Below are 54,818 nucleotides of genomic sequence, written 5' to 3' on the forward strand. Positions count from 1 at the left end.
GTCCAGCCACAGGAACGCGGTGCCGAGCAGCTGCGCGCTGCTGCGGGTCCAGTTCTGGAACGGGTTGGAGATGAACCACTGCAGCGGCACGACGAGCCGGCGTTCGTCCCAGATGCGCACGACGACGTAGGTCGAGGTGATCTCCTCGATCCGCCCCCATTCGCCGTCGACGATGACCACGTCGTCGAGGCGGATCGGCTGCGCCAGGGCGATCTGCAGGCCGGCGATCAGATTGCCGAACACCGGCTGCGCAGCCACGCCGGCGACCAGACCGATGATGCCGGCCGAGGCCAGCAGCGCGGTGCCGACCTGGCGCACCTGGGGAAAGGTCATCAGCGCGAGGGCGACGCCGATCAGCACCACCGCACCCTGCAGCACGCGGCTGATCACCCGGGTCTGGGTCTGCACGCGGCGGGCGGCCAGGTTGTCTTCGACGTCGACCGGATGCTCGCGCAGGATGCGATCCTCGACCGCGCCGACCATGCGCGCCAGCAGCCAGGTCAGGCACAGCATGCCGCCGATCGCGATCCAGTGGCGCAGGGTGCCCACCAGTTCGCGCTCGAGCGGCGTCGCCTCGAGCGCCATCGCCAGGAACAGCAGCGGCAGGGCCACGGCCGCCGGCACGGCGACCACGTGGGCGATGCGCGCGCGCAGGTGCTCGCGTGCGTGGCGCCCCGCGGTCCGGGCCAGACGGCGCAGGCTCAGGTGCACCAGCACACCGAGGAGCAGGGCGACCGCGAGAGGCCAGGCGGTGGCGGCCAGCGTGTTCCAGTCCCAGGCCATGCACGTCTCCAGTAACGGAATGGAGAGCCGATGCTGCATTGCGGCAGGTCGAGGCCGCGTGGTCCGCGCCGGGGTCAGTCGCGCATCGGCTGCGCGGAGGCCGGGTCGGGGTGCCGCAGCAGGGTGACCGCCAGCACCAGCCCGACCGCCAAGTAGGGCAGGCCCGACGGCACCCACATCAACAGGCCGGCGAGTTGCTGGTCGCGGGCCGGATCGATGCCGAGCAGCAGGGTGCGGTCGCTGTAGGCCGGGTACAGCAGGCGCGGCGCGAACGTCAGCAGCGCGCCCAGGAAGCCCATCATCATCATCGCCGTGACCAGGGCGACCAGGCCTCCGACGGCGCCCCCGTCACGCGCGCGCAGCCGGCGCCACACGGCCGACCAGAACCACAGTCCGGCCAGCAGCACGCTCGCGTTCATCGCCCGGTGCACCGGCTCGCTGGCGAGCGCGGCCGACGTCGCCGCCGGCAGGTGCCAGGCCAGCAGGATGCCCACGTGGGCCACCGTGGCCGGTGCCAGCGCGCCGGCCGCGCCGTCGAGCCAGCGCGGCAGCCGATGCGCGCGGCCGGCGCCGGTGATCGCAGCGGCCATGGTCGCGCCGGGCCGCCCGGCCAGCAGCAGCGGCGGCGCGAGTGCGAGCAGGGTCATGTGCTGGGCGACGTGCGCCGACAGGGCGTACGCCGCGTAGGCGTCGAGCGGCCACACGAGCGCCAGCGCCACGGTCAGCATGCCGCAGGCGAACCCGCCGGCGCCCACGATGTCGGCGCGCACAGGGCCCGTGTGCTGCGCGCGGCGCGCGTATCCCGCCGCGTACAAGGCGGCCGCGACCAGCAGGGGCACGAGCGTCCACGGCGTCAATGTCCACGCCGTCGCTGGCGTCGGCGGTGGCCCGTCGGGCAGCGCCGCCCATCCGGGCGAGGCGGCCCCGGCGGCGAGTAGCCCACAGACATGGAGGAGTCGGCGCGAACGCATGCCCGGATTGTCGTGCCGGCGCGTGCCGGTCCATCTGCGCACAGCGCGGGGCACCGACTCTAGAGCATCCGCCGCGACGACCATGCCGACGCACCGCCCGCCGCGCGACGCCACACGGGCTTGATCTGCGTCCGCGTAGGCTGGCGCATCGATCCAGCGGGGCAACGCGGTGTATTTCTGGCTCAAAGTGGTCCACATCCTGGCGATGACGGTCTGGTTCTCGGGCCTGTTCTTCCTGCCGCGCCTGTTCGTCGCCCGACATCGCGGCGAGATGGACGCCGATCCCACGTACTGGAATCCGGTCACCAATACGCTGTTCTTCCGCCTGATGACGCCGGCGGCGCTGATCACGATCACCGCCGGTGGCCTGCTGATCGCCTGGAATCCCGCCGGCGCATGGCTGGTGCTGAAGCTGGTGGTCGTGGCCGCCGCGGTGCTGCTGCATCTGTACTTCGGCCTGCTGCTGTACGAGCTGGGCCACGACCGCGACCATCACGGTCCGACGTTCTATCGCGTGATCGGCTGGGTGCCGCTGCTGATGCTGCTGCTGATCGCCGCCGTCACCGGCGCCAAGCCGCTGACGCTCGGCAGCCTGCCGGCGCCGCCTGTGGGCGTGCCGGAGGTCGAAGACCGCGTGCCCGGACTGGAACAGGGCGGCGAGTTGCCTCCGCTGGAATTGCCGGCGTCGTAGGCGGCGTCCGCACTGCCGCGCGCCTTCGGCCGCGGCGCGCCGGTCGCGGCACAGTCCCCGCACGCGTCGCATTCGCCCCGTTTCCCTCGTGACCCCGAGCTTTCGGCCCGCATCGAGATCCGATGGCGTGAGCGGGGAGGGGCGCCGCCGGCCTTGTACCGCGCGGACGTGTCAGTACTCCGGCAAGGGCCGGCTCAGTTGGGCTGCAACCCCGTCACCCGAGCAGCAGCCGGTTGGACAGCCCGATCGCATCCGCCCCACGTCACCGGAGGCCAGGCCCCGGCGTGTCATTCCGCCGGCGGCTTCTTCACTGCATCGCGTCCGCTCGCGGAATCGGTTTCCTCGTCGCCGTAGACGCCGATGCCGTGGCGGAAACTCAGGGTGCCGCCGAGCCAGCCGGCCACGCCGACCAGCACGGCCATCACCGCCGACGACAGCAGGCCCCAGGGCCAGACCGCGGCGACGGGGTCGGGCACGCGCAGCCACACGCCGAGCGCGGCCATCGCCAGCACCATCACCGCGACGATGAAGTGGTTCCAGGCCGACACGTGCCGGCGCACGACGCGGATCGACATCATGTCCAGGGTGCCGACCAGGCCGGCGAGCACGCCGAAGCCCAGCCCGCCGACGTTGAACCAGAACGAGAGTTCGGCCCAGAACGGGGCGCCCAGCCACAGGTAGAGCACGTCGGTCACGACGACCATCGACAGGAACGCGATCGGAAACGTGACCAGCATCGGATGGATCGGATGCTTGGCGATCGCGAGCACGCTCTCGACCGTGTGGCTCCGGGTGCGGGGGACGGGTTGTTTGAGATCCTTGCGCATCGGGTCCTTCGCGCCTCAGGCGCAGGTCGGAAGCAGCGCCAGTGGCGCCGCGGTGAACATCACGCCGAGCGCGGCGAGGGCGGCGCCGAGCAGGCTCAGCACGGTCATGAACTGCCGGCGCGTGTGGTCGGCGCGGCCGGCCGCGTCGCCGGCCTGCAGCAGTGCCCGGCGGATGCGCCAGACGCGCAGCGCCTCCCAGGCGATCGCCGCGATCACGCCGGCGGTGAGTGCCCACAGCACCCAGGTCATGGTTTCGAGCCCGGCGACCCGCGTGCGCCACAACGCCTGTGCGCAGGCCAGGCCCTGCAGGCTGTAGAGCGCGAGGAAATGCAGGGCCCACAGCGCGAACGGCGCCGACATGCGGGTCAGGGTGATGCGCGGCGTGTTCACAGCCACCTCGGGAACAGGTGAAGGACGGCCCAGGTGACGGCGCCCAGACCCACGACATAGCGCCAGAAGCCGGCGGCGATGCGTGATTCCAGACAGCGCACCGCATCCACGTATCCGCGATGGATGCGCAGCGCGACGAAGCCGCCGATCAGCATCGCCACGATCACATGCACCGCATGGAACCCGGCCATCGTCCACACCACCGACGCATAGGCGTGCACCTGCGGCGCGCCGACCGCCGCCCACAGCGCAGGCAGATGCACGGCCAGCAGCACCGCGCCGGCGGCGATCGCCATGACGTGCCAAGCGATCGCCGCGCGCGTGCGCCCCGCCCGCAACGCCGCCGGCGCGCGCCAGGCCGCGAGCAGCGGCGCCGCCAGCATCACCAGCGACACCACGGCCGGCGTCCACGCCATCGCGGTCGCGCCGCCCGCGGGCCAGGCCGGTGCGTTGAGCCAGAGGTAGAAGTAGGCGAACACGAGCGATGCGAACAGCGAGCCGTCGATCAGCAGCGAACCGACCAGCGCCCACCAGCCGGGCGCATTCTTCGCCGCTGCCTGGGTGGGCAGGCGCCGACCCGGCGCGACCTCGATCTCGACCGGTGCGTGGCGGTCGCCGGTGGTCCATACCCACCGCAGGAACACACCGATCAGGGGCACCAGCATCAGGATCGACAGCCAGTACTGCGAACTGATGAAGCCCGCCAGCAGCACCGCGATCAGCGCCGCGGCCACGATGGGCCACCAGGTCGAACTGGAGATGCGGATCACCTGTTCCGGCTGCCCGGACTGGATGCCGGTGCCGATCAGTTCGCGCCGGTCGTCGTGCGCCTCGCCGAGCAGGCCGTCGGTGCGGCGCGTGGCCTCGACCACCTCGGGCGTGTCCCACAGCGGATAGCGACTCTCGATCTGCGGCACCGAGGCGAAGTTGTAGCTGGGCACCGGCGTGGGCACCGCCCATTCCAGCGTGCCGGCCTGCCAGGGGTTGTCCACGCCGCGGCGGCCGAGCAGGAAGCACAGCGCGACGTCGATCAGGATCGCGATCACGCCGACCGCCATCACGAAGCCCGCCGCCGTCGACAGCAGGTTGAGCCAGTGCACGCCCAGCTCCATCGCATAGGTGTCCACGCGGCGCGGCATGCCGGCCATGCCGGTCACGTGCATCGGCAGGAAGGCGAGGTTGAAGCCGATGAACACCAGCCAGAAGCCGCTGCGGCTCAGCGACTCGCTGGGCATGCGGCCGCTGGCCAGCGGCAGCCAGTAGTACAGGCCCGCGAACAGCGGGAACATCAGGCCGCCGATCAGCACGTAGTGCAGATGCGCGACGACGAAGTGGGTGTCGTGCACCTGCCAGTTGAACGGCACGAAGGCCAGCATCACCCCGGTCAGCCCACCGCAGACGAACACCACGAAGAAGCCGATGATGTAGAGCATCGGCACGCGCAGCCACGGCTTGCCCGCCCACAGCGTGGCCAGCCACGCGAAGATCTGGATGCCGGTCGGAATCGCCACCATCATGCTGGCCGCGCTGAAGAACGCCAGCGCCAGCAGCGGGATGCCGACGGTGAACATGTGGTGCACCCACAGGCCGAAGCTGAGGAAGCCGGTGGCGATCAGGGCCAGCACGATCCAGGTGTAGCCGACCATCGGGCGACGCGCGAAGGTTTGCACCACCATCGACACCACGCCTGCCGCGGGCAGGAAGATGATGTAGACCTCGGGATGGCCGAACAGCCAGAACAGGTGCTGCCACAGCAGCGGATCGCCGCCGCGTGCGACCTCGAAGAATGCGAAATCGAAGGCGCGCTGGATCTCGAGCAGGATGCTGGCGAGGATCAGCGGCGGGAAGCCGAACGCGATCATGAAGGCGGTCACCAGCATCGCCCAGACGAACAACGGCATCCGCCGCAGGTCCATGCCCGGTGCACGCGTGATCAGGATCGCGACGATCAGCTCCACCGCCGAGGTCACCGCGGCGATCTCGGCGAACGTCACGCCGATCAGCCAGAAGTCCGGGCCCTTGCCCGGCGAATAGGTCGCATCGCTCAGCGGCGTGTACATGAACCAGCCGGCGTCGGGCACGCTGCCGAAGATGAAGCTCGAATACAGGAACAGGCCGCCGAACAGGTAGCACCAGTAGCCGAAGGCGGACATGCGCGGGAACGGCAGGTCGCGTGCACCGATCATCTTCGGCACCAGGTACATGCCGAAGCCGCCCATGATCGGCACCGCGAACAGGAACATCATCGTCGTGCCGTGCATGGTCACGAACTGCGCATAGCGCTCCGGGTCCAGCACCTCGAGCCCGGGCCAGGCCAGCTGCAGGCGCATGAACATCGACAGCAGCCCGCCGACCAGCAGGAACGCGAAGCCGGTGACGATGAAGCGCATCGCGACCGTCGAATGGTTGACCGCGGTCAACTGGCCGACGAGACCGGGGGCGTTCGACCACACGCGGTCGAGCCGCGCCAGGCGATCGGCGTGGCGCAGGTGGTCGCCCGGCGTGGGAAGGGTGTGGTCGGGGGTGGCCGGGCTCACAGCACGTTCTCCGAGGCGCGATGGCGCGGCGGTGCGCGACCGGCGGGCGCATCGGCCGACGGCGGCTCGTCGTCGGGACGCGCCGGGCGTGTGGCCAGCCAGTCGGCGAGCGCGTCCGGCGCGACGATGCGGACCGGGAACACCATGCGCGCATGCTCCAGGCCGCAGAATTCAGCGCACTGGCCGCGCATCGGCGTGTCGCGGTCGGCGCGCAAACGGAGCGTGTGCACGCGGCCGGGAATCGCATCGATCTTGCCGCCCAGCCGCGGGATCCAGAAGCTGTGGATCACGTCCTCGCTGGTGATCCGGAATTCGACCATCCGTCCCAGCGGCATCGCCAGTTCGTCGATGCTCTCGCCGATGATCCGGTCGTCCGCATCGCGGTAGCGGAAATGCCATTGCCACTGGCGTGCGGTGACGTCGATCACCGCGTCGGGCTCTTCGCCGACACCGGTGACCCGTGCGCTGGTCAGCGTGCCGTAGACCAGCAAGGCCGCGACGACGACGACCGGCAGCACCACGCCGCCCCAGAGGATCAGACGCTCCGGTCGACGGGGCGCCGCGCCCGGTTCCCGGCGACGCAGCGTATGCCACAGCAGGGCCAGCACCCCGAACCAGACCACGGTGAACAGGCCGGTCATCAGCCAGCCGCCGCGGGCGATCTCCGCGGCCGCCGGCCCCGCCGGCGCGAGCATGGACTGGGGGCCGGAGCAGGCGCCCAGCAGGACGGCCATCAGGCCCGCCGAAGCGGCGCCGGCATGGCCGGAGAAACGTATCCGGATGTCGATGATCGTGCCGCCCCAGTGTCCGCGTGCCACAGGCTGCCGGTCGGCCAGCCCGACAGGCACGCTAACGAACCGCGCGGCGAGGCAATGTGAATGCGTCGTGTGCACGGCGCCTCACGGCGGCCATGCGCGGGCCTCGGCAGTCTCACGGTCTGAGACGTCGATACGCCACCGTGCCCGCGTGAACCTCACCGACAAACTCGCGATCCTGGCCGACGCCGCCAAGTACGACGCCTCCTGCGCGTCGAGCGGCGCGAACCGGCGCGATTCGGCGAAGACCGGCGGCATCGGCAGCACCGAGGGCATGGGCATCTGCCACTCCTACACGCCCGACGGGCGCTGCGTGTCGCTGCTGAAGATCCTGCTCACCAACTTCTGCGTGTTCGACTGCGCCTACTGCGTCAATCGCGTGTCCAGCAACGTGCGCCGTGCGCGGTTCACGCCGGAGGAAGTCGTCACGCTGACGCTGGATTTCTACAAGCGCAATTACATCGAGGGCCTGTTCCTCTCCAGCGGCATCATCCGCAACGGCGACTACACGATGGAGCAGCTGGTGGAAGTCGCGCGCAGCCTGCGCGAGGACCATCGCTTCGCGGGGTACATCCATCTCAAGACGATTCCCGACGCCGCGCCCGAGCTGCTGGCCGCAGCCGGACGCTACGCCGACCGCCTGAGCATCAACATCGAACTGCCGACCGAGGCCGGCATGAGCGCGCTGGCGCCCGAGAAGACCCATGCCGGCATCCACGGCGCGATGGGCGAACTCAAGTGGCGCATCGACGAGGACAAGGACGCACGCCGCGTGAAGCGCCAGGCCGTGACGGTGCGCCGCGCGAAGGCGCCCCGGTTCGCACCGGCCGGGCAGAGCACGCAGATGATCGTCGGCGCCGACGGGGCCGACGACCGCAGCATCCTCGACACCAGCAACCGCATGTACGGCACCTACCGGATGCGGCGCGTGTACTTCTCGGCCTTCAGTCCGATTCCCGACGCGTCGAAGACGCTGCCGCTGCAGTCGCCGCCGCTGCTGCGCGAGCACCGCCTCTACCAGGCCGACTGGCTGCTGCGGTTCTACGGCTTCGACGTCGACGAGATCGCACCCGGCGCGGGCGAAGGCGGCGCCGCGGACGGCCGGGCCGGAATGCTCGATCTCGACGTCGATCCCAAGCTGGCCTGGGCGCTGCGCAATCCGGCGCGGTTTCCGGTCGACATCAATCGTGCCCCGCGCGAACTGCTGCTGCGCGTGCCGGGGCTGGGCGCGCGCAACGTCGAGCGGATCATCGCCGCGCGCCCGCACGGTGCCCTGCGTCTGGACGATCTCGCCCGTCTGCGCGTGCCGCTGAAGAAGATCCTGCCGTTCGTGATCGCGCCCGGCCATCACCCGCGCCAGCGTCTCGACGATCCGGCGCGACTGCGTGCCGAACTCGCCCCGCAGCCGCGGCAGGCGAGCCTGTTCTGATGGCGGTGCGGCGTCGGGCGGACGCGCGCCCGCGCGCGTGGCGGTTCGATCGGAAACGTCCTCTCAGGGGCACGCGCCGCTGCGCGCGAACGACGCGCATGAGTCGCCCGGCATGAGTCGCGGCGCCGCGGCCCCGCTGGTTGCCGCCCGCGTCGACCCGCCCTGGGATCCCGCGGCCTGGCGCGCCGCCGCGCGTGCCGCGTTGCGGGCCGGCGTCGCGCCCGAGCGCATCGACTGGAATGGCGGCGATCAGGGCTCGCTGCTCGGCGGCGCCGATCTGCAGACACTGGCGGCCGTGCGCGACGCTCCCCGGGTGCCGGCCGAGTTTCTCGCCTTGGCCGATGCCGCCGTGTGTCATCGCGACGGTGACCGCCACGGCCTGCTGTACCGGATTCTCTGGCGCCTGGCCGAGGGCGAGCGGTCGTTGCTGCAGCGCGCGTCCGATCCCGACGTGCACCGCGCCCGCACGCTCGCCCAGGCGGTGCGTCGCGATGCGCACAAGATGAAGGCCTTCGTGCGGTTCCGCGCGGTGCCGGGCGCCGACGAGGAGTACGTGGCCTGGTTCGAGCCCGGTCACTGGATCGTCGACCGCGTGGCGCCGTTCTTCGCCCGCCGCTTCGCCGGCATGCGCTGGGCCATCGTCACCCCCTACCGCACGGCGCTCTGGGACGGCGAGGCGCTGGCATTCGCGCCCGGCGGCTCGCGCGGCGACGCGCCGGCCGAAGACGCGCGCGAAGACCTGTGGCGCACCTACTACGCCCACATCTTCAATCCGGCGCGGCTCAACCCGACGATGATGCGTTCGGAGATGCCGCAGAAGTACTGGAAGCTCCTGCCCGAGGCGGCCCTGTTGCCGGACCTGATGCGCGAGGCGGGCGTGCGCGTGCGCGAGATGGCCGAGCGCGAGCACGCCGCCCCGCGCCGGAAGATTCCCGTCGCGCCTGCGCCGGCGCCGGTGGTGGACGGCAGCCTTGAGGCCTTGCGCGAATCCGCGCGTGACTGTCGCCGCTGTCCGCTGTGGCAGCCGGCCACGCAGACCGTGTTCGGCGAGGGCCCGGCCGATGCGCGCACGATGATCGTCGGCGAACAGCCCGGCGACGAGGAAGACCTGTCGGGCCGACCGTTCGTCGGCCCCGCCGGGCGGCTGTTCTCGCGCGCGCTGGACGAACTCGGCATCGACCGGCGCACGCTGTATCTGACCAATGCGGTCAAGCATTTCCGCTTCGAGCCGCGCGGCAAGCGGCGCTTGCACAGGCGCCCGGACGTGGCTCACATCACCGCCTGCAACGGTTGGCTGCAGGCCGAGATCGCACACGTGAGGCCCGAGCGCATCGTCTGCCTCGGCGCCAGCGCCGCGCGCGCGGTCTTCGGGCCGGGCGTGCGATTGACCGAAGAGCGCGGCATCTGGCGCACGCGCGAAGACGGCGTGCGCGCATTCGCCACCGTGCATCCGTCCTGGGTGCTGCGTCAGGGCGACCCGTCCGCCCAGGCGGCCGCCTATGCGGGCTTCGTCGACGACCTGCGCCAGCTGGTCACGGCCTGAACAGCGGCCTGCGCTGCGGCTGAACGAGCGGGGCCGGGTTCACTCCTGCTTCGCGCCGGGCCGCCAAGACTCGCCCCACCCAGAAACGAGGAGAGTTCCGATGAAGCAGACGACTGCTGTCCGTGGCCTAGTCCTGGCCCTGTCGCTGGCCGCCGGCGCCGCCGTGGCCCAGGACGCGATGACCAGCGCCCAGGTGCGCACCGCGCTGACCGACGGCGGCTATACCGACATCAGCGATGTCGAGTTCAAGAACGGCATCTGGAAGGCCGACGTGCGCGATGCCAACGGCAACAAGATCGACGTGCGCCTCGACCCGGCCACCGGCCGCATCTACCCGGAGAACGCCGGCGCGACCAGCCTCGGCGAAGCCGACATCCGCGCCAAGCTCACCGCGGCCGGCTACACCCGGATCGACGACGTGAAGTTCGACGACGGCATGTGGGAAGCCGAGGCCGACAACGCCCAAGGTGTGCGCATGGATCTGAAGCTCGATCCGCAGGACGGCCGCGTGGTCAGCGAAAGCCGCGACTGACGGCTCGTCTCACACGCCGGACCCGGCGCATCCGCGAAGGCCCGGCCCCGTGTCGGGCCTTCGTGCGTCCGGCGTCACGCGGCGGGGCCGCGGCGCCGTCAACGGCGGGCGTGCTCGGGCACGGGCACGTCGAGCGGCATGCGGTCGCGCACGCAGACGGCGGCTTCGCGCACGGCGTCGTCGTGCTCTACCACGCAGCGTGCAGCGATCACCGCCCAGCGCGAAACCGCGTCGCCGCGTTCGGCGAGCGCACCGGTGTCGAGCACCCAGCGGCTGATCGCGATGATGCGGGCGCGGTCCTCCTGCGAGGCGGTGGCATCGAGCGCAGCCGCGCTGATCACGAAGCTGTGTGCGAACTGCGCCGTCGCGCGTTCGGCGGTCACCGCCGCCGGCGCGCGACCGTCCGGCGCCTCGATCAGCTCCTGCAGGCGGATCGCCTCACGCGCCTTGAGATCGCCGGCCGATCCGATGCTCGTGCGCAGCAGCACCGTCGTGGTCAATGCGCCGATGAACATGCCGCCCAGCAGCACGAAGATGCCGCCGATCAGCATCGGCGTGCGCGAAGGCGCGCGCTCGTGCGCGTCCGGGGAGCTGTGATTCACGAAGCGACTCCGTCGCCGGTGTGGCCCGGCGCGCCGCATAGGCTAGCGCATGCGCGGCCGGCGACCGCGGCAGGCGCCCGGTGCGGCGTCCGGCTCAGCGCAGCCAGCCGGCGAGTTCCTCGCGGCTCAGCCGACCGTCCCGGTTGACGTCGATCGCGTTGAACTCGGCCGCCAGCGTGGGATGCGCGCGGGCCTCGGCGCGGCTGATGTGCCCGTCGCCGTCGCTGTCGAGCGCCGCGAAATCGATCCGGTACTGATCCGACGCCACCTGCCGCGGCTCGTAGGACTGGACGATGATCTGCTGGCCATCCTCGCGGTCGAGCGTGACCACCCCGGTCTGGCGACCGGCCTGGGATGCGGGGCGGGGCAGGTCGCGGTGGCTTTCGATCGGTGTGGTGCTGACCTGGGCGGCCACCAGCGGCGAGGCCAGGGCCAGACCGAGGCTCAGGGCGACGGTACGTGGGCGAACGCGCAGAACCATGACGGGCTCCTCGATGGACGGGCCGCCACGATGCCGCGGCGGTCCCGCATCCCGCGTGAACGGCTCAGCCGACCACGCGGCGCCGGCGGAGCCGGAGCGCGACGGTCTGCAGCAGCAGGGCTGCACCGATCGCCAGCGCGACCCAGGCCGATGTGGTCGAGCCGGCGAGCGGCCAGTCGGTCTGCTTGATCCACACCGCGAACAGGCCCCACAGGGCGACGGCGGTGTAGACGGGATTGCCGCGCATGCGCGCGTTGAGGGCCAGCAGCAGTGCGGCCGCCACCGCCCACAGCACGAGGCTCCAGCCGAGCATGCGACTGGTGGACACGACGCCCTCGGCCACCAGGGTCTGGGCCAGATTGAGGAAGGCGGCCAGCGACAGCCAGCCCGCGTGCAGCGACAGCGCCACCCAGGCCAGCCGACGCCCGCGGCCGTGGCTGCCCGACAGCTGCAGCGCACACCAGGCCAGCGCCGCCAGCGCGGCGAAGATCACGACCACGCAGGTCCAGAAGAAGCCCGCGGAGAACAGCGGCATCCACACCGCCGTGAGCGCGAAGCCCGCGGCCGCCGCCGGCGCGATGCGACCGAGTGCGGGATCGTTGCGCCGTGCCCCCGTGGCCTGCCAGACGGCGTAGGCGACATCGAGCAGGAAGATCAGGCCCCACACCGAAAACGCATAGCCGGCGGCGACCAGCAGCGTCGGGTAGCGGTTGGAGATCTCGGCCTGGTCGGGTCCGAAGGCGCCGGTCTGCGACAACCAGGCGACGAGTGGCATCGCAAGGGCACAGAGCACAACGATCAGGCGCATGGGGGCTTCTCCGGCGGAACCGGCGCGGATGCTCGCACCGGATGCGTGAGGACCCCGTCGCATGGCGGACCCGGCCGGCCGCCGGGCCCCGCTCAGGCGGCCATGCCGCCGTGCCGCAGCAGGGCGGCGATGTCGGGATCACGGCCGCGGAAGGCGCGGAAGTTCTCGATCGCGTCACGGCTGCCGCCGCGCGCCAGCACTTCGTCGCGGAAGCGCGCGCCGGTCCCGGCCACGCCCGCCTCGCCGGCCTCCTCGAACGCGGCGTAGGCATCCGCGCTCAGCACCTCGGCCCACTTGTAGCTGTAGTACCCGGCCGCGTAGCCACCGGCGAAGATATGACCGAACTGGTTCGGAAAGCGATGCCAAGCCGGCGTACGGGTGACCGCCACCTCGTCGCGCACCCGCTCGAGCAGCTGCATCACGTCGTCCTCGGCCGGATCGAAGCCGGCGTGCAACTGCATGTCGAACAGCGCGAACTCGATCTGGCGCAGCGTGTGCAGGCCGCTGTGGAAATTGCGCGCGGCCAGCATGCGGTCGAACAGGGCGCGCGGCAGCGGCTCGCCGGTATCGACGTGTGCGGTCATCGCCTGCACGCGCGACCATTCCCAGCAGAAGTTCTCCATGAACTGGCTCGGCAGTTCGACGGCGTCCCATTCCACGCCGTTGATGCCGGCCAGCGGCAGCTCGCCGACCGCGGTCAGCAACTGGTGCAGGCCGTGGCCCATCTCGTGGAACAGCGTGATGACCTCGTCGTGGGTGAACGTGGCCGGACACCCGCCCTGGCCGCGGCCGAAGTTGCAGACCAGATAGACCACCGGCGTCTGCACCGCGTCACCGCGCGCGCGGCGGTTGCGGCAGTCGTCCATCCAGGCGCCGCCGCGCTTGCCCTCGCGGGCATAGAGATCGAGATAGAACTGGCCGACCAGCGCACCATCGGCATCCACCAGGCGGTAGAAGCGGGCATCGGCATGCCACAGCGGCGCGGTGTCGGGTTCCACGCGCAGGCCGTAGAGCGCGTGTATCACGTCGAACAGCCCGGCCAGCACGCGGTCCTCGGTGAAGTAGCGTTTCACCTCCTGGGCCGAGTAGTCGTAGCGCGCCTGGCGCAGGCGATCGGCGGCGAAGGGGATGTCCCAGGACTGCAGCGCATCCAGGCCCAGGCTGTCGCGGGCGAAGGCCTCGAGCTCGGCACGATCACGCTCGGCGTGCGGTCGCGCGCGCGCGGCGAGATCGCGCAGGAAGCCGAGCACCTCATCGGGCGAGGTGGCCATCTTGGTCGCCAGCGAGAGCTCGGCGTAATTGGCGAAGCCGAGCAGTGCGGCCTGCTCGGCGCGCAGCGCGAGAATGCGCGCGATCAGCGGACCGTTGTCGAGCTCGGCCGGGCCGGCCTCGGAGGCGCGCAAGCCGTAGGCCCGGTAGAGGGTCTCGCGCAGGGCGCGGTCCTCGGCATAGGTCTGCACCGGCAGGTAGCACGGCATCTGCAGCGTCAGCGTCCAGCCCGCATGTCCGCGCGCCTCGGAGGCGGCGCGCGCATTGGCGACGACGTCCGCCGGCAGGCCGGCCAGACGCGCTTCGTCGTCGATCTGCAGGGTGAACGCATCGGTCGCGTCCAGCACGTGTTCCGAGAACGTCGCGCCCAGCGACGCCAGTTCCTGGCGCACGGCGGCGAAGCGCGCCTTGTCCGCATCGTCGAGCGCCGCGCCGCCGAGGCGGAAGTCGCGCAGGGCGTGGTCGACGATGCGTCGGCGCAGCGGATCGAGCCCCTGGGCATCGGCCTCGTCGGCCAGCCGCCGGTACTGCGCGTACAGCGCCGGATCCTGACCGAGCGCGCTGAAGAAGCCGGTCACCTTGGGCAGCGCCGCGTTGTGGGCCGCACGCAGCTCGGGCGTGTTGACCACCGCATTGAGGTGGGTCACCTGGTTCCAGGCACGGCCGAGGCGTTCGGTTGCATCGTCGAGCGGCACCACGACCCGCTCCCAGCTGACCGGCTGCGTGCGCCCGGCCACGGCGACGGCCGCCTCGGCTTCGGCCACCAGCGCATCGATCGCGGGCTGGACATGGGCGGGCGTGATCGCGTCGAAGCGGGGCAGGCCGGTGGTTTCGAGCAGGGGATTGGTCATGGGGGGCAGGAGTCGGAGGGCGTCCCGATTCTAGGCCGTCACTGCCGACGCGGCAGCGCATAGGCCGTGACGTGGTCGCCGGCTGGCGTTTCCATGAAATGGTGGCCGCCGCTCATGATCACCAGGAACTGGCGGCCGCCGACCTCGTACACGGCCGGTCCGGCCTGACCGCCGGCCGGGAGCACGTCACTCCACAGGGTCTCGCCGGTCTCGATGTCGATCGCGCGGATCAGGTCGTCCGTGGCCGCGGCGATGAACACCAGACCGCCCGCGGTGACGGCACTGCCGGCGTTGTTGGGCGTGCCGATGTCGATGGGCAGCATCGACGGAATGCCGAACGGCCCATTCCTGCGCGCGGTGCCGAACGGGCGGTCCCAGATCGTGCGGCCGGTCGCCAGCGAGATCGCACGAATCCCGCCGTAAGGCGGCTGCTTGCACAGCAGGCCGGTGAACGGCAGGCGCCAGCCCGCGTTGACGTCCACCGCATAGGGCGTGCCGAGCTGCGGATCGCCTGCACCCTCGGCCGTGCTGCCGCCCATGTCGCCGCCGCGGGTGTTGCCACGGCCACCTTCGGCCTCGGGATCACCGGCGATCTCGCGCGGCTGCCAGCCCAGCCGGTCGGCGCGGTCGCGGGTGACGAGCCTGTTGTAGTTGGGCATGTCGTTGTAGTTGGCGACGATCACCCCGCGGTCGGTGTCGACGGCGATACCGCCCCAATCCGAGCCGCCGTTGTAGCCGGGGTACTGCACGAACCGGCGTTCGGCGGTCGGCGCGGTGTAGATGCCGTCATAGCTCGCATGGCGGAACTGGATGCGGCACACCAGCTGGTCGATCGGCGTGATGCCCCACATGTCGCGTTCGGTGAGGTCGCGCTGGGCCAGCGTGTGATAGGTCGAGAACGGCTGGGTGGGCGAGCGGCGGTCCGGCTCGACGCCGCCGCCGGGCACCGGCCGCTCCTCGACACCGACCAGCGGCTGGCCCGTGCGGCGGTCGAGCACGTACATGTCGCCCTGCTTGCTCGGCAGCACCAGCGCCGGCACGGCGCCGGCGTCGGTCGGGAAGTCCACCAGCGTGGCCTGCGAACCGAGGTCGTAGTCCCAGACGTCGATGTGCACGGTCTGGAAATGCCAGGCCGGGCGGCCGGTGGTCACGTCGAGCGCCACCAGCGACGTCGCGTAGGCGTCTTCTTCCGGCCGGCGCGAACCGCTCCAGTAGTCGGCCGAGGAATTGGCCATCGGCAGATAGACGTAGCCGAGCGCCTCGTCGCCCGACGCGATGGTCCACATGTTCGGGGTGCCGCGGGTGTAGGTTTCGCCCTCCGGCGGCAGGCCGGTGATGTCGGGGCGCACCATGTCCCAGGCCCAGCGCAGCTCGCCGGTGACGGCATCGAAGCCCTTGATCACGCCCGACGGCGCCCAGCGACGCTGGCCGTCGAGCACCTGGTGGCCGGTGACGACGACGCCGCGCACGATCGTCGGCGGCGAGGTGATCGACACGTAGCCCGGCGGCGTCTCGCCCATGCCCTCGGTGATGTCGACCTGGCCGTTGTCGCCGAAGTCGGCGCACGGCGTGCCGGTCTGCGCGTCGACCGCGATCAGGCGGCCGTCGAGCGTGCCCTCGATAACCCGCGTCGCACAGGCGCGCGGACCGCCGGCAATGGCGACCGGCGGCGCGGCGCCAGCGGACGCGGCCGTCGATGCCTCGCTCGCGAGCTGCGCAGGTGCGGTCCCGGGCGAGGCGTAGAAGGCCACGCCGCGGCAGGCGGCGGTGTAGGGAATGTAGGCATCGTCGACCTGAGGATCGTAGCGCCAGCGTTCCTCGCCGGTCGCCGCGTCCAGCGAGATCAGGATGTTGCGCGCCGTGCACAGGTACAGCGCATCGCCGATCTTCAGCGGTGTGGTCTCCGCACCCCAGCGATGCTCGGGCAGATCGCCGGTGCGATAGGTCCAGACCTTCTCGAGCTGGTCGACGTTCTCGCGGTTGATCTGGTCGAGGCGGGTGTAGCGGGTGGCGGCGTTGTCGCGACCGTAGGCGCCCCAGTCGCCGTCGGCCGGCGCATCCGCAGGCTGTCCGCCGCGCGCTGCAGGGCGCGGTTCCACGGCCATCGGGCGATGCGCGCTCCAGTCGGCGCGTGTCACACCATGGGGCGCGAATGCCAGCGCGAATGCGGCCACGAAGACCAGGCCCAGGACGCCGGTGACGATGTAGGACGCGCGGCGCGACGGTCCGCCCGGCAGGCGCGGCGCCAGCAGCGCCACCGCGATCGCCAGCACCACCATCAGGCCCAGTCGCGGAATCCAGCGCCAGTAGTCCAGACCCGACTCCCACGCCGTCCACGCCAGCGTGCCTGCGAACACCGCGGCGAACCCGATCAGGCCCCAGCGCCGGCCCAGCGCAATACCGGCGCCGGACACGAGCAGGCCGATGCCGGCCAGCAGGTAATAGCCACTTCCCCCGATCGCCAGCAGCCAGCCGCCGCCGCCACCCAGCACCAGTCCGAGCAGGACCAGCAGCGCGCCGAGGATGCGGGCCGACCAGCCGGCCCGCAGGCGGGAGACCGTGGACGTGGACGTCGTCATGTCGGAACCCTGGTGCGGCGAAAACGCCCCAGGTTAGGGATCCGTTCGCACACACCCTGTGATCACGCTCCGGTCGGTTCAAGGAGCGCTGCACGATGTGCACTGCGCGCTATGGTGGCGCGCCTGTGCGTCGAGGAGGAGGACCGCCTGCCATGCATTCGATCGAAGTGGTGCTGGTGATGCTGCTGGCGGTGGTGGTCAGCGGCTATCTGACCCGGGTGCTGCAGCGCTGGGTGCCGGTTCCGCTGCCGGTGGTGCAGATCGCGCTCGGCGCCACCATCGCCGGCGTGTTCGGCCAGGGCGTGGCCCTGGACCCGCATCTGTTCTTCGTGCTGTTCCTGCCGCCGCTGTTGTTCCTCGACGGCTGGCGCATCCCGAAGAGCGGCCTGTTCCGCGATCGCGGGCTGATCCTGCCGCTGGCCCTGGGCCTGGTGGTGTTCACGGTGCTCGGTGCGGGCCTGCTGATCCACTGGCTGATTCCGGCGATGCCGCTGCCGGTGGCGTTCGCACTGGCGGCGATCCTGTCGCCGACCGATCCGGTCGCGGTGTCGTCGATCGCCGCGCGCGCGCCGATTCCGCCGCGGGTCATGCACATCCTCGAAGGCGAATCGCTGCTCAACGATGCCTCGGGCCTGGTGTGCTTCCGCTTCGCGGTGGCGGCGGTGATGACCGGCAGCTTCTCGCTGGTGTCGGCCTCGCTCACATTTTTGTGGGTGGCACTGGCGGGCGTGGCGATCGGCGTCGCGGTGACGGTGGCGATCAACCGCGGCCATGCGCTGGTCTCGCGCGTTTTCGGCGAGGAGGCCGGCACGCCCATCCTGATCAGTCTGCTGACCCCGTTCGGTGCCTATCTGCTCGCCGAGCAGGTGGCGGCATCGGGCATTCTCGCGGCGGTCGCGGCTGGCATCACGATGAGCTACGTCGAGTTCAGTGGGCGGGCGCTAGCGACGACACGCGTGCAGCGCGCCGCGGTGTGGGACACGGTGCAGTTCTCGCTCAACGGCATCATCTTCGTGCTGCTGGGCGAGCAGCTGCCGTGGATCGTCGAGCGCGCCGCCACCTCGGTCCGCGAAGCCGGCCACGCCACGCCGTGGTGGCTGGCGATCTACGTGGCGGTGATCTCCGGCGCCCTGCTGGCGCTGCGCTTCGCCTGGGTGTGGGTGTCGCTGCGCATCGCCTTGTACCGCCGCCACGATCGGCGCGCGCCGCCGTGGCGCCTGGTCGCGGCCATGTCGGTGGCCGGCGTGCGCGGCGCGATCACCCTGGCCGGCGTGCTCACGCTGCCGCTGCTGCTGCCGGGGGGCGCGCCGTTCCCGGCCCGCGATCTGGCGATCTTCCTGGCCGCTGCGGTCATCGTGGTCTCGCTGCTGCTCGGCAGCGTCGCATTGCCGCGGCTGTTGCACGGGCTGACGTTGCCCGCGGAGGACGCGCCCGATCGCGATATCGATCGCGCCCGCCACGCCGGCGCGGTCGCCGCGGTGGCCGCGGTCGAACGCGCGCAGCACGCCTTGCCCGCCGCACAGGCCGATCCGGATCTCTACGCCAGCGCCGCCGTGCGGGTGATGGCGCTGTACCAGGAGCGCCTGCGCCGCGGCGGCGCCGGAGTCGTCGAAGCCAGCGAACTGCGCCGTGCCGACGCGGCCGAGCGTGCCCTGCGGCTCGCGGCGGTGGAGGCCGAGCGCGACTGCATCCATCGCCTCGCGCGGCAGCGCGCGATCTCCGATGAAGTGGCGCGACGGCTGGTGCGGGATCTGGATCTGCTGGAGGCGCGGTATCGGTAGTGTGGTGTGGGCCTCGGCTTCAGCTTCGGCTTTGGCTTCTATCTTTGCTTCTGCTTCTGCTTCTGCTTTTGTTTTTTGCCGTTGCCGTTGCCGTTGCCGTTGCCGTTGCTGTTGGCTTTCGATCTTCGAGCCGTAAAGCGAGCCGAGCATCGCAGGGCGGCGGGGCCGAAGAGCAGCCCATGTCTGAGCGAAGCGAGTTTGGGCTGCGTGCCCCGCTGACCGAGAAGCGCAGGGGCCCGCCGCGGCTTCATGCGGCGGATCGCGTCCGGCGAAGGGACTTTTTGGTTCCTTGTTGGTCCTTCAAAAAAAGGAACTCGCACGCGCAGCGGGCGAAAGCTCTGCACTTGCTTCGTTTGCTTGTCTTGCGTGGCCACGCGAGACCGCGAAGAACAGAGCTTCCGCGCTGTTCGCGCGGCTTACTTTTGTCTTGTCAAAAGTAAGCAAAACCGCCATCGCCGGACACTCGCCGATGCGATGAAGCCGCATCGGTCCCCTGCGCTCCTCGCCTGACGCGGCACGCAGCCCAAACTCGCTTCGCTCAGACATGGGCTGCTCTTCGGCCACGTCAGGCTGCGGTGCTCGGCTCGCTTTACGGCTCGAACGTCAAACGCTGAAAGCCAAAGCCAAAGCCAAAGCCAAAAGCCGAAGCCGGAGCCGGAGCCGGAGCCGGAGCGTCAGCAGGTGCAGCTGCCGGAGGCGCAGCAGAAGATGACGTAGCCCGAAGTCGACCAATCCGGCCGCCATATCCGCGCAAATCGCGCCCCGTCGCCCGCCGGCCATGCGACCCCATGCAGTACGATGAGCACCCCTCGTGGCAGTTCGCCGCGGGGTGCTCCCGGGACTGGACTAGGCGGCAATGACGATTCGAAAGGTAGGGGCCGGTCACGGCTGGACATGGCTCGTGCAGGCGGTCAACGTGGGCCGCGGCAATCCCCGCGCGGTCTACGGCGCGATCGCGATCGTCGCGTTGCTGGCGCTGCTGCCCAGCGTGCTGCAGCTGGTGCTGCAGGTCGCCCTCGGACTCGATGCGCAGGCGCAGCTCGCAGTCATCGGCGCGACGTCGCTGCTGTCGATCCTGGTGTACCCGCTGCTGATCGGCGGCGTGATGCGTGTCATCGATGCCGTCGAACGCGGCGGCCCGGCGCGCGCCGCGGACGTGTTCTCGACCTTCTCCGCCGACGCCGGCGCGGGCCGCCTGGTCGGCTTCGGCATGCTGATGGGCGCGCTGTACATCGTCACCTTCTACGCGCTGGTCAGCCTGTTCGGCGAAGGCGTGCCCGAGTGGTATCTCGAGGTGATGACGCTGTCGCAGGAGATGAGCGCCCAGGGCGGCTCGCCTGCGACGCCGCCCGAGATGCCCATGCCGCCGGCCGGCATCGGCCCGCTGATGGCGCTGGGGCTGCTGGTGGGCATCTATTTCGCCACGGTCTATGCAATTGGTCTGGCCCAGGTGGCGCTGGGCGGGCGGCCGGTGATGGCCGCGTTCCGGGACGGCCTGGCCGGTGCGCTCAAGAATGCGCTGCCGGTGCTGGTGGTCGCGGCGATCGCGATGGCCGGTGGCTTCGCGCTGATGCTGGTGTTCGGCATCGTCGTGCTGATGATCACCGTCGTCGCCAGCCTGGTGCATCCGGCGCTCGCCGGGCTGCTGGTGCTGCCGCTGTACATGGCGCTGCTGCTGGTGCTCTACATCGTGATGTTCGGCGTCATGTACGCGATGTGGCGCGACATCTGCGCGCCGCAGGACACCGGTGCGGTGGGGCCGGCGTCGCCCCCCGGCCAGATCGAACTCTAGGCTCACCCCAGCCAGGCGGCATCGAGTGCGGCCGTCAGGCTCCGGTCCACCGCGCGCAGCAGCAGCGCCAGCAGCAGGACGCAGGCCGGCAGCTGCAATGCCAGCCAGATCCGCACGGCCGGCGGCACACGCCGCGCATCAGTGCGTACCACGCGGATGCCGGCGATCCGGTCGTGCAGCGCCTGGTGACGCGGCGCCCAGGCCGCCAGCGCGTGTCCGAGATTGAGACTGAGCCACGACAGCAGCCCCGCCGCCTGGCGCAGTCCGGCGCGCAGGAGGCCCGGCGGCAGGCCGTCGTCGTCGATCACCTGCAGGCCGAGCAGCCGCTTGCCCGGCGTCGCCTGCCAGCGGCTGCCCTCGAAAGCGGCGAACCAGACCAGCGACAGCAGGGCGAAGGCCAGCATCGGCCAGCCCAGCAGCGCGGTCAGCGCGGCGGTCAGGGCGACGACGCCGGCGTGCAGGGCGGGATCACCGAGCCAGTGCTGCATCAGGGCCATCGGCGAAGCGCCGCTGTCGACGGCGGCCTGCATGCTGCCGGCCATCGCCCGGGTGAGCGCGTCGAGCGCACGGCCGCAGGCCTCCAGTCCGGCCGAGAGCGTGCGATGCAGCGCCACGGCCACCAGCAGCGCGATGGCCGCGGCGTCCAGCGACCAGGCGGCATAGCGATGCACCATCGGTGCGTGCGCGGGCGTCGGATCGCCGCTCATGCCTGCTCGTCGCGCAGCGATCCGGCCTTCGGCGCGAGCAGGCGGGCGGCGACGATGCCGGCCTCGTACAGCAGGCACATCGGAATCGCGAGCATCAGCTGCGAGATCACGTCGGGCGGGGTGATGACCGCCGCGAGCACGAACACGCCGACGATCGCGTAGCCGCGCGCCTCGCGCAGCTGGTCGGTGGTCACCCAACCCATCAGCACCAGGATCACCAGTGCCACCGGCAACTCGAAGCTCAGCCCGAAGGCGAGGAAGATCACCAGCACGAAATCGAGGTAGGCGTTGATGTCGGTCATCATCGCCACGCCGTCGGGCGTCACCAGGGTGAGGAAGCGGAACACCGACGGCAGCACGAAGAAGAACGCGAACGCGCAGCCCACGTAGAACAGCGCGACCGCCGACGCCAGCAACGGCATCGCCAGACGCTTCTCGCGCTTGTACAGGCCGGGTGCGACGAAGGCCCAGGCCTGGTAGAGCAGCCACGGCATCGTCACCACGAGCGCGGTGAAGAAGGCCAGCTTCAGCGGCGCGAAGAACGGCGAGGCGACCTCGATCGCGATCAGGTGCGCGCCGTCGGGCAGCTTGTCGAGCAGCGGCTGCGCGAGCATGCCGTAGAGGGTGTTGGCGAACGGCAGCAGGCCCAGCAGCACCAGTCCGGTGCCCGCCAGGCCGCGCATCAGACGCATGCGCAACTCGATCAGGTGTTCGATCAGACTGCCGTCGCCGGTGTCGTCCTCAGCGTGCAGCGCCATCGCCGGGGTCCTGTGTCAGCGTGGAAGTCGGGGCCGGCGTCGGCGGCGTCGTGGGATCGGCGGCGATCGCGCCTTCGGGCAGGGGGGGCGGCGGTGGCGCGTCCGGCATGCGCCGTGCGGCGTCCACCAGCGCTTCGGTGTCGCGCCGGGCCTGCTCAACACCCTCGCGCACCCGCACGCCCGCATCGCGCAGCTGGGTGCCGACGTCGGCGATCGACTGCTGGGCCTCGCGCACGCTGCGCTTGAGCTCCTCGGCCGCCAGCTCGCGGTCGAGCTCGGACTTGACCGAATACCACTGCGACCGCGCGCGTCGGATCCACACGCCGGCGAAGCGCGCGGCCTTGGGCAGACGCTCGGGGCCCAGCACGATCAGCGCGATCAGCCCCAGGATCAGCAGTTCGCCGGTGCTTATCCCGAACATGGGTGCAACAGATGCCGCGCGTCAGCGCGGCACGTTGTCGTCGTGACGTGCGCGCTCGGACGGGGCCGGATCCTGCGAACGGTCATCGAGACGCTCGGGCGTCTCGTCGTCGTGCATGCCCTTCTTGAAGCCCTTGACCGCCTCGCCGAGGTCGCGCCCGGCGCCGCGCAGCCGTTTGGTGCCGAACACCAGCAGGACGACGAGCAGGACGATGAGCCAATGCCAGATGCTGAAACTGCCCATGGCAGGTACCGGTGAAGTCGGGTGGACGGCGAGGATACCGCAAGCGGCGGTGCAGGCCGCCTGCGTCGGGGCCGATCAGTATTCCGGCAGCGGTTCGACGGTCGCCGGCTGGTCGTCGACGGGCTCGAAGCCCCGCGGCCGCGGATCGCTGGGCTGCGCCGGAATCGTCGTCGCCTCCGGCACCTCGCGGATCGCCGGCGCGGCGGTCGACGCGCGTGCGACCGGCACGGCGCTGCCGCCGCGGGCAACGCGCGCCGTGGCACTGGCCTCTTCCAGCCGGTCGCGGAAGTCGACGATCGCATTCGACGGCGCCTGGCCGGCGCGGTTTTCGAGGATCGCGCGCGGCGTGCTGTTCGGTCCGTAGACCGCCACGTTGGCGTCGTCGTCGATCTGCAGCACGGCGCCGTCGAGGGCGACGCCGGCGAACAGCCCGCGCGCGCGCGACCACGACCAGATCTCGGCCTTGAGCTGGCCGTCGGTCAGCGCCGCGGCGTTGCGGCCCACCGGACCGGCGGCGACGCCGGCATCGGCGCCCAGGGTGAACTTGCCGTTGACGATGGATTCCAGGCTGCGCTCGTTGCGGAACACCAGCACCACGTCCGACGACTGCACGCCGGCCTGGAAGCCGATGCTGCCGCCGGTGATGCGCACGAACGCGGGATTCGACCAGGTGCCGTCGGGCGTCTTCACCGACATCAGGCCGTGGCCGCGGCGGCCGCCGATGATCAGGCCGGCCTTGACGGTGTCGGGAATGACCACGATCGCGCGGGCCTCGTCGAGCAGCTTGTCGGGGATGCCCGATTCCGGAATCGCCTGGATCTCACCGAGCACCCGCACCGCATTCTGGGCGCGCGCGTCCTCGCGCGGGCCGGCGAATGCGGCGCCTGCGGCGAGCGAAAGGCCGAGGGCGAGCGCCAGCAGGGCGCGGGGGCGGCGGATCGTGGTCATGCGGACTCCAGGGGCGGCGCGTGCCGCGGAACGGACACGGGATCGGACAACAGGCGGCACACGGAGTTCAGGCTAGTGACGGTCGAATGAATCGCCGGTGAGTTCATCCGCGTGCGGGCCACGGACCCGACGCGGCCGCCTGCCCAAGGGCCGGGGCGCCTGCCATCCTATGCGCATGACCACCTCCGCCCATTCCTCCGTCCCGGCCGTCGTGCTGGTGAACCTCGGCACGCCCGATGCGCCCACGCCCAAGGCGGTCCGCCGGTATCTGGCCGAATTCCTCCACGACCACCGCGTGGTCGCGCTGACGCGCTGGCTGTGGTGCCCGATCCTGCACTTCGTCATCCTGCCGTTCCGCTCGCCGCGGGTGGCGAAGCTCTATGCCGGCGTGTGGATGGACGGCGGCTCGCCGCTGGCGGTGCACACCGCGCGGCTCACCGAGGCGGTGCAGCGCGAGATGCCGGAGGCGCGCGTGGTCCACGCCATGCGCTACGGCAACCCGTCGCTGCGCACCGTGCTCGAACAGCTGCGCGACGCCGGGCATCCGCGGGTGCAGGTGCTGCCGCTGTATCCGCAGTATTCGACGACCACCACGGCCTCGGTCGGCGACGTCGTCGACGCGGTGTTCGGCCGCGACGGCCGCGCGCGGATGCGCGCCGACTATCACGCAGACTCCGCGTGGGTCGAGGCCGTCGCCGCGTCGATCCGCGCCCACTGGGACACGCACGGTCGCGGCGAGCGCCTGTTGTTCTCCTTCCACGGCATTCCGCAGCGCCTGGCCGACGCCGGCGACCCGTATCCGCAGCACTGCCGCGCCGGCGCCGATGCGATCGTGCGCGCGCTGGGCCTGCGTGAGGACGAGGCGCTGCTGACCTTCCAGTCGCGCTTCGGACGCGAGCCCTGGCTGCAGCCCTACACCGACGAGACGCTGAAGGCGCTGGGCGGCGAGGGCGTGCGCACGATCGACGTCGTCTGCCCCGGCTTCGCGGTCGACTGTCTGGAAACGCTGGAGGAGATCGCGCTGCAGAACGCGGAGATCTTCCACGAACACGGCGGCCAGGCGCTGCGCTACATCCCCTGCCTCAACGATGCACCGGTGCACGCACAGGTCTTGGCGGCACTGGCACGGCGCGATCTGGAGGCCGACGCTTGACCGCGTCCGGCGCGGGGCGGCCGTTCGAGGTCGAGATCGGCATCGGCACGGTGCACGGGCTGCGTTTCGGCGCGCCCGGCGGACGACGCGTACTCGCGCTGCACGGCTGGCTCGACAATGCGGCGAGCTTCGTGCCGCTGGCCGCGTACCTGGACGGCCTGGACATCGCCGCGCCGGATCTGCCCGGGCACGGCCGCAGCGCGCACATGCCGCCGGGCACCGACTACACCTTCGTCGGCGCCGTGCACCAGGTGCTCGACATCGCTGATGCGCTCGGCTGGGAACGCTTCGCGTTGCTCGGGCACTCGATGGGCGCGGGCATCGCGAGCCTGGTGGCCGCCGCGGTGCCGGAGCGGATCGAGCGCTTCGTCGCGATCGAGGCGCTGGGCGCGCTGCCCGAGACCGTCGAGCAGACGGTACCGCGGCTGCGCGACGCGGTGACGTCGGCGCGTGGTCTGCCGCAGCGCGCCTTGCGGGTGTTCCCGGATCTCGATGCGCCGGTGCGCGCGCGCATGCGCGTCAACGCGCTGACCGAGGCCTCGGCGCGGCTGCTGGTCGAGCGCGGCGTGCGCGACGTCGACGGCGGGCATGTCTGGTGCAGCGATCCGCGCCTCACCGTGCCCACCGCGGTGCGCATGACGCCCGATCAGGTCGATGCCCTGATCGCGGGCATCGAGTGCCCGACCCGGGTGATCTATGCCGATCCGCCGCAGCCGTATCTGCCCGAGCCGGACCGCTCGCGGCGCGCGCGTCTGCTGCCCGATGGCGATCTCGCCGTCATCGCCGGCGGTCATCATTTGCACATGGAACAGCCGGGCGAGGTGGCGGCGGCGATCGGCGATTTCCTGCAGCGCACCGCCTGAGCCGTCGCCGCGCGCGATGCCCGGGCCTGCTCAGCCGGTCAGCAGCGCGTGCAGCTCGCCCTTGAGCCGGCGGCCGTGTTCGCGGAAGTAATCGCGGGCCTCGCGCCAGTCGGGGCAGCGCGTCTCGACCTCGCGCCAGAATGCGCGCGAATGATCGGCGTGGATCAGGTGGCAGAGCTCGTGCACCAGCACGTATTCGAACGCCGACGACCGCCCCAGCACCAGGGCCAGGTCGAGCGTCAGGGTGCCGTCGGGCGCCAGCGAGCCCCACTGCGAGGACATCACCTTCAGCCGCACGCGTGACGGCGGTCGCGGCAGGCCGGCCAGATAGGCGGGCATCCAGCGTGCGATATCGGCGCGCGCCTGCGCCTCGTAGAACTCGCGCAAGGCGCGTCGCAGGGCATCGGGTCCGGCCTGCGCGGGCGCGGCGAAGACGATCGTGCCGTCGTCGCGCAGCTGCGCATGGCTGTAGCGGCCCGTCTCCCACCGTACCGGGCAGCACGCCTCGCGCAGCGGCAGTCCGGTGGTCGCTGCGCGATCGAGTGGACGTGCATCGCCGTGATCGGCCAGCTGGGCGGCGAGCCAGCCGCGGTGCTCGTGCAGGAACGCATCCCCGGCTTTCAGGCTCGCACGCAGCGGCAGGGTCAGGCGCGCGCCGCGTTCGCTGACGCTGAGGCGGATGCGCCGCGCACGCGGATCACGCACGCGGGTCACCTCGATCTCGCGTCCGTCCTCGAGCCGGATCCGCAATGTCTCGCGTTGCATCGGAGCGGGTCGGGCGGACGGCGACAGCAGGCGCGAGAGAGACGACATGCGCCGATTGTATGCGCTGCACGTGTCGCGACAGGCGCGCGCGCCGCAACGAATCCGACGCGCCGCGTTCCGTCGTTCCCGCCGCTTCCAACGGCTGCATGTCCGGTCTGGCGGGAATCCGGCGACATCATGCGTGGACACGTTCGTGACGTGTCGTCAGCCGCAATGCGTCGGCACACCCCGGGCCGAGCAGACCTCGGCCGAGCGTCCTACTCCGCCTTCGACAGCTTCAACGCGCCTTCCAGCACCGTGAACAGGCGCTTGAACTCGCCGCGCATCAGCGCGAAACGCGCATCGAGTTCGGCACGCATGTCGTCGTTCTCGGTGTGCTCGAGCGAATCGAGGGCGCCGTCGAGCAGCTTGAACTTGCGGATGATCAGATCCTCGCCGAGCACGAACGACACGTGGTCGTCGAGATTCAGCGCGAGCTTGGTGACCTGCTTGCCGGCATCGAGGTGCCGGGTGATCTCCTCGCACTGCAGGTCCTGGCGCTGGCAGCGCACGATCGCGCCCTGGTCCGACGGATCCTTGAGCTCGCACTCCTCGCCCAGCGTCAACCCGTCGGGCAGCGGCTCGCCGGCGATCCAGCCGGTCATCACCGCGCGCGGCGAGACCTCGGCATTGAGCGGCAGGGCCGGAAAACTGCCCAGCGCGGTGCGGATCTCCGACACCAGGTTCTCCGCGCTCTTGCGGCTGGAGCTGTTGACCGCGACCACGCCGTGTTCGAGATCGATCAGCGCATCGCTGCGCACCGGCTTGACGAACGCGCGCGGCATGAGCTCCTGCAGCAGGTCGTCCTTCATCTGCTTGCGCAGCTTGCCGCCGGGCTTGCGCCCCTGCTTGTCCTCGAACTCCTCGATGCGGCGTGCCAGCAGTTCGTTGACCACCGGGCCGGGCAGGATCTTCTCCTCGCCGCCGACGGTGAGCCAGATCGCGTCCTCGATGCGATGCGTCATCGCCTCGCCGTCGCGGGCGATCGGCGAGACGAAGCCGCGCGAGGACATCTCGAGCGGACCGACCGGCTTGAGCGGGAACTCGGCCAGACGCGCGTCGAGTTCCGACAGGTCGAGAGCGGTGGGGAAGCGGAACAGGGTCAGGTTGCGGAAGAACATCGGGGTCGGTGATCCATGAACGGTGGGAGCGCCGCGGGCGAGGCGCGGTCGCGGGAAGAAGAATCGTCGGGCGGCGCGACGGGGCGCGCGCGGATCAGGGGCCGGTCACGAGGCCTGCGCCGGCGGATCGTCGTGCCATGCGGGCCGGGCGACGGCCGTAGCGGCCGCCGTGCCGGCACCGAGGCCGAGGAAATCGAACAGCTTCGGATCACTGAGCTGCGAGGGCCGGATGTCGCCGAGCGCACGCGCGATCGTCTCGATGCGGCCGGGTGTGTCGCGCTCCCACTGCCGCATCATCAGGCCGACCTGCTTGCGTTGCAGGTTCTCCTGCGAACCGCAGAGATTGCAGGGAATGATCGGAAACGCCTTCGCCTGCGCGTACGCGGCGATGTCGTCCTCGGCCGCGTAGGCCAGCGGCCGGATCACGACATGCTTGCCGTCGTCGCTGCGCAGCTTCGGCGGCATGCCGCTGAGCTTGGCGTGGAAGAACAGGTTGAGGAAGAACGTCGCGACCAGATCGTCGCGGTGGTGGCCCAGCGCGATCTTGGTGAAGCCGTTGGCTTCGGCGTAGGTGTACAGCGCACCGCGGCGTAGCCGCGAGCACAGCGAACACATCGTCTTGCCCTCGGGGATCACCCGGCTGACGACCGAATAGGTGTCCTGCTCGATGATGTGGAAGTCCACGCCCAGCGATGCGAGGTACGCCGGCAGGATGTGTTCGGGAAAGCCGGGCTGCTTCTGGTCGAGGTTGACCGCGGTGATCGAGAACGACACCGGCGCTTTCTTCTGCAGCTGCAGCAGGATGTCGAGCAGGGTGTAGCTGTCCTTGCCGCCCGACAGGCACACCATGACCTTGTCGCCGTCCTCGATCATCCCGAAATCGGCGATCGCGCGGCCCACCTGGTGGCGCAGACGCGTCGCCAGCTTCTGTACATCGGGCGTGCCGGGACGCGGCGCCTGCGCGCGCGGCAGGGGTTCGTGCAGGGGCAGGACGGTGCTCATCGCGCCTAGTTTACCGGGCCGCCCGTCGCAGGGCCTGCGCCGCGCACCGGTGCTCGGCCCGCGACCTGCCGCAGTGCGCGAGCGGTTGTCGCGGGCGCGACGCACCCGGCGGCACGCCGAGACGACACGGGCGCCGTCCGGCGCCCGCGTGGATCACGTGCGGCGCGGCCTGTTCAGGGCACCCACACCAGGTTGCGGGTGTTGGCGTCGGTGGTGATCTCGCGCACCCGGCCACTGCCGTCGAACTGCACCTGGAACTCGGCGAAGCTGCTCATCCAGTAGCGCCACAGGTCGGCGCCCAGATCCGGGTTCTCGCTGCTGATCGGGTAGCCCAGCGACATCAGCACCTGCTCGCGGGTCATGCCCGGGGTGATCTTGGCGCGCTTGATCGCGTCCTGGATCTTGGCCGGATAGCCGGCGATCTTCGCGGCCGGATCTTCGGTCACCACGTAGCGGCGGGCGAAGTCGGCCAGACCGATGTCGCGGCTGTAGTCGTTGCCGATCGCCTGGCGCTCGCCGTCGATGCGCACGTTGACGCGGTGCCGGCCGTAACCGGTCACGCTGACCGGCGTGCCGACGGGCACGACGCGCTTGCCGTTCTCGGCATAGTTGCTGTCGCTGATCCAGCTGCCGTCGCTGCGCATGTTGCAGCACAGGTAGCCGTCGTACTTCTCCTGGGCCGGGGCGCCGGCGCTCGCGGCGAGCAGGGCGGCCGCGAGCAGGGCGGAGGCGGGGCGGAACGGGGTCTTGCGCATCGTGACGTCCTTGGCGGATGCGGCCGGGGCACCGCGAGCGGAAGCGACGCGCGGTCGCCCGGCGCGGCACGCCAACCCCGTCTGGCGTGCGGCGCATTCTTGCAGGCGCTCCGGCGGTCGCCAAGGGCGGCGGCGGTGGCCATCGGGTAAGCTCGGGGGCATGGCGCTTGAGCCCATCGACGACAGCAGCCACGGGGACACCGCCGGGTTCCGGCTGGTGGCCTGGCGTCGCGAGCACCGCGAACTCGACGCCGAGATCCAGCGCCTGCAGGCGGACCCGACGCACGAGGAACTCGCGCTCAAGCGGTTGAAGAAGCGCAAGTTGCTGCTCAAGGACGCCATCGCCCGGCTGGAATCGGCGCTGATCCCCGACGAGCCGGCCTGAGCCGCGCCTGCCGCATGCCCCGACGGGCCCCCCGTCGACGGGCGCCGCGGACCTCAGTCGGCGGGCGGCGGGGGCGCGGGTACGGCGCGCACCGCTTCCGGGCTGACCTTCTCGATGGAATGCCGCAGCTCGCGGCCGAGGATCACCTTCGCGTCCTTGGCCAGCACGGCCAGGCGCTCGTCGAACACCAGTTTGCTGTTGCCGTCGAGCTTGACCAGGCCCAGCTCGCGCAGCTTCTGGATGAATCCGCGGAACAGCGACTTGTCGAAGAACTCCGGCGCGGCCGGCGCGTACAGCAACGACAGGCGCTGTGCGGCGAGCTGGCACAGGCTTTCGAGTTCACCGGCGCCCAGCGTGCCCGGCCCGTTCTTGGCCAGCACCGAGATCGCGATGTAGTAGCGCTCGAACGCCTGCTGCAGCGGATGACTCAGCGCACGCAGGCGGAACACCTCGTCGGTCTGGCCGGCGTTGCGTGCGAACACCTCGCCGTCGTCGGCATTCGCCAGTTCCAGCAGCCCCTCGCGTACGAACACGTCGAAGGTGCGCTCGATGCGCTCGGCGAAGCCGTCCTCGTTCCAGGGCAGGAACAGCTCGGCCTGCAGGAACGGGTACATCGTGCGGCCGAGCCGGCGCACGGTGTGCCGGCTCATGCGCCGGTTGTGCAGGAAGCAGCAGGCGATCCATGCCGAGGCCGTGTAGAGATGAAGCACGTTGTTGCGGTAGTAGGTGAGCAGCACCGCCTGCTCGTCGTCCACGCGCAGCACGTCACCGAGCGGATGGGCGACGCGTTCGAGCACGCCGATCTCCTCGCCGTGGGCGACGATCTCGGCCGGCGAGTGCGGGGTGACGGTGACCCGGTCGGAATAGGGCACCTCGACCAGCATCTGCTTCGACAGCGCGATCTGGGCCAGCAGATCCGCCTCGCCCATCGCGTGCTTGGGCGTCGACAGCAGGGCCATCGCCAGCAGGTTGATCGGGTTCACGTCCGCGGCGCGGTTGATGTTGACGTGGATGCGCTGGGCCAGGACGTCGACGGTGTTGGCCAGCCACGCCGGCTTCTCGTCCTCGGCCACCGGGCCGCCGTCCCAGTCGGGGGCCATCTCCGCGAGCACGTCGCTGAGATGGATCGGCTCGCCGAAATTCACCACCACCTGGCCGTAGTTGCTGCGCAGCACCTGCGGAATGCTCCACAGCAGCTGCCAGATCGATTCCTTCTTCTTCTGTTTGCCCGACAGTTCGTCGAGATAGCTGTTGCCCTCCATCAGCTTCTCGTAGCCGATGTAGACGGGCTGGAACAGCACCGGCTTGCGCGGCTCGCGCAGATACGCGCGCAGGGTCATCACCAGCGCGCCGCCCTTGGGCGGCAGCAGGCGTCCGGTGCGCGAGCGACCACCCTCGATGAAGTACTCGATCGAATAGCCGCCGCCGACCAGCTGCGCCATGTACTCGGAGAACACCGCCGAATACAGCGCATTGCCGCGGAAGCTGCGCCGGGCGAAGAACGCGCCGCCCTTGCGCAGCAGCGTGCCGATCACCGGCAGGTTCAGATTGACGCCGGCGAAGATGTGCGGCGGCACGATGCCGCGGCCGTACAGCAGGTACGACAGCAGCAGATAGTCCATGTGGCTGCGGTGGCTGGGCACGTAGACGATCTCGTGCCCGGGCGCGGCTTCCTTGAAGCGGTCCAGGTGATGCACCAGTACGCCGCGGAAGATCCGGTTCCACACCGTGGTCAGCAGGAAGCTCGCCGACCGCACCACCGGGTGCGAATAGTCGGCGGCGATCTCGTAGGCGTAGGCGTGGGCCTTCTTCCACGCGTCCTCGGGCTTGATGTTGTCGCGGCGCGCCTGGTCGGCGATCGCGTCCTTGACCGACGGCGACGCCAGCACCTTGTCCACCAGCAGGCGGCGCGTGGACAGGTCCGGCCCGATGATCGCCTCGCGCACCCGGTTGAAATGCGTGCGCAGCACGCGCGAGAGCTTGCGCACCGTGCGCTCGGCGCCGAGGTCCTCGGCCAGCAGCGGACGGACCTCGACCGGCTCGGCGAAGCGCACCAGGGTGTCGCGGCCGTTGAGCAGGATCGACAGCAGCCGGCGGAAGCGGCCGACGATCGCCCAGTTCTCCGAGAACAGCACCGAGAACCAGCCGTTGTTCTTGTCGGGCGAGCGGCCGACGAAGATCGACACCGGCACCACCTGCACATCGAGGGCGGGATCGAGCCGGTGCGCCTCGAGCAGGCGCGACAGCGATTCGGAATGGGTGGATTTGGACGGCGCCATGCCCGCGGCCAGGGCCAGCGCGCCGCCGGCGTTGCGTCGCGACAGGGCGACGTAGGCGCGCTTGCGGCCCAGCGGATCGCCCGGCAGCGGCTGCAGCGGCGAGGGCAGCCCGGCCTCGCGACAGGCGCGCTCGAGAATCAGCGCGTTCGACAGGCCGTAGTCTTCCAGTACGTAGCAGACCGGGCGGTGATCGACCAGCGCCTCGGGCGCCTGCGGCTCGACCTTCAGGCCGATCCACGGCCGCATCAGCCGGCCGAGCAGGCCGGCCCACCAGGGCACACGTGGTGTGCGCGGCCGTGCCGCCAGCGGCACGGGCAGCGGGGCGGCGAAGGCGGGCGTGGTGTCCGGCGCGGGCGCCGTGGCCGCGTCGGTCTCCGCCGCGGAATCGGTGTCGACAGGGCCGGGCGCACCGGCGTCGCGTCCGGTGTCGGCCGCGGGGCGGGGGTCCTGGCCACCCGGGAACTGCAGGGAAGGTTGGTCGGGCATCGGCGGCATTATGCCCAAGGCCGGCCGTCGGGCCGTGGGCGCCCGGGCCTGTTCAGGCGGCACCGGGCGCACGGTCGCCCGGTGCCGCCGCGGCTGCCGCGCGCGCATGGCGGAGGAAATCCGCGAGGTACCAGCGTCCCGCGACGCGCTCGACGGCGACCACGGCATCGACCGGCCGGCCGGCCAGCAGGTAGCGCATGCGCACCCGCGCGGTGTCGCCGGTCTGTTCGATCAGGCTGACGTCCAGGCTGTCGAAGGCCATGTCCAGGTCGAGCCCGTACTCACGCAACTGCTGCTTGGTCGCGGTGAACAGCGGCGACAGCGCGTCCAGACCGCCCGCCATGCCCGCCTGGCCCAGGCGGGCGTCGTCACCCACTCCGCCCCGCCGGGCGGCCTCGACCAGGGCGCCGATGGCGGCACGGGCGCGGTCGCGGTCCGACAATGGCGCCTGCGCCGCCCAGTCGCTGACCGCGGCCACCAGCTGGGTGTAGTGGGCGCGTTCGTCCGCGCTGAACGCCCCGTCGTGTTCCAGGTACTGGGCCGCGAAGACGCCCAGCGCGATCGCCGCCGAGCGCAGCTCGCGGTCGGCGCCGGCGAACTGGCGATTGAACGCCTGCAGCAGGGTGCGCTCGGCCTGCGGCGCGGACAGGGCCGCGAGCACCGCCGGCACCTGGCCCGACAGCGGCAGTTCGGTCAGAGGCCAGCGCGAGCGGCCCTCGCGCCAGGCCTGATCCAGCGGCTGGGCCAGGGCCGGGGGCACGGCGTCGTGTGCGAACGCCGCCAGGTCACCGCTGCGCAGATGGGCCGTGAGTCCGCTGACGGCCTCGGTCGGCGTGGCGCCCCCGGTCACGCGTTCCGGCACCTCGGCGGCGTCGCGTTGGCAGGCGCCGAGCCACAGCATCAACGGCAGCAGGGTGAACAGCGGCCAGGCGCCTGGTCGGCGCCCGGGCCGGGTGGCGGCCTGGGCCTGCATCCGATGTCCCCGGGTGATCGTTCGACGGTCATCCTGCATCGCGCGCCGGTACACGACAAGCGCGTCGCAGGCGGGTCAGAGGTCGCGCAGCACCCAGCCGGGCGGCGTGTCGGCCCCCACGGCATCGAGCGCCGCCTGGGCGATCGCCTCGGGCGTCCGGCCGGCCGTCCAGGCCGCGGCCACGGCGGCCAGCCGTTCGCGCGTGGCCCGGGTGTAGGCGCCTTCAAGTTCGTTCTGCGCATCCACCGCCAGCTTCTGCGGATACAGCGTGCGCGCATCGTCGCTCTGGTTCAGCAGCGCGATCATCCGCGCCAGACTGGTGCGGAAGGTGTCGGCCGACAGCGCGGTGCGCTGGGTGCGCTGCAGGTGCCAGACCGTGAGGTATTCGACCGGCCCGAGCATGCGCCGCGGCGAGCCGCCGAAGAACTGGCCGGATGTCAACGCGCGCGCGTCGAGCGGGCCGGGGCTGTCGGGCAGCCGGGTCGCCCCCCACGAACTCAGCGCCCCGCCCGGCAGGTCCATGCGACGCAGTGCCGTTCCGAAGGTCTCGGCCAGCAGGCGCTGGGCGCGCAGGTCGTCACTCTCGGCCACGACACCGAGCAGGCGCAGGAACACCGGATACCGGTCCTCGCCGAGCCGCCGCACCAGCCGCTTGAGGACGGCCAGCCGGTACTCCGGATCCGGATGCGCGGCCAGCGCCGAGACCAGGCGGTCGGCAGCGGCACGCAGCGAAACGGCAGTGGGCGCGTCGGTCATCGCGGCGGAGTATCGCACTGCGTCCGCGTCGTGCCCGGCGGACGGCGGTCAGGTCGCGCGCGGTCGGCTCAGGCCAGCGCCTCGAGAATCGCGTCCGCGCCGAGGTCCGCCGCCTGCGAGAGGTCGAGCGCCGACAGGCGCTGTTCGAACCCGACATCGCCGGCGAACTGGCGCAGCCCGGCCGGAACGCCGTCCCAGGCGGCGATGTTGAGCACGTCTTCGCCGGGGTCGGCCGCCGGCCCTTTCGGTGCGCTGTCCGGCGCCGCATCGCCGACCGGCCCCCGCCCTTCGGTGCCCGCATGCCGCAGATCGTCGAGCGCGACCTGCCCGCCCAGCCGGTCGAGGCTGGCGGCGTTGAAGCCGGCGTCGGACGAAATGCTGCTCATGGCGGACGGAGCGTTTCCGAGGTCTAGGGGCCGCACGGGCGGCGATGGCGGGACTGTAACGCCGGCGACATCCCGCGGCCATCTCGGGCTGGCCCTAGGGGATGACGGGGAAGCGCCGCGACGCGCCGTCGAAGCTGAATCCCGCATGGCGCGGCGCCGCCTTCGGCGTGGGCGCCCCGTGGCGCCGCGGCCAACGGGCCGCAACCCGGTGCGTGCTAGCCTCGGCGCCGACCCCGCAATGCTCCGGAAATGCGATGGCCGAGCAGAACGAAGGCGCGGACAAGACCGAAAAACCGACCAGCAAGAAGCTCAAGGACGCGCGCAAGGAAGGCAACGTCGCCAAGAGCCGGGAGCTCACCAGCACCGTGCTGATCATGGGCTGGCTGGCCGGTGGCTGGCTGCTGATGGGCGACATGTACCGCCGGGTCAGCGGATTGTTCGAGCAGGCGCTGGTGGTGATGACCCAGCCCTTCGATATCGCGCTGCGCACCATCGTGCCGCTGGCGGCGCAGACCTTGCTGGCCATGACCCTGCCGCTGCTTCTGCTGGCCGTGCTGCTGGCCCTGCTGGTCGAGTTCCTGCAGGTCGGCCCGGTGGCGACGATGAAGAAGGTCACGCCCGATCTCACCAAGCTCAACCCGGTCAGCGGCATCAAGAAGATGTTCTCGATGGACAACGCCATCGAACTGGTGAAGTCGGTCTTCAAGAGCGTCGCCCTGCTCGGCATCGGCGGCTTCGTGCTCTGGGGGATGATCCCGAACCTGCTGCATCTGCCGTTCGCGCAGCCCGCGGCGATCGGCAGTGCGATCTGGCATGCGCTCAAGTGGATCGGGATCTGGACGATCTTCGTGTTCTTCTTCGTCTCCGCGCTCGATGCGTCGTACCAGAAGTTCTCCTACATCAAGAAGCTGCGCATGAGCCGCCGCGACATCAAGCAGGAGGTCAAGGAGAACGAGGGCGATCCCTACGTCAAGCAGCGCCGCAAGCAGTTGCACCAGGAATGGTCGCAGCAGAACATGCTCAACGCCGTCCGTGGTTCGAGCGTCGTCGTGACCAATCCCACCCACATCGCCGTCGCCCTGCAGTACGAGCAGGGCGTGGACGATCTGCCGCTGGTCGTCGCCAAGGGCGAGGGCCACATGGCCGAGGAAATCCGCCGCGTGGCCGAGGAATCGGGCGTGCCGATCCTGCAGAACGTGCCGCTGGCGCGTGGTCTCAATGCCAAGGTCGAGATCGACGACTACATCGGCAACGACTTCTTCGAGGCCGTGGCCCAGGTGCTGTACTGGGCCGAGGGCATGCGTCAGGGCGAACTCCGGCCCGAGCCGCCGGAATGGGTGCCACCGCCCGAGATGCGCAATGAGATCGGCCTGCCCGACGACGCACCGGCCGCGCCGCCGTTGGCGGACGATGCGGCCATCGCCGAACGCTTCGAGGATCCACGGGATCCGATGCGCTGACCCGGCGCGCGGTTGCCTGTGTAGCGGCGCGCGTGCCGCGTGCCCTGTCCGGTGGACGGCGCCTCACTGCCTTCGTCGCAGCGCGTCACGTCGGCCGGGGACTGTGTCCTGCCGTGGCTGTTGCGATCCGCTCCTGATCTGTCGCCGTCGAGCGAGCCGAGCATCGCGGGCGGCGGGGACGAAGCGCCGCTGCCGTCAAAGCGGAACGCGATGCACCCCGACACGAGGCACTACCCCCCGAACGCCCCCTTGAGCGCATTGACCAGACCACTGTTGTCGACCAGTCGACGCATCACGACCTCGACGAACACGCCGAGCATCAGCAGGATGATGGCCGTCGCCAGCCAGGCCTTGATCGGCATCGTCAGCGCGAACACGTTGAGCTGCGGGGCATAGCGGTTGACCAGACCGAAGGACAGGTCGATGACCAGCAGGATCACCATCGCCGGTGCGGCGAGCAGCAGCATCGCGGTCATCAGGTAACTGAATTGCCCGACGAACAGGGCCATGCCGCTCATGCGGATGTCCGGAAAGAAACTCGTCACCGGCCAGACCGTGTAGCTGGTCATCAGCAGATCGAGAAACACCAGGAACGCGCCGCTGGCCATGAACAGCCAGGCCGCCAGCTGCGACAGGAATTCGCCGTGCAACGACGTCTGGTGTCCCTGCACGGGGTCGAAGATCTGCGCCATCGACATGCCCACCTGGGTGTCGATGATCACGCCGGCCGAGCTGATCGCCCAGAACACGATGCCGTAGCAGAAGCCGATCGAGATGCCGATGAAGGTCTCCTTCAGCACGATCGCCGACCAGTGCGCGGTGCCGGCGGCCTCGATCGGCGGCGCACCCGCCAGGGCGATCGGGATCGCCACGATCGCCAGGCTCACCATGAAGCTGTTGCGCACCATCGCCGGCACCGTCTCGGTGGTCAGCAGCGGCAGCATCAGGAATGCGCCGGCGATGCGCGGCAAGGTGAGTGCGAGCGCCAGCAGCGGGTTCTGCGCGAAATCGAACACCGCGTCAGCGCCTGACCAGGCCGGGGAAGTCGAGGAAGATGCGGTCGGCGAACACGTACAGCGAGCCGCCGATCAGCGAGCCGGTGACGAACAGCATGATCACGATCGTCAGGAACTTCAGCGCATAGGGAAACGTCTGCTCCTGCAGCTGCGTCGCCGCCTGCAGGAACGCCACCACCAGGCCCACCAGCGCCGCCGCCGCGACCGGCGGCCCGGACAGCAGCAGTACCAGCCACAGCGCTTCCTTGGTGAATTCAAGCACCGCGCCCATCTAGGTGGCCGTCCCGTAGGTGAGCACCAGGCCGTGCACCAGCTTGGCCCAGCCGTCGATCAGCACGAACAGCAGCAGCTTGAACGGCAGCGACACCGTGGTCGGCGAGAGCATCATCATGCCCAGCGCGAGCAGGATGTTCGCCACCACCAGATCGATGATCAGGAACGGCAGGAAGATCAGGAAGCCGATCTGGAACGCGGCGGTGAGTTCGCTGACGGTGAACGCCGGCACGATGACGATGAAGTCGTCCGGCGTCAGCTCGGCGCGGCGCTCGGGCGGCAGCATGCGCTGCACGCTGCGCAGGAAGAACGCGCGCTCGGAATCACTGGAATGCTGGATCAGGAACGTGCGCAGCGGTTCCTTGCCGGCATCGACCATCGTCAGCAGACGGTTGGTGTCGAATGCGCCGCCGGCCGCGGGCGCCGCGACCGGCGCCGCCGGCCGGGTGATCTCCTCGGCGAGTCCGGGCGGCGGCTCGGCCGCGTCACGACGCGGGTCGTTGCTCGATCCGCCCCGCACGGCACTGAACATCGGGTCGGGCGTGGTGTCGCCGGCCCGGCTTTGCGCGTCGGCTTCCGCGGCCAGGGCGTCGGCGGCCGCGGGGCTGGCCGGCGGCGGATCGCCGGCAGCCGCGTCCTGCACCGGTTCGGCATCGGGGCGCACGGTGATCGGGCGTCCCTCGCGGATCGCCTGCTGCTGCGCCCGCGCGTCGATCTGGCGCTGCACCGAGGCCGGCGGTGGGCGCCCTTCGAGCCGCGCCTGCACCGCGGCGTTGACGTCGAGGATCACCGGATACATGACATAGATCGACAGCACGATCGCCAGACCGTTGATGACCACGTTCGGCGGCACCTGCTGCAGGCCCAGCGCGTTGCGCAGCAGGCTCAGCACCACGACGATCTTGGTGAACGAGGTCACCATCACCGCGACGAACGGGGCCAGCGCCAGGCTGACCACCGTCACCAGCACGAGCGCGGGCGAGAAGGTGCTGAAATCCATCGATCAACTCCAGCCGATCAGGCGCACGCCGAGCGTGTCGCCCACCGCGACCAGCTCACCGTGCCCGGCCACGCGGCCGTTGGCGCGGATGGTCACGTTCGCGCCTTCCAGATGCGCCGGCAGGGCGAACACGTAACCGGGCTGCAGGCCGGCGAGATCGCCCAGGCGCAGCTCGACCGCGCCCAGTTCGAACGCGATGTCGACGGGCAGTTGCGCCGTCGGGTCGGCGGCGGACGGCGGCGCATCGGCGCCGGCCGGGTCGGGCATGTCGGTGTCGGACATCGGAACGGTCTCCTGGAAACGGGGGCGGGAATGCGGAGGGCCGTCGACGCGCCAGCCCTCGCCGGCGGCGCGCAGGGGCCAGCGCCGTCCGGCGGCTTCGACATGGACCGGCGGCGCGCGCGTGCTGCCGACGACGATCACATCACCGGGGCGGAGCCCGCGCAGTTCGTCGCGGGTCAGGGGCGGGACTGCGAGCGCGATCGAGGCCGGCGCCGGCCACTGCCGCCAGCGGCCGAGGTCGACCGTCACGTCGTCCGCGGCATCGCGGGCCAGGACGGTGTCGAGCCAGCCCGGCGGCACACGCAGCGTGCCGCGCAGCACCGGGGCGTCGTCGTCGTCGTCCTCGGGGGCGAGTTCGAACGACAGCCACACCGCGTCGTCGACGGCTGCGGGCGCGCCGGTATCGGTCAGCGGCACCAGCGACGTGCCGAGCGCGGCGCTCAGACGCAGCAGGGCGGGTTCGTGGGCCAGGCTCCAGGCCAGGATCCGCGCCCGTCCCTGGTGGTCCTGCCACTGCAGTACATCGTGGTCTCCGTCCGCTGTGGACGGGGCGGCGACGAACTGCACGCCCAGGCGCACGCCATCGGCGTCGAGTTCGAACAGGCCGCCCGGTGCCACCGCCTGGCCGCTGCGCAGCGCCAGCACGTCGCCGGCGTTCGCCCAGCGGAGCGGGCGGCGGTGGAGTGCGCGCAGCGTGGCGGCCTGCGCGGGTGCGAGATGCGGAATGCGGTCGCGCAGCGGGGTCGCCGCGCGCGGGCGTGCGTCAGCCGTGTCCAAGTGCCACCTTCATCAGTTCGGGGAGGGAGCGCACGCCGAGTTTGCCCATCATGTTGGCCCGATGCAGTTCCACGGTCTTGATGCTGATGCCGAGAATGTCGGCGATGATCTTGTTCGGCTTGCTGGCGACCACGAGGTCGAGCACCTGGCGCTCGCGGGGGCTCAGGGCCTCCAGTCGCGCATCCGGCTGCGCGCCGACGGTCCGGCGCTCGCGGCGCAACGCCGTTCGGATGGCCTCGATCAGCGCCTCGTCGCCGAAGGGCTTTTCAAGGAAGTTCGCCGCGCCCTTGCGCATCGCCTCCACCGCCAGGGGCACGTCGCCGTGGGCGGTCACGAACACCAGCGGCAGGGTCGAGCCGCGCCGCAGCAGTTCGTCCTGCAACTGCAGGCCGCTCATTTCCGGCATGCGGATGTCCGACACCAGGCACTCGTCGTCGCCGTGACGCGCGCTGTCGTAGACGGTGAGAAACGCGGCGCCCGAGGCGAAGGCGCGCACCTCGAAACCCGCGGTCTCCAGCAGCCAGGCCGTGGAGTCGCGAAAGCCGTCGTTGTCGTCGACCAGATAGATGCAGGGCGCGCCGGGCATGCTCAGATCCTCCTGTCGGGTGTCGGAAGCGTGAATCCGAAGACGCTGCCGCCGCCGTCGCGGGCCTCGAAGAACAGGCGGCCTTCGTGGTACTCGATGATCGAGCGGCAGATCGCCAGACCGATCCCCAGTCCGTCGGACTTGGTGGTGTAGAACGGCGAGAACAGCTGGGCACTCTCGGCCTCGCTCAGGCCCGGGCCGCGGTCGCAGACCCGCACCTCGACCTCGCCGTCGAGGTTGACCCGGCCCTCGATGCGCAGGCCACGCCGCGCAGCGGGCACTTCGCGCATCGCTTCGATCGCATTCTTGACCAGGTTCAGCAGCACCTGTTCGACCATGACCCGGTCCGCGTAGACCTGCGGCAAGGCCGGGGCGAGGGCGAGTTCGACCCGCAGCTGCTGGCGCTCGGCTTCCAGGCGCAGCAGTTCGAGCACGGTGTCGACGATCAGCGGCAGGTCCTGGGCATCGCGACGCGGCTCGCGCGCGCGGACGAACTCGCGCACCCGGGCGATCACCGCCGCCGCATGCTCGGCCTGGGTGCGCGCGGCCTGCAGCGCACGTTCCACCTGCACCGGGCCGCCCGCCTGGCCGACCAGGCGCAGGCTGCCGTTGAGGTAGTTGACGATCGCCGCCAGCGGCTGGTTGAGCTCGTGGGCCAGGGTGGCGGCCATCTCGCCGACCGACATCATCCGCGAGGTGAAGAGCAGCTTCTCCTGCTGCGAGCGATGCGAGTCCAGGGTTTCGATGCGCTCGCTGATGTCGACCGCGGTGAGCAGGGCGAGCGATCGCCCGGTGGTCTCGAGCTCGCGCCAATGCAGCGCATACCAGCGTCCGCTGCCGGGTGCCCGGACCTCGTCGCCGCGGGCGTCGCCGGTCAGCTCGCCGTACAGCGTGGCCAGCAACGCATCGCGCTGGGCATGGCCGGGCAGCGTGCCGAGATCGGCGCGGAAGCGGTCGTTCGCGCAGACGAGGGCGCCGCTCCGGCGATCGAAGGCGGCGCACGCGAACGGCACCGCGTCGAGGACGCCGCGCAGGGCGTCGTCGCCGGTCTCCGCCCGGCCTCCGGCGTCGACGGCAGCGCGACGACGGACGCGTCCCGATGCGGTCATGCGACGACGGGGCCTGCGTTAACGTAGGCCCGCACCGCTGGGGTGCCGTCCCGGCCTGGAGCCATGAACCACGCAGTGCCAACCTTTCCCTGCAACCGCCGCCCGTACGGGCGCGTGCCTGCCGCCGTGCTCATTGGCCTCGCCGCGCTTCCGGCCTGGGCGACCGCTCCGTCGACCGTGCCCGGCGGCGATTCGTTCGTCGGTGAAATGGTGGCGATCCTGCTGCCACTGGTCTTCATCATCGCGGGCTTGCTGTTCCTGCTGCGCATGCTGCGCCGGCGGTACGGGCTGTCGGGCAGCGATACCCCGCTGTCGGTCCTGCAGATCCTGCCGGTGGGCCCGCGGGAGCGGGTGGTGCTGGTCAAATCCAGGGCCGGGCGCGTCTTCGCGATCGGCGTCGGGGCGCAATCTGTGACCTTCATTACAGATCTGGACATTCGCGACGTCGCTCCTGAATCCACTGCGGCCGTCGTACCGGCCCCCCCATCCGTATCCAATATCGATGGCGATCGTTAAGTCACTGTGACGCTTAGGATTTTCACTGTTTGGCGCTGACGCGCCCGGCTCTTCACGCACATTGCGCCGCGCCCGGAACACGCTTGCAACGTCGGTTTTATCTGGCGATAACATGGCGTTGCTATCGTAGATTGGCACAATGTGACGCACAAGGTCAGGGGCAGATGCGCCGAATGCACTCCGGAATGCGGTGGAGCACAGCTGTTCCCGGGACACGCCCAGGCGTGATCCGGGCGACGGGTGCAGGCCGGTCGCCATGCGGCGTCGGAGGGGCGGCGTGAAGGCGCTGCTGGCGACGCTGACCGGCGCGCCCGCGGGCGCGGGGCCCCGGGCCAAGCTCGGCTACAGCGATGTGGTGCTGGCGTTCGCCGCGGTGACGATCATCAGCGTGATGATCCTGCCGCTCCCGCTGGTGCTGATCGACATGCTGGTCGCGGTCAACATCTCGATCGGGTTCGGCCTGCTCCTGCTGGGCATCTACATTCCCACGCCGGTCGCGTTCTCCAGCTTTCCGAGCGTGCTGCTGCTGACCACGCTGTTCCGGCTGGCGATCTCGATCGCGATCACCCGCTCGATCCTCCTCAACGCCGAAGGCGGCCACATCGTCGAGACCTTCGGCGCCCTGGTGGCCGGCGGCAACCTCGTCGTCGGCATGGTGGTGTTCCTGATCATCACCGTCGTGCAGTTCATCGTCATCGCCAAGGGCGCCGAGCGCGTGGCCGAGGTCGCCGCGCGCTTCACGCTGGACGCGATGCCGGGCAAGCAGCTCTCGATCGATTCCGACCTGCGCTCGGGCCTGATCGACAAGGACGAGGCCCGGCGCAAGCGTCGGCTGCTCGAGACCGAAAGCCAGCTGCACGGCTCGCTCGACGGCGCGATGAAGTTCGTCAAGGGCGACGCTATCGCCGGCATCGTCATCATCCTGATCAATCTGCTCGGCGGCCTGGCGATCGGCGTGCTGCAGCGGGGCATGCCGCTGGCCGAAGCGACCCACGTCTACAGCATCCTGACCATCGGCGATGGTCTGGTCTCGCAGATTCCGGCCATCCTGGCGACGATCGCCGCCGGCCTCGTCGTCACCCGTACCACCGGCGAGATCGACGACCGGCATCTCGGTGACGCGATCACCCGGCAGGTGTCGGGGCAGCCGCGGGTGATCCTGATCACCGGCCTGCTCGCGCTGCTGATGACGCTGGTGCCCGGCTTTCCGTGGATGGTGTTCCTGGTGCTCGGCCTGGGCCTGCTCACGCTGAGCGCCTGGCGTTACCGCCACCAGTTCGAACTGCTGCGGCGTGCGTTCCGGGTGAGCGACGACGAAGTCGCGGCCCAGGCCCAGGCGGCCATCGAACACGACGACCTCGCGCCGCCCGCGCCGCTGCAGCTGCAGGTCGCACCGGCGCTGGCCCAGGCACTCGGTGCACCCGCGCTCGAGGCACGCGTGGTCGAGGTGGCCCAGCGTCTGCGCGAGGAATACGGCGTGCCCGTGCCGGTGCCGTCGCTGCGCATCGTGCCGGGTCTGGGCGAGGACGAGTACCGGCTCACCGCCTTCGGCGCACGCATCGCCACCGGCCGGCTGCGGACGGATGCGTGGTTCGAACCGCAGCCCGCGATGGCGGCCGGCGCGACGCCGCTGACCGGCTTCTATCCCGCGATCCTCGCGGGCACCTGGCGCGACACGCAGTCCGATGGCGCGCAGACGCCGCTCGACGTGCTGGCCGGTCATGCGTCCGCCGCGATCCGTCGTCGCATGGGCGGCTTTCTCGGGATCCAGGAAACGGCCAACCTGTTCGCGCGCATGCAGCGCGACTATCCGGATCTCGTCAAGGAAATGCTGCGCGTCGTGGCGCCGCAGCGCGTGGCCGATGTGCTGCGGCGTCTGTCGGAAGAAGGCGTGCCGGTGCGCAACCTGCGTGACGCGTTCGAAGCGATCACCGACGTGGGCGGCCGCGAGAAGGACGTCGTGCTGTTGACCGAATACGTGCGCGTCGCGCTGAAGCGCGAAATCGCGGACCGCTATTCAGACGATGCGCGCACGCTGCATGTACTGTTGATCCATCCCGAACTCGAAGACAAGCTGAGACAGTCGGTCCGCGTGGCGGGCGGTGTGAGCCAGCTTGCAATCTCGCCCGAACTGGCGGGACGTCTGGGCAACGAGGTGCGTGCGCATCTCGGGCGGCAGGCCCCCGGTGTGCGCCCGGTGCTGCTGTGCTCGCTCGACGTGCGTCGGCATCTGCGCAAGTTGCTGGAAGTCGATTTCTTCGATCTGCCGGTGCTCTCCTACCAGGAACTGGCACCGGATCTGCGCATCGTGCAGGCAGGGCAGATCAATGCATGACGTCGTTTCAACCCGAGGCGCGCGTCGGCGGGTGATCGCGGAGTCCGCGTTCCACGCCGCCGCGCAGGCCGGAAGGAGGCAAGCATGACGCAACTCAACGACACGCCCGACGCACGCGACGTGCTGCGCATCGTCGACGGCCTGCACGCGGGTGCCAATCGCGTCCTTGCGCGCGACGAGATGATTCTCGTCGGCAGCGGCGACGACTGCGACATCGTGCTCGCCGACGACGGCGTGGCCAACCACCACGCGCTGGTCACCCTGGTCGGTGGCCGCTACATGGTGCGCGCGCTGGATGCACCGGTGCATGTCGGTGGCACGCAGGTCGATCCCGGCGATCCGGTCGAGCTGTCGGCGGTGCAGCCCGTGCGTATCGGCGAGGCCTCGATCGCTTTCGGCGCGGAGGACGATCCGGCCTGGGACACCTTCGTCACCGTGTTCGCGCCCGACGACGAACGCGAGCCGGTGCGCCCGGCCATCGTGCGGCGCCTGCCGTTGATCGCCGGCGTTGCGATGCTGTCGCTGGCGTCACTGGCGATCTTCGCAGCGGTGTTGCCGGCGTCCGAGCAGGCGGCCGATCCGCGCGAGCGCCTCGGCGCGCTGATGACCGAGCACCGCGTCGCGAACGTCGAGATCGTCGACGGCGTGGACGGGCGACCGACGGTCACTGGCGCCGTCGACAGCCGCGCGGCGCTGGAACGGCTCCAGGCCCAGCTCGCGGCCGAGAAGATCGACGCGCAGTTGCAATTGCGCACCGGCGAGCACATCGCCAGCGACGTCGCGGAGATGTTCCGCGGACACGGCATTCCGGTGCAGGCGCGCTACGTCGGCAACGGTGACGTCGAGGTCGTCGGTGAATTCGCCGACGGCGCCGACATCGAGCGTCTGGTGCGTTCGCGCGCCGTGGCCGACATCCGCGGCGTCACGCGCATTCTGCCGCGCACGCCGCAGGGCGGGGCCCCGCGCGCCGAAGCGGAGCGCGCGGCGCCGGCGCCCGCGCACATCGTGTCGATCGTGCGCGGCAACGATCCGCACCTGGTCGATTCCGAGGGGCGGCGCTTCGTTCCCGGTGACACGGTTCCCGGCAAGGGGCAGCTGATTTCGATCGGCGAGTTCGCGCACGTGCTGTCCGCGGGCGGTGACCTGGTGAAGGTCGTCCCCGGGCCGGCGCCGTCGCCGACCGACACGGAGGCGAGCGCCGAAGTCACAGGCGATGCCGCGGCCGCCGATCCGCGCTTCGCGGCCGTGGTCGCGAACGTCCGTGCGCCCGGTGCCCCGTCCACGTCGCCGGCTGCCGCATCGCCCCGGCAGTAGCGAGCACACGCGGTATCGCGTCGCGCGTTCACCTGGTTTTACCCGTTGTTCTTTCCATCCGACAGGAGCAAGCACATGACCACCATTTCGCCTGATGCCATCGGCACCTTCATCGGCCGCGCGTCCATGCACGGCGACCAGGCCGTCACCCGCGGCAATCGCGCCGGCGGCGCCTCCGGTGGCTCCGACAGCTGGTACGCGGCGATGTCGCGCGCCTGGGGCCAGACGCTCGACGCGCAGGCCACGCGCATCACCAACCTCTCCGATGTCATCGGCAGTGGCGGCGATCAGCCGTCGAACGTGGTCGCGCTCACGGCCGAGAGCCTGAAGATGCAGTTCCTCTCGAACAACGCGTCGACCTCGCAGAACAGCGTCGGCCAGGCCCTCGAGACCCTCGGCCGCAAGCAGTAAGCGGCCTTCGAAGACAGCAAGGAGATCATCATGGTCGACGCGATCCAGGCCGTCGGTATCGAACCCGCGGCGCAGGGGGCGCCCGCCGCCGGCGGACAGCCCGTTGCGGCCGCCTACGAGGTGCGCGACTTCGCGCAGGCGATGGACCGCGCCGGCGCGCCGTCCGCCAACGCGCCGCAGGATGTCGCCAACGTGGCGCCGTCCCAACCCTCGGAAGGCATGCGCATGCTGATGTCGGCGGTCGACAACCTCAACGGTGGTGCGCAGAGCATCAACGATCTCGCCAAGACGATGACCCAGAACACCGGCGATCTCACGCCGGCCCAGGTGATCGAAATGACGATGAAGTCGCACCACTTCCTGTTCCAGTGCGAAATGACGTCCAACGTGGCCAACCGCACGTCGGACGGCATCCAGCAGCTGTTCCGGCAGCAGTCCTGACATCGAGGTGAGCGGTATGGGCAAGGGCAACCGTGGACGATGGGTGCGCGCGCTGTGCGTGCTGCTGGCATGCTGGGTGCTCGCGGCCTGCAGCGGCAGTGCGCTCTACAGTGCGATGGACGAGCGCCAGGCCAACGAGGTCATGGGCGCGCTGCTCGGCTCCGGCATCCAGGCCAAGAAGAAACCCTCCGCCACCAAGGTGGGCTGGGACGTCGTCGTCGCCGACAGCGACATCCCGCAGGCGATGGCCGTGCTCAGCGCGCGCGGCCTGCCGCGCGAGCGGTTCCAGACGCTCGGCGACATCTTCAAGAAGGAAGGCTTCGCCTCGTCGGCCACCGATGAGCGCGCGCGCTACATCCACGGGCTGCAGCAGGAGATCGCCCACACCCTGACGATGCTGCCCGGCGTCGCCAATGCGCGCGTGCACATCGCCCTGCCCGAGCGCGATCCGCTGGGCGGATCGACCGGCAAGACGTCGGCCGCGGTGTGGGTGTTCGAACAGCCGGGCGCCAGCGTTCGCGACCGCGAGGCCGACATCAAGATCGTGGTCAAGGACGGCGTCGAGGGGCTGACCGACATCAACCAGGTGTCGGTGAAATTCGTCGCCATGCCGGCGCCGCCCGAGGCCGGACAGAGTGGTGGCGCGTCGATGGCCCTGTCGGCGATGAGCCCGATGGCGATCGGCATCGCGGCCCTGATTGTCGTCGGCATCGGATTGCTGCTGGCCTTCGGTAGCCGCTTGCGCACACGCACTGTGCCGGTCAGCGAGGCGCCGGCGCCGAAACGCTGGCAGGGCTGAGGCACCGATGAGCCTGCAGAGGCTGCTGGCCGAGGTGGATCCCGCCTGGTACGGCGGGCATGCCGACGCGCCCGATGCGACGCTGCGCGCACGTGCCGCCGGCAGCGCGCTCGGTCGCCGCCTGCTCGCGCGTACGCTCGCCACCGGCCCGGCGTCGCGTCTGCTCGCACCGTCGCCGGACCCGGCCGCCACGCGTGCGCTGATGCGGCGCTGGAACCGGCGGCGCCTCGATGCCCTGCACCGCGATCTCGGCACGCTGGCCTATGCGCCGGCGATCCGGGCCGAGATCGGGCGTGAACCGGTGCGCCGGTTGAAGGCCGCGCTCGGCAACGGCTATCTGCTGGCCCTGGATCGCAGTGTTTGGGACGGCAAGGTGGACAGCGCCGTGCAGACACGACTCGCAGCGAACCTGACCGATGCGTTGCACCGGTCGGGCGAGCTGGAGGCCGCGCTGGGCCCCGTGCTCGATCTGCAGGGGCGCGCCGAACTGCAGACCTGGGCCGGCCAGCGGGATCCCGTACTCGCCGAATGGGCACGGCTGCTCGATCCGCCCGCGGCACTGCCACCGGCGCATCTGCCGGAGAAGCCGGTGCTCGTCGTCCACACCCATCACCAGTCCCGCGCTGTCGCTGCCTGAGCGTCGGGCCGAAACCGGAAACGCGCATGTCGACCGTGTCCTCTCCCGTATCGCGCAGCACAGGCGCCGCGACCGTGTTCGAAACCCGCCGGTTCCAGCGCGCGGTCTCGGCGCGCATCGTGCGCGCGGAGGAATGGCAGGCGTTGTCGGAGATCGATGCGCTGCTCGCCCGCGTCAACGCGCTCTACGAGTCGGCGGGCGCCGAGGTGCAGGCGGCGCGCGAACAGGGCTATGCCGACGGGTTCGCCGAGGGCCTCGATCGGGTCAAGCAGCAGATGACCGAGCAGCTGGCATCGCTCAACGAACGCCGCGCGCGCGTGCTCGGTGACGCCGTCGGGCGGATCGGCGATCTGGCCTGCGCGATCGTCGCGCGCATCGCACCCCAGTTCGATCCGTCGCAGGTGGTGCCTCCGCTGGTCATGCGTGCGGTCGAGTCCGCGCAGGCGGAGCAGTTCTTGATGATCCGCGTGCACCCCACCGCGCGCGACAGCGTCGAGCAGGGTCTGGGCGCGGTGCGCCAGGCGCACCCGGGCGTGGGCGTGATCGAGCTGGTCGACGACGAAAGCCTCGATCCGCTGAGCTGCATCGTGGTGTCGGAAGCCGGTGAGGTGCGCGCGGGCGTCAGCCAGCAGATCGAGGCGATTCGCGCCGCACTGGCCCAGGCGAGCACGGCGGGTCCGGCGTGAATCCGTCACTCGCGACGTCGCCGCTGGACGCCGTGCGCGTGGACGCTGCGGCCGATCCGCTGCTGCACGCGCTCGGGCAGGTACAGGCGATCGAGCGTGTCGGACGCGTCAGCGAAGCCTACGGCACGCTGATCAAGGCGACCGGCCTGCGCGCGGCCATCGGCGAGCTCTGTCACCTGCGCAATCCGGGTGACACCGGTCCCGACCGCTTCGAGCTGGCGGCCGAGGTCGTCGGCGTCGCCCGCCAGCACACGCTGCTCACGCCGCTCGGTCCGCTCGACGGCATCGCCGCGACCACCGAGGTATACGCCACCGGCAAGCAGGCGTCGATCGCGGTCGGCGACGGCGTGCTCGGCCGCATCCTCGATGCCCACGGCGCGCCCATCGACAACCGGGGCCCGCTGGGCCAGACGGTGGACGCGCCGATCTATGCCGCATCGCCCAATCCGCTCGAGCGCACCCTGATCGAACGCCCGTTCGCGACCGGCGTGCGCGCGATCGACACCGTGATCACCGCCGGTGAAGGCCAGCGCATCGGCATCTTCGCCGTCGCCGGCGGTGGCAAGAGCACGCTGCTGGGCATGCTGGCGCGCGGCGGCGACGCCGACGTCAACGTGATCGTGCTCGTCGGCGAGCGCGGGCGCGAGGTCAACGAATTCATCCACGACAATCTGGGCGCCGACGGTCTGGCGAAGTCGGTGATCGTGGTCGCCACCTCGGACCGGCCCGCGCTCGAGCGCAGCCGCGCGGCGTGGGTGGGCACCGCGATCGCCGAGCACTTCCGCGACCGCGGCAAGCGCGTGCTGCTGCTGGTCGATTCGGTCACCCGGTTCGCGCGTGCACTGCGCGATGTCGGCCTGGCGATCGGCGAGCCGCCGGCGCGCCGCGGCTTTCCGCCCTCGGTGTTCAGTGCCTTGCCGCGGCTGTTCGAGCGTGCGGGCAACAATGCCCACGGCTCGATCACCGCGTTCTACACCGTGCTCGCCGAGGACGAGGACGGCGGTGATCCGATCGTCGAGGAAGTGCGCTCCATCCTCGACGGTCACATCGTGCTGTCACGCAAGCTCGCGGCTGCGTACCACTATCCGGCGATCGACGTGCTCACCAGCCTCAGCCGCACGATGCCGCGCGTGGTGGACAAGCCGCATCTGCTGGCCGCCGGCCAGCTGCGCAAATATCTGGCCAAGTACCAGGACATCGAGCTGCTGCTGCAGCTGGGCGAATACAAGCGCGGCACCGATCCCGAAGCCGACATCGCGATCGAGAAGATCGCGCCGATCCGGGCCCTGCTGCAGCAGGGCGAGCACGATCTGGTGCCGTTCGACACGTCGTCGCAGGCGCTGCGGAGCCTGTTCAAATGAAGCGCTATCCGCTGCAGACCCTGCTGCAACTGCGTGCCCACCGCACCACGGCGGCGCACCAGGTGGTGCTGGAGCGGCAGCGTGGCGTGGCGCAGTGCCGCGACGCCTGTACGCGGATCGAAGGCGAGATCACCGGGCTGGAGACCGAGCGCGTCGCCCATCGTGCGCGCTTGCTCGATGCGCCGCCGCCCGGTGTCGCCTGGCCCGGTGCAATGGCGCAGCGCGAAGCCCATATCGACCTGCTGGGCGAGCGGATCGTCGCCGCACGGCAGCGCCTGGCGACGGCCGAAGACGCGCTGCGCCAGGCCGAGGCCGCACTGGACGAGGCGCGTACGGCGTTCTTCCGGGCCAAGGCGCGCGAGGATGCGCTGGAGAAACGGCGTGAGCTCTGGCGCGACGAGCAACGCGGCCTGCAGGCCCGTCGGGAGGAGGCGCTCAACGACGACCTGCTCCAGGCGCGGCACACGGCCCGACATTGAGACGAGGACTTCCCATGACCGTACAGCGCAGCAGTGAGCCTTCGGTGCGCCCGCCCGAGCAGTCGGCGCGGAACCGTCAGGTCGATCGCCAGGCCAGAGGCGACGTCCGCGAGACCCCCGCACGCGAGTCCGTCGACCGGTTCCGCTCGCTGATGCAGCAGACGCGCAGCGAGCCCGGCGGGCCGCAGCATCCGGGCAGCGAAGGCGGTGCCGATGCGCTGTCGGCCGCAGGCGAGTCCGACGAGTCGCTGCTGGCCGATCGCGCCGGCCAGCACGAGGCGCTCAAATCGCGGCAGTCGGTGGACGACGTCGTCGACGCACGCACGTTCCGCCAGCAGCACGAACCTGGGACGTCGTCGTCGCACCTGCCCTCCGCCGAATCGGCAGCGATGCTGCAGGCGCAGATGGCCCTGCGCGACGGCCACCACGTGCCGGCGCCGGCCGCGCCGCCGGGGGATCCGGGCCAGTTGATGGAGATGATGGAACGGCACGTCCGCCAGCTGGCGGTCCACGATGCGCACCACGCCGGCGACGGTCAGGTGCTGCTGCGGATGCACGACGCGACCCTGCCGGGCACGGATCTGCTGCTCAGCCGCGACGGCGACGGCTGGGTGCTGCGCGCCGACAGCCGCTCGCGCGACAGTTTCGACGCCATCCGCGAGGCGGGCCCGCAGCTGACGAAGCGTTTCGCCGAACGCAACCTCGGCACGCTGACGATCGATCCGCACTTCCATGGTTGAGGGCCGGCGCGAGGCAGGCGCCGCACCCGGCCGCCCCGGCACGACCGCCCCTGCACGGCCGGCGCGCACGTCGCGGCTCGGGCTGACCAACCGCTGCCTGGAAGCCGGCCTGTACGCACTGATCGCCGGGCTGGTGTGTGCGGCGCTGCTGCTCACCCGGTCCGCCGGCGATGCGGCCTTGCCCTGGCTCGGCTGGACCGCGACGGCCGGCGTTCTCGGCGGCACGGTGCTGTACGGGATCGGCCGGATCATCCAGCTCGTCGATCGGCCGTCACGCGCCTGAGGCCCGTCTCAGTCCTCGAGCCGGGCGTCGTCGAGGGGTCGCGATGCCCGGCGCGGCCGTGGGCCGAGTCCGCGCCAGGCCGGCTGCTGCAGACGGAAGCGGCGCGCGGCATTGCCGAACTGCGTGCCGCCTTCCGTCTCCTCGAAGCCCAGACGCAGCAGCAGCGGCGGCACCGACCGGTTGTGTGGAGCGCACTGGGCGATCAGGGCGGGCAGGCCGAGGGACGAGAACGCATGGGCGCACAGCGCGGCCCCGCCCTCGATCGCATAGCCGCGGCCCCAGGCGGACGGCAGCAGGCGTACACCGATGGCGATGTCGCCATCGACGCCGCTGGGCGTCAGCGAGAACAGTCCCAGAAACCGGCCGTTCCGGTCGCTGGTGTGCCACAGGCCGAGGCCCGGGCGTTCGCGATAGAGCGTGTTGGCCCAGACCACCAGACCCATCGCGTCTTCGAGACTCGACACCGGATCGTCGAGCAGCATGCGGGTCACGCGCTCCTCGCGGCCCAGGTGCAGCAGATCGAACGTGTGGCGGAACCCGAACCGGCACAGGCGCATGCGGCGCGTCTGCAGCTCGACGACGTCGGGATAGTCACGGCCACCGCGCGGCAGATCACGCGCGTCGATCCGGGGGACGGCAGGTGCCGGTGGCGAGGACGGGTGCATGGCGGTCCTTATCGCGCGATCCGCGACGCCTGTCGCTAGGGACGGCCCTAGATGGGGTACGACCTAGCTGTCCAGGCGTCGTGATCGTCGCAGACTCTGCCTGCAGCCGCGAAACGGGCCGCGACACACCCCGCCGCGCACGATGTCTTGCTTGATCCTTCCTTCAAACGACACAGGAGCTCCATCATGTCCAGCGACGTCTTTTCCGGCATCGGCAACCTGGTCGGCACCGCCCTCGGCGGCCCGCTCGGCAGCCTCATCGGCAACTTCATCGGCGACCTCGTGGGTCAGCTCTTCAATTCGGCGATGGACGGCATGTTCCAGTCGCTGGGCCTGCCGCAGTCCGCACAGGATGCGGTGAGCGAGGGCTTCAAGGGCGGCTTCAATTTCAACTTCAACATCGGCGGCCGCTGATCCATGCAGTACGACACGCAGGCGCAGCGCCAGGCGTGGATCGAAGGCCTGGCGCAGCTGCGCGAGCAGGGCGCGATCGATGCCGACGACGAGAACACCTTGATCCGGCACATGGACGAGCGGCTCGATGCCGTGCAGCAGGAGCTCAAGGCGCTCGTGCCCGAGTACGAACAGCGCGTGGCCGAGGACGGCCGGGAGGTCGCGGATGCCTGGATCGGCACCCGGGCGCGGGAGATGGGGGAGCGCGAAGGTGCAGATGCGCGGCGCATGGTGGATTCGCTGACTGCGGTCCGCAACGCGCCAGCGATGTGAGGCCGGACACGCGGCGCAGGGTGAGTCCGTGCGCCGCGTGTCGAGGTCGTTCCGACGGACGGCTGCACACGCACGTAACGCGAGCCTGTCCGATCATGCGAGGGTGCCCGATCGGGTCGCCGTCGAATCCAGGAGTTGTCCATGTCCGCCCAACACGATGCGCCTTCCACACCCGACGAGATGCGCGCCGCCCTGCTGCGGCGTTTCGAAGCGATCCTCGGGGAGCAACGCGGCCTGGATGCCGGCGACCGCGACAGCATGATGGCCCGGCTGCATGAAGCGCTCGACGATCCGCGCACCCTGGACACGCCGGTCGATCCGTCCCGGCTGCAGGCCAGCGTGTCGGAGACCATCGGCCTGCTGCAGCAGCATGGCCTGATGGATCAGGCCGGCGGCCAGTCGGCCAGCAGCGCGTTCGAACGCACGTTCGCCGTGCTGCAGAACGATTCGGTCAAGAAAGCGATGGAATTCGCACGCATCTCGCGCGAGCGGGGTGAGAGCGAAGCGCGCGAATGGTTGAGCCAGCAGGCCGGTGCAGCGAGCGAACCCGCGGCACCCGGGCCGGATGCGATGCCGGCGCACGTGGCCGCAGCGCTCAAGGGGCAGCCGGTCGGGCGCTGAACGCGCCGACTAGGGGTACGCCCTAGTTGTGGCACCTCGCGCATCGCAGGAGGATCGAGTCCAGAGAGTTCCAGGCCGCACACAGGATGCGACCGCATGACGAATCCGCTTTCGATGTTTGCCATTCAACTGAGGAGATAGACCATGTCGGTGGATTTCAATTTCAATTTCTCATCGGACCTCGCCAGCGCGGGTATCCGCGGCCTGGGCGAATCGGGCGGCGGCGAGGGTGAAAGCTGGCTCGTGGCCCTTGCCAAGGCCATGGGCATGATGCTCGGCGACATTGCCGAGAAGATGCAGTCGGCGGTCGATACGATGGAAGGTGCGGGCAAGCAGTCCAAGGAATTCATGACCGCGCAGACCGAGTTCCAGGCGCAGTCGCAGCTCTTCAGCATGCTGTCGAACACCGTCGCCACGGCGATCAAGTCGATCGGCGAAGGTCTCACCGCCAACGCGCGCAAGACCTGATCATCGGATCGTGCGGAAAAACGGCCCTGCGGGGCCGTTTTTTTTGCCGGGTTCATCGCAGAGCGGGAACTATGGCGATCGGCCATCAGGAAGAGGAGACGAGGCAGATGCGCGGACTCAACGTATGGGCGGTATGTGCGGTGCTGGTGCTGGTATCGGTCGCGTTGCCGCGCGGCGCTGTCGCGCAATGGGACGCCGGCGCCTCGCAACAACTCGGCATGGGCCACGGGTTCACCGCGTTGTCGCAGTCGACCATGCGCAACACGATGCAGACCGAAGAAGACGTCGAAGCGGACGCGGACGCCCGCGCCGCCGAGGCGGCGGACACGCCGGCACGCGGCGCTCGACTTGATGCACTCGCGCGCGAGTACGCCGAGCGCCGCACGCGCAACGGACGCGTCCAGGCCGATGCCTGGGCGTTCGAGCGGGGTCGTCGTGATGCACAAGCGGGATCGGACTGAGATGCGCGCTTCGCTGTGGCTCCTGTTGCTGGTCGTGGTGGCCGCGCCGGGATGTTCGCGCGGCGCCGGGTCGTCCGAGGCCGAGACATCGCCGGCCACCGACCCGGCCCTGGCGGCCGACTTCATGCGCGCCTACACCGCCGGTTACGAAAGCCTCGAGCGGTCCGGGGCGCAGGCACGCACCGCATCGCGCCTGCAGGGTGTGGACCGGGACTTCGCGCTGGGCCATACGGAGCTGCTGCGCACGCCGTTGCACGACGTCCCGGGATTCCTGGCGTCCGGGCAAGCGGATGCGCTCGTCCGCGAGCGCTATGCGGCGTTCGGGCTCGAACCCGATGCACTGGCATCGGCCAATGTCGTGCTGTTCGTGAGCGGCTGGGAAGCGGTGAACGGTGAGGCCGCGTCCGCACGACGGGCCCAGGGCTTGCGCCGGCAGATGGCCGCCCAGGCCCCGGGCGTTGCGACGGCCCGCAGCGACACGGCCCGAGAGCGACGCATTCTGGAGCTGGTCGCCGCCGCGATCACGCACGAGGCCCGGCGCCTCGAGGCCGAAGGCGATGCCACGGCCCTGGCCCGGTTCCGCGCCGGGATTCGTGAGGATTTCCAGCGCCAGTCGGGCAACGATCTGGCCCGTTTCGATCTCGGCGAAGA

Annotated in this window: 60 protein-coding genes (2 of these 60 running past the window's edge); 28 read left to right on the forward strand and 32 right to left on the reverse strand. The window is 70.5% G+C overall.

The features are described from left to right. Positions 1-783, reverse strand: partial view of a mechanosensitive ion channel domain-containing protein gene (locus PQS31_RS15225; RefSeq protein WP_272763616.1) — the 5' portion only. It extends 384 nt beyond the left edge of the window; 783 of the gene's 1,167 nt are visible here — the first part of the coding sequence; it begins with the start codon at positions 781-783; the stop codon falls past the left edge of the window. 74 nt (positions 784-857) lie between these two features. Next, the gene (locus PQS31_RS15230) at positions 858-1,640 is read right to left on the reverse strand and encodes a cytochrome c oxidase assembly protein (RefSeq protein ID WP_272763617.1); all 783 of its coding nucleotides are present in this window, start codon (positions 1,638-1,640) and stop codon (positions 858-860) included. 283 nt (positions 1,641-1,923) lie between these two features. Here PQS31_RS15230 and PQS31_RS15235 point away from each other — a divergent pair, with 283 nt between their 5' ends. After that, a complete protein-coding gene (locus PQS31_RS15235; RefSeq protein WP_272763618.1) occupies positions 1,924-2,445 on the forward strand; it encodes a CopD family protein in 522 nt (173 codons plus the stop codon). Positions 2,446-2,732: 287 nt separating this feature from the next. On the opposite strand, the gene PQS31_RS15240 is transcribed toward PQS31_RS15235, so the two are convergent. Genes PQS31_RS15240 through PQS31_RS15255 form a run of 4 tightly spaced genes read right to left on the reverse strand, consistent with a single transcriptional unit; the run spans position 2,733 to position 7,047 of the window. Then, entirely contained in the window at positions 2,733-3,272 is a 540-nt protein-coding gene (locus PQS31_RS15240) for a DUF2231 domain-containing protein (RefSeq protein WP_272763619.1), read from the reverse strand. A 15-nt stretch (positions 3,273-3,287) separates the two neighbouring features. Continuing rightward, positions 3,288-3,662 carry a hypothetical protein gene (locus PQS31_RS15245; protein ID WP_272763620.1) on the reverse strand — a complete coding sequence of 125 codons (375 nt, stop codon included), beginning with the start codon at positions 3,660-3,662 and terminating at the stop codon, positions 3,288-3,290. Continuing rightward, the gene (ctaD, locus tag PQS31_RS15250; protein ID WP_272763621.1) at positions 3,659-6,199 is read right to left on the reverse strand and encodes a cytochrome c oxidase subunit I; all 2,541 of its coding nucleotides are present in this window, start codon (positions 6,197-6,199) and stop codon (positions 3,659-3,661) included. The genes PQS31_RS15245 and ctaD overlap by 4 nt, the downstream gene beginning before the upstream one ends. Next, on the reverse strand, positions 6,196-7,047 hold the full coding sequence (locus PQS31_RS15255; RefSeq protein ID WP_272763622.1) for a cytochrome c oxidase subunit II: 852 nt from the start codon (positions 7,045-7,047) through the stop codon (positions 6,196-6,198). Before PQS31_RS15255 ends, ctaD begins: the two co-directional genes overlap by 4 nt. Before the next feature lie 118 nt (positions 7,048-7,165). Here PQS31_RS15255 and PQS31_RS15260 point away from each other — a divergent pair, with 118 nt between their 5' ends. From PQS31_RS15260 to PQS31_RS15270, 3 genes are all read left to right on the forward strand, one after another. After that, positions 7,166-8,443: a putative DNA modification/repair radical SAM protein gene (locus tag PQS31_RS15260; protein ID WP_272763623.1), complete on the forward strand. Its 1,278-nt coding sequence runs from the start codon at positions 7,166-7,168 to the stop codon at positions 8,441-8,443. Positions 8,444-8,579: 136 nt separating this feature from the next. Beyond that, the gene (locus PQS31_RS15265) at positions 8,580-9,986 is read left to right on the forward strand and encodes a UdgX family uracil-DNA binding protein (RefSeq protein ID WP_272763714.1); all 1,407 of its coding nucleotides are present in this window, start codon (positions 8,580-8,582) and stop codon (positions 9,984-9,986) included. Positions 9,987-10,086: 100 nt separating this feature from the next. Continuing rightward, the gene (locus PQS31_RS15270; RefSeq protein WP_272763624.1) at positions 10,087-10,518 is read left to right on the forward strand and encodes a PepSY domain-containing protein; all 432 of its coding nucleotides are present in this window, start codon (positions 10,087-10,089) and stop codon (positions 10,516-10,518) included. 98 nt (positions 10,519-10,616) lie between these two features. Here PQS31_RS15270 and PQS31_RS15275 read toward each other — a convergent pair whose 3' ends face one another. The 5 genes from PQS31_RS15275 to PQS31_RS15295 form a co-directional block, all read right to left on the reverse strand. Further along, positions 10,617-11,120 carry a hypothetical protein gene (locus PQS31_RS15275; protein ID WP_272763625.1) on the reverse strand — a complete coding sequence of 168 codons (504 nt, stop codon included), beginning with the start codon at positions 11,118-11,120 and terminating at the stop codon, positions 10,617-10,619. Between the two features lie 94 nt (positions 11,121-11,214). Beyond that, positions 11,215-11,601: a hypothetical protein gene (locus tag PQS31_RS15280; RefSeq protein ID WP_272763626.1), complete on the reverse strand. Its 387-nt coding sequence runs from the start codon at positions 11,599-11,601 to the stop codon at positions 11,215-11,217. Positions 11,602-11,665: 64 nt separating this feature from the next. After that, positions 11,666-12,409, reverse strand: coding sequence for a hypothetical protein (locus tag PQS31_RS15285; protein ID WP_272763627.1), 744 nt, complete (start codon positions 12,407-12,409; stop codon positions 11,666-11,668). A gap of 92 nt (positions 12,410-12,501) precedes the next feature. Then, a complete protein-coding gene (locus tag PQS31_RS15290) occupies positions 12,502-14,529 on the reverse strand; it encodes a M3 family metallopeptidase (protein WP_272763628.1) in 2,028 nt (675 codons plus the stop codon). Between the two features lie 38 nt (positions 14,530-14,567). After that, on the reverse strand, positions 14,568-17,108 hold the full coding sequence (locus PQS31_RS15295; RefSeq protein ID WP_272763629.1) for a membrane-bound PQQ-dependent dehydrogenase, glucose/quinate/shikimate family: 2,541 nt from the start codon (positions 17,106-17,108) through the stop codon (positions 14,568-14,570). A 152-nt stretch (positions 17,109-17,260) separates the two neighbouring features. Here PQS31_RS15295 and PQS31_RS15300 point away from each other — a divergent pair, with 152 nt between their 5' ends. Continuing rightward, positions 17,261-18,889, forward strand: coding sequence for a Na+/H+ antiporter (locus PQS31_RS15300; protein ID WP_272763630.1), 1,629 nt, complete (start codon positions 17,261-17,263; stop codon positions 18,887-18,889). 38 nt (positions 18,890-18,927) lie between these two features. Here PQS31_RS15300 and PQS31_RS15305 read toward each other — a convergent pair whose 3' ends face one another. Continuing rightward, positions 18,928-19,263 (reverse strand): hypothetical protein, encoded by a 336-nt coding sequence (locus PQS31_RS15305; RefSeq protein ID WP_272763631.1) that lies wholly within the window; start codon positions 19,261-19,263, stop codon positions 18,928-18,930. 482 nt (positions 19,264-19,745) lie between these two features. Here PQS31_RS15305 and PQS31_RS15310 point away from each other — a divergent pair, with 482 nt between their 5' ends. Then, the gene (locus PQS31_RS15310; protein WP_272763632.1) at positions 19,746-20,681 is read left to right on the forward strand and encodes a hypothetical protein; all 936 of its coding nucleotides are present in this window, start codon (positions 19,746-19,748) and stop codon (positions 20,679-20,681) included. A 2-nt stretch (positions 20,682-20,683) separates the two neighbouring features. Here PQS31_RS15310 and PQS31_RS15315 read toward each other — a convergent pair whose 3' ends face one another. The 5 genes from PQS31_RS15315 to PQS31_RS15335 all read right to left on the reverse strand — a co-directional run bounded on the left by PQS31_RS15315 (position 20,684) and on the right by PQS31_RS15335 (position 23,758). Next, positions 20,684-21,388, reverse strand: coding sequence for an RDD family protein (locus PQS31_RS15315; protein WP_272763633.1), 705 nt, complete (start codon positions 21,386-21,388; stop codon positions 20,684-20,686). Further along, positions 21,385-22,146: a twin-arginine translocase subunit TatC gene (tatC, locus tag PQS31_RS15320; RefSeq protein ID WP_272763634.1), complete on the reverse strand. Its 762-nt coding sequence runs from the start codon at positions 22,144-22,146 to the stop codon at positions 21,385-21,387. The genes PQS31_RS15315 and tatC overlap by 4 nt, the downstream gene beginning before the upstream one ends. Beyond that, entirely contained in the window at positions 22,130-22,567 is a 438-nt protein-coding gene (tatB, locus tag PQS31_RS15325) for a Sec-independent protein translocase protein TatB (RefSeq protein ID WP_272763635.1), read from the reverse strand. The genes tatC and tatB overlap by 17 nt, the downstream gene beginning before the upstream one ends. 21 nt (positions 22,568-22,588) lie before the next feature. Further along, complete coding sequence (gene tatA, locus PQS31_RS15330; RefSeq protein ID WP_272763636.1) at positions 22,589-22,810, reverse strand: Sec-independent protein translocase subunit TatA; 222 nt, start codon at positions 22,808-22,810, stop codon at positions 22,589-22,591. Positions 22,811-22,885: 75 nt separating this feature from the next. After that, the gene (locus tag PQS31_RS15335) at positions 22,886-23,758 is read right to left on the reverse strand and encodes a lipid-binding SYLF domain-containing protein (RefSeq protein WP_272763637.1); all 873 of its coding nucleotides are present in this window, start codon (positions 23,756-23,758) and stop codon (positions 22,886-22,888) included. A 175-nt stretch (positions 23,759-23,933) separates the two neighbouring features. Between PQS31_RS15335 and hemH the strand changes: the two genes are divergently transcribed. Both hemH and PQS31_RS15345 read left to right on the forward strand, forming a co-directional pair. Next, a complete protein-coding gene (hemH, locus tag PQS31_RS15340; RefSeq protein WP_272763638.1) occupies positions 23,934-24,911 on the forward strand; it encodes a ferrochelatase in 978 nt (325 codons plus the stop codon). Continuing rightward, positions 24,908-25,774, forward strand: a complete 867-nt coding sequence (locus PQS31_RS15345; protein ID WP_272763639.1) for an alpha/beta hydrolase — start codon at positions 24,908-24,910, stop codon at positions 25,772-25,774. The genes hemH and PQS31_RS15345 overlap by 4 nt, the downstream gene beginning before the upstream one ends. Before the next feature lie 30 nt (positions 25,775-25,804). On the opposite strand, the gene PQS31_RS15350 is transcribed toward PQS31_RS15345, so the two are convergent. The 4 genes from PQS31_RS15350 to bamE all read right to left on the reverse strand — a co-directional run bounded on the left by PQS31_RS15350 (position 25,805) and on the right by bamE (position 29,456). Beyond that, on the reverse strand, positions 25,805-26,587 hold the full coding sequence (locus PQS31_RS15350) for a SprT family zinc-dependent metalloprotease (protein WP_272763640.1): 783 nt from the start codon (positions 26,585-26,587) through the stop codon (positions 25,805-25,807). Between the two features lie 209 nt (positions 26,588-26,796). Continuing rightward, positions 26,797-27,699 (reverse strand): recombination-associated protein RdgC, encoded by a 903-nt coding sequence (locus PQS31_RS15355; protein ID WP_272763641.1) that lies wholly within the window; start codon positions 27,697-27,699, stop codon positions 26,797-26,799. Between the two features lie 105 nt (positions 27,700-27,804). Then, entirely contained in the window at positions 27,805-28,701 is an 897-nt protein-coding gene (gene ttcA, locus PQS31_RS15360) for a tRNA 2-thiocytidine(32) synthetase TtcA (protein ID WP_272763642.1), read from the reverse strand. Positions 28,702-28,874: 173 nt separating this feature from the next. After that, a complete protein-coding gene (gene bamE / locus PQS31_RS15365; protein ID WP_272763643.1) occupies positions 28,875-29,456 on the reverse strand; it encodes an outer membrane protein assembly factor BamE in 582 nt (193 codons plus the stop codon). A 160-nt stretch (positions 29,457-29,616) separates the two neighbouring features. Here bamE and PQS31_RS15370 point away from each other — a divergent pair, with 160 nt between their 5' ends. Then, positions 29,617-29,841, forward strand: coding sequence for a DUF465 domain-containing protein (locus PQS31_RS15370; protein WP_272763645.1), 225 nt, complete (start codon positions 29,617-29,619; stop codon positions 29,839-29,841). 53 nt (positions 29,842-29,894) lie between these two features. Here PQS31_RS15370 and plsB read toward each other — a convergent pair whose 3' ends face one another. The 4 genes from plsB to PQS31_RS15390 all read right to left on the reverse strand — a co-directional run bounded on the left by plsB (position 29,895) and on the right by PQS31_RS15390 (position 34,721). After that, positions 29,895-32,615 (reverse strand): glycerol-3-phosphate 1-O-acyltransferase PlsB, encoded by a 2,721-nt coding sequence (gene plsB, locus PQS31_RS15375; protein WP_272763646.1) that lies wholly within the window; start codon positions 32,613-32,615, stop codon positions 29,895-29,897. A 43-nt stretch (positions 32,616-32,658) separates the two neighbouring features. Then, entirely contained in the window at positions 32,659-33,579 is a 921-nt protein-coding gene (locus tag PQS31_RS15380) for a hypothetical protein (RefSeq protein ID WP_272763647.1), read from the reverse strand. 75 nt (positions 33,580-33,654) lie between these two features. Continuing rightward, positions 33,655-34,335, reverse strand: coding sequence for a hypothetical protein (locus PQS31_RS15385; RefSeq protein ID WP_272763649.1), 681 nt, complete (start codon positions 34,333-34,335; stop codon positions 33,655-33,657). A 68-nt stretch (positions 34,336-34,403) separates the two neighbouring features. Next, the gene (locus PQS31_RS15390; protein WP_272763650.1) at positions 34,404-34,721 is read right to left on the reverse strand and encodes a hypothetical protein; all 318 of its coding nucleotides are present in this window, start codon (positions 34,719-34,721) and stop codon (positions 34,404-34,406) included. A gap of 254 nt (positions 34,722-34,975) precedes the next feature. Between PQS31_RS15390 and sctU the strand changes: the two genes are divergently transcribed. Then, positions 34,976-36,181 carry a type III secretion system export apparatus subunit SctU gene (sctU, locus tag PQS31_RS15395; protein ID WP_272763651.1) on the forward strand — a complete coding sequence of 402 codons (1,206 nt, stop codon included), beginning with the start codon at positions 34,976-34,978 and terminating at the stop codon, positions 36,179-36,181. 230 nt (positions 36,182-36,411) lie between these two features. Here sctU and sctT read toward each other — a convergent pair whose 3' ends face one another. The 6 genes from sctT to PQS31_RS15425 are packed head-to-tail and all read right to left on the reverse strand — an operon-like array spanning position 36,412 to position 41,224. Further along, the gene (gene sctT / locus PQS31_RS15400) at positions 36,412-37,197 is read right to left on the reverse strand and encodes a type III secretion system export apparatus subunit SctT (protein ID WP_272763652.1); all 786 of its coding nucleotides are present in this window, start codon (positions 37,195-37,197) and stop codon (positions 36,412-36,414) included. A gap of 4 nt (positions 37,198-37,201) precedes the next feature. Beyond that, a complete protein-coding gene (gene sctS / locus PQS31_RS15405) occupies positions 37,202-37,468 on the reverse strand; it encodes a type III secretion system export apparatus subunit SctS (protein ID WP_272763653.1) in 267 nt (88 codons plus the stop codon). After that, entirely contained in the window at positions 37,469-38,470 is a 1,002-nt protein-coding gene (locus tag PQS31_RS15410; protein ID WP_272763654.1) for an EscR/YscR/HrcR family type III secretion system export apparatus protein, read from the reverse strand. It abuts the gene before it with no gap. A 3-nt stretch (positions 38,471-38,473) separates the two neighbouring features. Next, on the reverse strand, positions 38,474-39,529 hold the full coding sequence (gene sctQ, locus PQS31_RS15415; protein WP_272763655.1) for a type III secretion system cytoplasmic ring protein SctQ: 1,056 nt from the start codon (positions 39,527-39,529) through the stop codon (positions 38,474-38,476). Then, positions 39,516-40,115, reverse strand: a complete 600-nt coding sequence (locus PQS31_RS15420) for a response regulator (RefSeq protein WP_272763656.1) — start codon at positions 40,113-40,115, stop codon at positions 39,516-39,518. Before PQS31_RS15420 ends, sctQ begins: the two co-directional genes overlap by 14 nt. 2 nt (positions 40,116-40,117) lie before the next feature. Continuing rightward, entirely contained in the window at positions 40,118-41,224 is a 1,107-nt protein-coding gene (locus PQS31_RS15425) for an ATP-binding protein (RefSeq protein ID WP_272763657.1), read from the reverse strand. Positions 41,225-41,287: 63 nt separating this feature from the next. Here PQS31_RS15425 and PQS31_RS15430 point away from each other — a divergent pair, with 63 nt between their 5' ends. From PQS31_RS15430 to PQS31_RS15485, 12 genes are all read left to right on the forward strand, one after another. After that, complete coding sequence (locus tag PQS31_RS15430; RefSeq protein ID WP_272763658.1) at positions 41,288-41,740, forward strand: flagellar biosynthetic protein FliO; 453 nt, start codon at positions 41,288-41,290, stop codon at positions 41,738-41,740. 277 nt (positions 41,741-42,017) lie between these two features. Continuing rightward, on the forward strand, positions 42,018-44,075 hold the full coding sequence (gene sctV, locus PQS31_RS15435) for a type III secretion system export apparatus subunit SctV (RefSeq protein ID WP_272763659.1): 2,058 nt from the start codon (positions 42,018-42,020) through the stop codon (positions 44,073-44,075). Between the two features lie 84 nt (positions 44,076-44,159). Next, positions 44,160-45,389, forward strand: a complete 1,230-nt coding sequence (locus PQS31_RS15440; RefSeq protein ID WP_272763660.1) for an FHA domain-containing protein — start codon at positions 44,160-44,162, stop codon at positions 45,387-45,389. Positions 45,390-45,464: 75 nt separating this feature from the next. Next, positions 45,465-45,800 carry a hypothetical protein gene (locus tag PQS31_RS15445; protein WP_272763662.1) on the forward strand — a complete coding sequence of 112 codons (336 nt, stop codon included), beginning with the start codon at positions 45,465-45,467 and terminating at the stop codon, positions 45,798-45,800. A 30-nt stretch (positions 45,801-45,830) separates the two neighbouring features. Next, positions 45,831-46,241, forward strand: a complete 411-nt coding sequence (locus PQS31_RS15450) for a hypothetical protein (protein WP_272763664.1) — start codon at positions 45,831-45,833, stop codon at positions 46,239-46,241. Positions 46,242-46,257: 16 nt separating this feature from the next. Then, entirely contained in the window at positions 46,258-47,040 is a 783-nt protein-coding gene (locus PQS31_RS15455; RefSeq protein WP_272763665.1) for an EscJ/YscJ/HrcJ family type III secretion inner membrane ring protein, read from the forward strand. A gap of 7 nt (positions 47,041-47,047) precedes the next feature. Further along, positions 47,048-47,677 (forward strand): hypothetical protein, encoded by a 630-nt coding sequence (locus PQS31_RS15460; protein ID WP_272763666.1) that lies wholly within the window; start codon positions 47,048-47,050, stop codon positions 47,675-47,677. A gap of 26 nt (positions 47,678-47,703) precedes the next feature. After that, positions 47,704-48,363, forward strand: a complete 660-nt coding sequence (locus PQS31_RS15465) for a FliH/SctL family protein (RefSeq protein ID WP_272763667.1) — start codon at positions 47,704-47,706, stop codon at positions 48,361-48,363. Continuing rightward, a complete protein-coding gene (locus PQS31_RS15470) occupies positions 48,360-49,724 on the forward strand; it encodes a FliI/YscN family ATPase (protein ID WP_272763668.1) in 1,365 nt (454 codons plus the stop codon). The genes PQS31_RS15465 and PQS31_RS15470 overlap by 4 nt, the downstream gene beginning before the upstream one ends. Next, positions 49,721-50,203: a hypothetical protein gene (locus PQS31_RS15475; protein ID WP_272763669.1), complete on the forward strand. Its 483-nt coding sequence runs from the start codon at positions 49,721-49,723 to the stop codon at positions 50,201-50,203. Before PQS31_RS15470 ends, PQS31_RS15475 begins: the two co-directional genes overlap by 4 nt. 14 nt (positions 50,204-50,217) lie before the next feature. Continuing rightward, positions 50,218-50,943 carry a hypothetical protein gene (locus PQS31_RS15480; protein WP_272763670.1) on the forward strand — a complete coding sequence of 242 codons (726 nt, stop codon included), beginning with the start codon at positions 50,218-50,220 and terminating at the stop codon, positions 50,941-50,943. Beyond that, positions 50,936-51,226, forward strand: coding sequence for a hypothetical protein (locus PQS31_RS15485; protein WP_272763671.1), 291 nt, complete (start codon positions 50,936-50,938; stop codon positions 51,224-51,226). The genes PQS31_RS15480 and PQS31_RS15485 overlap by 8 nt, the downstream gene beginning before the upstream one ends. 8 nt (positions 51,227-51,234) lie before the next feature. Here PQS31_RS15485 and PQS31_RS15490 read toward each other — a convergent pair whose 3' ends face one another. Continuing rightward, entirely contained in the window at positions 51,235-51,891 is a 657-nt protein-coding gene (locus PQS31_RS15490; protein ID WP_272763672.1) for a GNAT family N-acetyltransferase, read from the reverse strand. Positions 51,892-52,077: 186 nt separating this feature from the next. Between PQS31_RS15490 and PQS31_RS15495 the strand changes: the two genes are divergently transcribed. The 6 genes from PQS31_RS15495 to PQS31_RS15520 form a co-directional block, all read left to right on the forward strand. Beyond that, positions 52,078-52,305: a hypothetical protein gene (locus PQS31_RS15495; protein ID WP_272763674.1), complete on the forward strand. Its 228-nt coding sequence runs from the start codon at positions 52,078-52,080 to the stop codon at positions 52,303-52,305. Positions 52,306-52,308: 3 nt separating this feature from the next. Next, a complete protein-coding gene (locus PQS31_RS15500; protein WP_096210089.1) occupies positions 52,309-52,617 on the forward strand; it encodes a hypothetical protein in 309 nt (102 codons plus the stop codon). Between the two features lie 141 nt (positions 52,618-52,758). Continuing rightward, positions 52,759-53,238, forward strand: a complete 480-nt coding sequence (locus PQS31_RS15505) for a hypothetical protein (protein ID WP_272763676.1) — start codon at positions 52,759-52,761, stop codon at positions 53,236-53,238. Positions 53,239-53,382: 144 nt separating this feature from the next. After that, a complete protein-coding gene (locus tag PQS31_RS15510; protein WP_272763677.1) occupies positions 53,383-53,706 on the forward strand; it encodes a hypothetical protein in 324 nt (107 codons plus the stop codon). A 107-nt stretch (positions 53,707-53,813) separates the two neighbouring features. Further along, positions 53,814-54,167 (forward strand): hypothetical protein, encoded by a 354-nt coding sequence (locus PQS31_RS15515; RefSeq protein ID WP_272763678.1) that lies wholly within the window; start codon positions 53,814-53,816, stop codon positions 54,165-54,167. Between the two features lies 1 nt (position 54,168). After that, a protein-coding gene (locus PQS31_RS15520; protein WP_272763679.1) for a hypothetical protein crosses the window boundary here: on the forward strand, positions 54,169-54,818 show its 5' portion. Its footprint extends 19 nt past the window's final position; the window shows 650 of its 669 coding nt (coding positions 1-650); it begins with the start codon at positions 54,169-54,171; its stop codon lies beyond the right edge, outside the window.

Origin of the sequence: Luteimonas sp. BLCC-B24 (assembly GCF_028550595.1) — a bacterium.
In the GTDB taxonomy this organism is placed as follows: domain Bacteria; phylum Pseudomonadota; class Gammaproteobacteria; order Xanthomonadales; family Xanthomonadaceae; genus Luteimonas.

Excerpts from the sequence above, each read along its gene's own strand:
- PQS31_RS15240 (WP_272763619.1), bottom strand. The coding sequence starts at position 3,272 with ATGCGCAAGGATCTCAAACAACCCGTCCCCCGCACCCGGAGCCACACG.
- PQS31_RS15270 (WP_272763624.1), top strand. The coding sequence starts at position 10,087 with ATGAAGCAGACGACTGCTGTCCGTGGCCTAGTCCTGGCCCTGTCGCTG.
- PQS31_RS15280 (WP_272763626.1), bottom strand. The coding sequence starts at position 11,601 with ATGGTTCTGCGCGTTCGCCCACGTACCGTCGCCCTGAGCCTCGGTCTG.
- PQS31_RS15285 (WP_272763627.1), bottom strand. The coding sequence starts at position 12,409 with ATGCGCCTGATCGTTGTGCTCTGTGCCCTTGCGATGCCACTCGTCGCC.
- PQS31_RS15290 (WP_272763628.1), bottom strand. The coding sequence starts at position 14,529 with ATGACCAATCCCCTGCTCGAAACCACCGGCCTGCCCCGCTTCGACGCG.
- PQS31_RS15295 (WP_272763629.1), bottom strand. The coding sequence starts at position 17,108 with ATGACGACGTCCACGTCCACGGTCTCCCGCCTGCGGGCCGGCTGGTCG.
- PQS31_RS15300 (WP_272763630.1), top strand. The coding sequence starts at position 17,261 with ATGCATTCGATCGAAGTGGTGCTGGTGATGCTGCTGGCGGTGGTGGTC.
- PQS31_RS15310 (WP_272763632.1), top strand. The coding sequence starts at position 19,746 with ATGACGATTCGAAAGGTAGGGGCCGGTCACGGCTGGACATGGCTCGTG.
- PQS31_RS15315 (WP_272763633.1), bottom strand. The coding sequence starts at position 21,388 with ATGAGCGGCGATCCGACGCCCGCGCACGCACCGATGGTGCATCGCTAT.
- tatC (WP_272763634.1), bottom strand. The coding sequence starts at position 22,146 with ATGGCGCTGCACGCTGAGGACGACACCGGCGACGGCAGTCTGATCGAA.
- tatB (WP_272763635.1), bottom strand. The coding sequence starts at position 22,567 with ATGTTCGGGATAAGCACCGGCGAACTGCTGATCCTGGGGCTGATCGCG.
- tatA (WP_272763636.1), bottom strand. The coding sequence starts at position 22,810 with ATGGGCAGTTTCAGCATCTGGCATTGGCTCATCGTCCTGCTCGTCGTC.
- PQS31_RS15335 (WP_272763637.1), bottom strand. The coding sequence starts at position 23,758 with ATGACCACGATCCGCCGCCCCCGCGCCCTGCTGGCGCTCGCCCTCGGC.
- hemH (WP_272763638.1), top strand. The coding sequence starts at position 23,934 with ATGACCACCTCCGCCCATTCCTCCGTCCCGGCCGTCGTGCTGGTGAAC.
- PQS31_RS15350 (WP_272763640.1), bottom strand. The coding sequence starts at position 26,587 with ATGTCGTCTCTCTCGCGCCTGCTGTCGCCGTCCGCCCGACCCGCTCCG.
- PQS31_RS15355 (WP_272763641.1), bottom strand. The coding sequence starts at position 27,699 with ATGTTCTTCCGCAACCTGACCCTGTTCCGCTTCCCCACCGCTCTCGAC.
- ttcA (WP_272763642.1), bottom strand. The coding sequence starts at position 28,701 with ATGAGCACCGTCCTGCCCCTGCACGAACCCCTGCCGCGCGCGCAGGCG.
- bamE (WP_272763643.1), bottom strand. The coding sequence starts at position 29,456 with ATGCGCAAGACCCCGTTCCGCCCCGCCTCCGCCCTGCTCGCGGCCGCC.
- PQS31_RS15370 (WP_272763645.1), top strand. The coding sequence starts at position 29,617 with ATGGCGCTTGAGCCCATCGACGACAGCAGCCACGGGGACACCGCCGGG.
- plsB (WP_272763646.1), bottom strand. The coding sequence starts at position 32,615 with ATGCCGCCGATGCCCGACCAACCTTCCCTGCAGTTCCCGGGTGGCCAG.
- PQS31_RS15380 (WP_272763647.1), bottom strand. The coding sequence starts at position 33,579 with ATGCAGGCCCAGGCCGCCACCCGGCCCGGGCGCCGACCAGGCGCCTGG.
- PQS31_RS15385 (WP_272763649.1), bottom strand. The coding sequence starts at position 34,335 with ATGACCGACGCGCCCACTGCCGTTTCGCTGCGTGCCGCTGCCGACCGC.
- PQS31_RS15390 (WP_272763650.1), bottom strand. The coding sequence starts at position 34,721 with ATGAGCAGCATTTCGTCCGACGCCGGCTTCAACGCCGCCAGCCTCGAC.
- sctU (WP_272763651.1), top strand. The coding sequence starts at position 34,976 with ATGGCCGAGCAGAACGAAGGCGCGGACAAGACCGAAAAACCGACCAGC.
- sctS (WP_272763653.1), bottom strand. The coding sequence starts at position 37,468 with ATGGGCGCGGTGCTTGAATTCACCAAGGAAGCGCTGTGGCTGGTACTG.
- PQS31_RS15410 (WP_272763654.1), bottom strand. The coding sequence starts at position 38,470 with ATGGATTTCAGCACCTTCTCGCCCGCGCTCGTGCTGGTGACGGTGGTC.
- PQS31_RS15420 (WP_272763656.1), bottom strand. The coding sequence starts at position 40,115 with ATGCCCGGCGCGCCCTGCATCTATCTGGTCGACGACAACGACGGCTTT.
- PQS31_RS15425 (WP_272763657.1), bottom strand. The coding sequence starts at position 41,224 with ATGACCGCATCGGGACGCGTCCGTCGTCGCGCTGCCGTCGACGCCGGA.
- PQS31_RS15430 (WP_272763658.1), top strand. The coding sequence starts at position 41,288 with ATGAACCACGCAGTGCCAACCTTTCCCTGCAACCGCCGCCCGTACGGG.
- PQS31_RS15440 (WP_272763660.1), top strand. The coding sequence starts at position 44,160 with ATGACGCAACTCAACGACACGCCCGACGCACGCGACGTGCTGCGCATC.
- PQS31_RS15445 (WP_272763662.1), top strand. The coding sequence starts at position 45,465 with ATGACCACCATTTCGCCTGATGCCATCGGCACCTTCATCGGCCGCGCG.
- PQS31_RS15450 (WP_272763664.1), top strand. The coding sequence starts at position 45,831 with ATGGTCGACGCGATCCAGGCCGTCGGTATCGAACCCGCGGCGCAGGGG.
- PQS31_RS15455 (WP_272763665.1), top strand. The coding sequence starts at position 46,258 with ATGGGCAAGGGCAACCGTGGACGATGGGTGCGCGCGCTGTGCGTGCTG.
- PQS31_RS15460 (WP_272763666.1), top strand. The coding sequence starts at position 47,048 with ATGAGCCTGCAGAGGCTGCTGGCCGAGGTGGATCCCGCCTGGTACGGC.
- PQS31_RS15465 (WP_272763667.1), top strand. The coding sequence starts at position 47,704 with ATGTCGACCGTGTCCTCTCCCGTATCGCGCAGCACAGGCGCCGCGACC.
- PQS31_RS15475 (WP_272763669.1), top strand. The coding sequence starts at position 49,721 with ATGAAGCGCTATCCGCTGCAGACCCTGCTGCAACTGCGTGCCCACCGC.
- PQS31_RS15480 (WP_272763670.1), top strand. The coding sequence starts at position 50,218 with ATGACCGTACAGCGCAGCAGTGAGCCTTCGGTGCGCCCGCCCGAGCAG.
- PQS31_RS15485 (WP_272763671.1), top strand. The coding sequence starts at position 50,936 with ATGGTTGAGGGCCGGCGCGAGGCAGGCGCCGCACCCGGCCGCCCCGGC.
- PQS31_RS15490 (WP_272763672.1), bottom strand. The coding sequence starts at position 51,891 with ATGCACCCGTCCTCGCCACCGGCACCTGCCGTCCCCCGGATCGACGCG.
- PQS31_RS15495 (WP_272763674.1), top strand. The coding sequence starts at position 52,078 with ATGTCCAGCGACGTCTTTTCCGGCATCGGCAACCTGGTCGGCACCGCC.
- PQS31_RS15500 (WP_096210089.1), top strand. The coding sequence starts at position 52,309 with ATGCAGTACGACACGCAGGCGCAGCGCCAGGCGTGGATCGAAGGCCTG.
- PQS31_RS15505 (WP_272763676.1), top strand. The coding sequence starts at position 52,759 with ATGTCCGCCCAACACGATGCGCCTTCCACACCCGACGAGATGCGCGCC.
- PQS31_RS15510 (WP_272763677.1), top strand. The coding sequence starts at position 53,383 with ATGTCGGTGGATTTCAATTTCAATTTCTCATCGGACCTCGCCAGCGCG.
- PQS31_RS15515 (WP_272763678.1), top strand. The coding sequence starts at position 53,814 with ATGCGCGGACTCAACGTATGGGCGGTATGTGCGGTGCTGGTGCTGGTA.